The sequence below is a fragment of the Natronoarchaeum sp. GCM10025703 genome (assembly GCF_042661985.1).
Classification (GTDB): domain Archaea; phylum Halobacteriota; class Halobacteria; order Halobacteriales; family Natronoarchaeaceae; genus Natranaeroarchaeum.
Genome location: NZ_JBHSZF010000003.1, coordinates 115,343 through 173,013, shown reverse-complemented (window position 1 = coordinate 173,013; position 57,671 = coordinate 115,343). Strand labels below are relative to the sequence as shown.

50 protein-coding genes and 2 pseudogenes (1 of these 52 cut by a window edge) are annotated in these 57,671 nt (G+C 55.6%); 15 read left to right on the top strand and 37 right to left on the bottom strand.

Annotated features, from left to right (window positions below):
• The 6 genes and pseudogenes from ACFQH2_RS19830 to ACFQH2_RS19805 form a co-directional block, all read right to left on the bottom strand.
• Positions 1 to 2,294, bottom strand: a pseudogene (locus ACFQH2_RS19830) (ATP-dependent helicase) (it extends 1,163 nt beyond the left edge of the window).
• On the bottom strand, positions 2,291 to 3,193 hold the full coding sequence (locus ACFQH2_RS19825) for a RecB family exonuclease (RefSeq protein WP_377050991.1): 903 nt from the start codon (positions 3,191 to 3,193) through the stop codon (positions 2,291 to 2,293). Before ACFQH2_RS19825 ends, ACFQH2_RS19830 begins: the two are co-directional and overlap by 4 nt.
• Complete coding sequence (locus ACFQH2_RS19820; protein WP_377050993.1) at positions 3,190 to 5,247, bottom strand: DNA helicase UvrD; 2,058 nt, start codon at positions 5,245 to 5,247, stop codon at positions 3,190 to 3,192. The genes ACFQH2_RS19825 and ACFQH2_RS19820 overlap by 4 nt, the downstream gene beginning before the upstream one ends.
• Positions 5,248 to 5,252: 5 nt before the next feature.
• Positions 5,253 to 7,373, bottom strand: a complete 2,121-nt coding sequence (locus tag ACFQH2_RS19815) for a phospholipase D-like domain-containing protein (protein WP_377050995.1) — start codon at positions 7,371 to 7,373, stop codon at positions 5,253 to 5,255.
• 63 nt (positions 7,374 to 7,436) lie between these two features.
• A complete protein-coding gene (locus ACFQH2_RS19810; protein ID WP_338739057.1) occupies positions 7,437 to 7,631 on the bottom strand; it encodes a hypothetical protein in 195 nt (64 codons plus the stop codon).
• 53 nt (positions 7,632 to 7,684) lie between these two features.
• On the bottom strand, positions 7,685 to 10,090 hold the full coding sequence (locus tag ACFQH2_RS19805) for a Piwi domain-containing protein (protein ID WP_377077265.1): 2,406 nt from the start codon (positions 10,088 to 10,090) through the stop codon (positions 7,685 to 7,687).
• Between the two features lie 257 nt (positions 10,091 to 10,347).
• Between ACFQH2_RS19805 and ACFQH2_RS19800 the strand changes: the two genes are divergently transcribed.
• From ACFQH2_RS19800 to ACFQH2_RS19785, 4 genes are all read left to right on the top strand, one after another.
• A complete protein-coding gene (locus tag ACFQH2_RS19800; RefSeq protein WP_377077155.1) occupies positions 10,348 to 10,854 on the top strand; it encodes a hypothetical protein in 507 nt (168 codons plus the stop codon).
• A 320-nt stretch (positions 10,855 to 11,174) separates the two neighbouring features.
• Positions 11,175 to 12,026 (top strand): DUF4143 domain-containing protein, encoded by an 852-nt coding sequence (locus ACFQH2_RS19795; RefSeq protein WP_377077270.1) that lies wholly within the window; start codon positions 11,175 to 11,177, stop codon positions 12,024 to 12,026.
• Between the two features lie 144 nt (positions 12,027 to 12,170).
• Positions 12,171 to 13,139: a PD-(D/E)XK nuclease family protein gene (locus ACFQH2_RS19790; protein ID WP_377077153.1), complete on the top strand. Its 969-nt coding sequence runs from the start codon at positions 12,171 to 12,173 to the stop codon at positions 13,137 to 13,139.
• Positions 13,102 to 13,581, top strand: coding sequence for a hypothetical protein (locus ACFQH2_RS19785; RefSeq protein ID WP_377077151.1), 480 nt, complete (start codon positions 13,102 to 13,104; stop codon positions 13,579 to 13,581). The genes ACFQH2_RS19790 and ACFQH2_RS19785 overlap by 38 nt, the downstream gene beginning before the upstream one ends.
• A gap of 25 nt (positions 13,582 to 13,606) precedes the next feature.
• Here ACFQH2_RS19785 and ACFQH2_RS19780 read toward each other — a convergent pair whose 3' ends face one another.
• The 6 genes from ACFQH2_RS19780 to ACFQH2_RS19755 form a co-directional block, all read right to left on the bottom strand.
• Entirely contained in the window at positions 13,607 to 14,005 is a 399-nt protein-coding gene (locus ACFQH2_RS19780; protein WP_377077263.1) for a hypothetical protein, read from the bottom strand.
• A 181-nt stretch (positions 14,006 to 14,186) separates the two neighbouring features.
• A complete protein-coding gene (locus ACFQH2_RS19775; protein WP_377077261.1) occupies positions 14,187 to 14,453 on the bottom strand; it encodes a hypothetical protein in 267 nt (88 codons plus the stop codon).
• Between the two features lie 59 nt (positions 14,454 to 14,512).
• Positions 14,513 to 15,001, bottom strand: a complete 489-nt coding sequence (locus tag ACFQH2_RS19770; RefSeq protein ID WP_377077259.1) for a hypothetical protein — start codon at positions 14,999 to 15,001, stop codon at positions 14,513 to 14,515.
• Between the two features lie 6 nt (positions 15,002 to 15,007).
• On the bottom strand, positions 15,008 to 16,567 hold the full coding sequence (locus ACFQH2_RS19765; RefSeq protein WP_377077144.1) for an AAA family ATPase: 1,560 nt from the start codon (positions 16,565 to 16,567) through the stop codon (positions 15,008 to 15,010).
• A 14-nt stretch (positions 16,568 to 16,581) separates the two neighbouring features.
• Entirely contained in the window at positions 16,582 to 17,640 is a 1,059-nt protein-coding gene (locus ACFQH2_RS19760; RefSeq protein ID WP_377077257.1) for a hypothetical protein, read from the bottom strand.
• Positions 17,641 to 17,771: 131 nt separating this feature from the next.
• Positions 17,772 to 18,758, bottom strand: a complete 987-nt coding sequence (locus ACFQH2_RS19755; RefSeq protein ID WP_377077140.1) for a restriction endonuclease — start codon at positions 18,756 to 18,758, stop codon at positions 17,772 to 17,774.
• A 554-nt stretch (positions 18,759 to 19,312) separates the two neighbouring features.
• On the opposite strand from ACFQH2_RS19755, the gene ACFQH2_RS19750 reads away from it, so the two are divergent.
• A complete protein-coding gene (locus tag ACFQH2_RS19750) occupies positions 19,313 to 20,050 on the top strand; it encodes a hypothetical protein (protein ID WP_377077255.1) in 738 nt (245 codons plus the stop codon).
• Between the two features lie 7 nt (positions 20,051 to 20,057).
• Here ACFQH2_RS19750 and ACFQH2_RS19745 read toward each other — a convergent pair whose 3' ends face one another.
• The 4 genes from ACFQH2_RS19745 to ACFQH2_RS19730 all read right to left on the bottom strand — a co-directional run bounded on the left by ACFQH2_RS19745 (position 20,058) and on the right by ACFQH2_RS19730 (position 26,068).
• Positions 20,058 to 22,367, bottom strand: coding sequence for a hypothetical protein (locus ACFQH2_RS19745; RefSeq protein WP_377077136.1), 2,310 nt, complete (start codon positions 22,365 to 22,367; stop codon positions 20,058 to 20,060).
• Positions 22,368 to 22,533: 166 nt separating this feature from the next.
• Positions 22,534 to 24,951, bottom strand: a complete 2,418-nt coding sequence (locus tag ACFQH2_RS19740; protein ID WP_377077253.1) for a metallophosphoesterase — start codon at positions 24,949 to 24,951, stop codon at positions 22,534 to 22,536.
• A 134-nt stretch (positions 24,952 to 25,085) separates the two neighbouring features.
• Positions 25,086 to 25,295: a hypothetical protein gene (locus ACFQH2_RS19735; protein ID WP_377077252.1), complete on the bottom strand. Its 210-nt coding sequence runs from the start codon at positions 25,293 to 25,295 to the stop codon at positions 25,086 to 25,088.
• Complete coding sequence (locus tag ACFQH2_RS19730; protein ID WP_377077250.1) at positions 25,292 to 26,068, bottom strand: HNH endonuclease; 777 nt, start codon at positions 26,066 to 26,068, stop codon at positions 25,292 to 25,294. Before ACFQH2_RS19730 ends, ACFQH2_RS19735 begins: the two co-directional genes overlap by 4 nt.
• 462 nt (positions 26,069 to 26,530) lie before the next feature.
• Between ACFQH2_RS19730 and ACFQH2_RS19725 the strand changes: the two genes are divergently transcribed.
• Both ACFQH2_RS19725 and ACFQH2_RS19720 read left to right on the top strand, forming a co-directional pair.
• Positions 26,531 to 27,064: a hypothetical protein gene (locus ACFQH2_RS19725; protein WP_377077248.1), complete on the top strand. Its 534-nt coding sequence runs from the start codon at positions 26,531 to 26,533 to the stop codon at positions 27,062 to 27,064.
• Positions 27,065 to 27,144: 80 nt separating this feature from the next.
• Complete coding sequence (locus ACFQH2_RS19720) at positions 27,145 to 27,465, top strand: hypothetical protein (protein ID WP_377077247.1); 321 nt, start codon at positions 27,145 to 27,147, stop codon at positions 27,463 to 27,465.
• A gap of 372 nt (positions 27,466 to 27,837) precedes the next feature.
• Here the strand turns inward: ACFQH2_RS19720 and ACFQH2_RS19715 are convergent, their stop codons facing one another.
• The 12 genes and pseudogenes from ACFQH2_RS19715 to ACFQH2_RS19660 form a co-directional block, all read right to left on the bottom strand.
• Positions 27,838 to 28,356 carry a hypothetical protein gene (locus tag ACFQH2_RS19715; protein ID WP_377051019.1) on the bottom strand — a complete coding sequence of 173 codons (519 nt, stop codon included), beginning with the start codon at positions 28,354 to 28,356 and terminating at the stop codon, positions 27,838 to 27,840.
• 682 nt (positions 28,357 to 29,038) lie between these two features.
• Positions 29,039 to 29,246, bottom strand: a pseudogene (locus tag ACFQH2_RS19710) (hypothetical protein).
• A 140-nt stretch (positions 29,247 to 29,386) separates the two neighbouring features.
• Positions 29,387 to 29,761, bottom strand: coding sequence for a hypothetical protein (locus ACFQH2_RS19705; RefSeq protein WP_377077245.1), 375 nt, complete (start codon positions 29,759 to 29,761; stop codon positions 29,387 to 29,389).
• Positions 29,743 to 31,908, bottom strand: coding sequence for a DUF1998 domain-containing protein (locus ACFQH2_RS19700; protein WP_377077243.1), 2,166 nt, complete (start codon positions 31,906 to 31,908; stop codon positions 29,743 to 29,745). The genes ACFQH2_RS19705 and ACFQH2_RS19700 overlap by 19 nt, the downstream gene beginning before the upstream one ends.
• 77 nt (positions 31,909 to 31,985) lie before the next feature.
• On the bottom strand, positions 31,986 to 34,688 hold the full coding sequence (locus ACFQH2_RS19695) for a DEAD/DEAH box helicase (protein ID WP_377077241.1): 2,703 nt from the start codon (positions 34,686 to 34,688) through the stop codon (positions 31,986 to 31,988).
• Positions 34,678 to 35,022: a hypothetical protein gene (locus tag ACFQH2_RS19690; protein WP_377051023.1), complete on the bottom strand. Its 345-nt coding sequence runs from the start codon at positions 35,020 to 35,022 to the stop codon at positions 34,678 to 34,680. The genes ACFQH2_RS19695 and ACFQH2_RS19690 overlap by 11 nt, the downstream gene beginning before the upstream one ends.
• Before the next feature lie 42 nt (positions 35,023 to 35,064).
• A complete protein-coding gene (locus tag ACFQH2_RS19685) occupies positions 35,065 to 36,660 on the bottom strand; it encodes a hypothetical protein (RefSeq protein WP_377077239.1) in 1,596 nt (531 codons plus the stop codon).
• Positions 36,647 to 37,042: a hypothetical protein gene (locus ACFQH2_RS19680; protein ID WP_377077237.1), complete on the bottom strand. Its 396-nt coding sequence runs from the start codon at positions 37,040 to 37,042 to the stop codon at positions 36,647 to 36,649. Before ACFQH2_RS19680 ends, ACFQH2_RS19685 begins: the two co-directional genes overlap by 14 nt.
• Positions 37,043 to 37,053: 11 nt before the next feature.
• A complete protein-coding gene (locus tag ACFQH2_RS19675) occupies positions 37,054 to 37,974 on the bottom strand; it encodes a DNA methyltransferase (RefSeq protein ID WP_377077235.1) in 921 nt (306 codons plus the stop codon).
• Entirely contained in the window at positions 37,971 to 38,987 is a 1,017-nt protein-coding gene (locus tag ACFQH2_RS19670) for a hypothetical protein (protein WP_377077233.1), read from the bottom strand. Before ACFQH2_RS19670 ends, ACFQH2_RS19675 begins: the two co-directional genes overlap by 4 nt.
• A gap of 116 nt (positions 38,988 to 39,103) precedes the next feature.
• The gene (locus tag ACFQH2_RS19665) at positions 39,104 to 41,128 is read right to left on the bottom strand and encodes a helicase-related protein (protein ID WP_377077231.1); all 2,025 of its coding nucleotides are present in this window, start codon (positions 41,126 to 41,128) and stop codon (positions 39,104 to 39,106) included.
• A complete protein-coding gene (locus ACFQH2_RS19660) occupies positions 41,010 to 41,624 on the bottom strand; it encodes a DEAD/DEAH box helicase (protein WP_377077229.1) in 615 nt (204 codons plus the stop codon). The genes ACFQH2_RS19665 and ACFQH2_RS19660 overlap by 119 nt, the downstream gene beginning before the upstream one ends.
• Before the next feature lie 739 nt (positions 41,625 to 42,363).
• On the opposite strand from ACFQH2_RS19660, the gene ACFQH2_RS19655 reads away from it, so the two are divergent.
• Positions 42,364 to 42,708: an HNH endonuclease gene (locus ACFQH2_RS19655; RefSeq protein WP_377051029.1), complete on the top strand. Its 345-nt coding sequence runs from the start codon at positions 42,364 to 42,366 to the stop codon at positions 42,706 to 42,708.
• Positions 42,709 to 42,937: 229 nt separating this feature from the next.
• Entirely contained in the window at positions 42,938 to 43,387 is a 450-nt protein-coding gene (locus ACFQH2_RS19650) for a hypothetical protein (RefSeq protein ID WP_377077227.1), read from the top strand.
• A gap of 107 nt (positions 43,388 to 43,494) precedes the next feature.
• Here ACFQH2_RS19650 and ACFQH2_RS19645 read toward each other — a convergent pair whose 3' ends face one another.
• The 4 genes from ACFQH2_RS19645 to ACFQH2_RS19630 all read right to left on the bottom strand — a co-directional run bounded on the left by ACFQH2_RS19645 (position 43,495) and on the right by ACFQH2_RS19630 (position 47,338).
• A complete protein-coding gene (locus ACFQH2_RS19645) occupies positions 43,495 to 44,334 on the bottom strand; it encodes a DUF5797 family protein (RefSeq protein ID WP_377077225.1) in 840 nt (279 codons plus the stop codon).
• Positions 44,335 to 44,353: 19 nt separating this feature from the next.
• Complete coding sequence (locus ACFQH2_RS19640; protein WP_377077224.1) at positions 44,354 to 45,337, bottom strand: AAA domain-containing protein; 984 nt, start codon at positions 45,335 to 45,337, stop codon at positions 44,354 to 44,356.
• Between the two features lie 18 nt (positions 45,338 to 45,355).
• Positions 45,356 to 46,345 carry a hypothetical protein gene (locus tag ACFQH2_RS19635; protein WP_377077222.1) on the bottom strand — a complete coding sequence of 330 codons (990 nt, stop codon included), beginning with the start codon at positions 46,343 to 46,345 and terminating at the stop codon, positions 45,356 to 45,358.
• Between the two features lie 159 nt (positions 46,346 to 46,504).
• Positions 46,505 to 47,338, bottom strand: coding sequence for a CBS domain-containing protein (locus ACFQH2_RS19630; protein WP_377051035.1), 834 nt, complete (start codon positions 47,336 to 47,338; stop codon positions 46,505 to 46,507).
• A gap of 117 nt (positions 47,339 to 47,455) precedes the next feature.
• Here ACFQH2_RS19630 and ACFQH2_RS19625 point away from each other — a divergent pair, with 117 nt between their 5' ends.
• The gene (locus tag ACFQH2_RS19625) at positions 47,456 to 47,812 is read left to right on the top strand and encodes a hypothetical protein (RefSeq protein ID WP_377077220.1); all 357 of its coding nucleotides are present in this window, start codon (positions 47,456 to 47,458) and stop codon (positions 47,810 to 47,812) included.
• A 54-nt stretch (positions 47,813 to 47,866) separates the two neighbouring features.
• A complete protein-coding gene (locus ACFQH2_RS19620; protein ID WP_377077218.1) occupies positions 47,867 to 48,136 on the top strand; it encodes a hypothetical protein in 270 nt (89 codons plus the stop codon).
• 106 nt (positions 48,137 to 48,242) lie between these two features.
• On the opposite strand, the gene ACFQH2_RS19615 is transcribed toward ACFQH2_RS19620, so the two are convergent.
• The 3 genes from ACFQH2_RS19615 to ACFQH2_RS19605 form a co-directional block, all read right to left on the bottom strand.
• Positions 48,243 to 49,160, bottom strand: coding sequence for a DNA-processing protein DprA (locus ACFQH2_RS19615; protein WP_377077216.1), 918 nt, complete (start codon positions 49,158 to 49,160; stop codon positions 48,243 to 48,245).
• Positions 49,160 to 51,247 (bottom strand): ComF family protein, encoded by a 2,088-nt coding sequence (locus ACFQH2_RS19610; RefSeq protein WP_377077215.1) that lies wholly within the window; start codon positions 51,245 to 51,247, stop codon positions 49,160 to 49,162. The genes ACFQH2_RS19615 and ACFQH2_RS19610 overlap by 1 nt, the downstream gene beginning before the upstream one ends.
• A 295-nt stretch (positions 51,248 to 51,542) precedes the next feature.
• Positions 51,543 to 52,892 (bottom strand): pentapeptide repeat-containing protein, encoded by a 1,350-nt coding sequence (locus tag ACFQH2_RS19605; RefSeq protein WP_377077213.1) that lies wholly within the window; start codon positions 52,890 to 52,892, stop codon positions 51,543 to 51,545.
• Between the two features lie 279 nt (positions 52,893 to 53,171).
• On the opposite strand from ACFQH2_RS19605, the gene ACFQH2_RS19600 reads away from it, so the two are divergent.
• Genes ACFQH2_RS19600 through ACFQH2_RS19590 form a run of 3 tightly spaced genes read left to right on the top strand, consistent with a single transcriptional unit; the run spans position 53,172 to position 55,802 of the window.
• Positions 53,172 to 54,080 (top strand): ADP-ribosylglycohydrolase family protein, encoded by a 909-nt coding sequence (locus tag ACFQH2_RS19600; RefSeq protein WP_377077211.1) that lies wholly within the window; start codon positions 53,172 to 53,174, stop codon positions 54,078 to 54,080.
• 32 nt (positions 54,081 to 54,112) lie between these two features.
• Entirely contained in the window at positions 54,113 to 54,700 is a 588-nt protein-coding gene (locus tag ACFQH2_RS19595) for a hypothetical protein (RefSeq protein WP_377077209.1), read from the top strand.
• Entirely contained in the window at positions 54,690 to 55,802 is a 1,113-nt protein-coding gene (locus ACFQH2_RS19590; RefSeq protein WP_377077207.1) for a hypothetical protein, read from the top strand. The genes ACFQH2_RS19595 and ACFQH2_RS19590 overlap by 11 nt, the downstream gene beginning before the upstream one ends.
• 149 nt (positions 55,803 to 55,951) lie before the next feature.
• Here ACFQH2_RS19590 and ACFQH2_RS19585 read toward each other — a convergent pair whose 3' ends face one another.
• Both ACFQH2_RS19585 and ACFQH2_RS19580 read right to left on the bottom strand, forming a co-directional pair.
• Entirely contained in the window at positions 55,952 to 56,206 is a 255-nt protein-coding gene (locus tag ACFQH2_RS19585; protein WP_377077206.1) for a hypothetical protein, read from the bottom strand.
• 311 nt (positions 56,207 to 56,517) lie between these two features.
• Positions 56,518 to 56,661, bottom strand: coding sequence for a hypothetical protein (locus ACFQH2_RS19580; protein WP_377077204.1), 144 nt, complete (start codon positions 56,659 to 56,661; stop codon positions 56,518 to 56,520).
• Between the two features lie 440 nt (positions 56,662 to 57,101).
• On the opposite strand from ACFQH2_RS19580, the gene ACFQH2_RS19575 reads away from it, so the two are divergent.
• On the top strand, positions 57,102 to 57,590 hold the full coding sequence (locus ACFQH2_RS19575) for a hypothetical protein (RefSeq protein ID WP_377077202.1): 489 nt from the start codon (positions 57,102 to 57,104) through the stop codon (positions 57,588 to 57,590).
• Positions 57,591 to 57,671: the final 81 nt, after the last annotated feature.

Here is a 57,671-nt window from a genome sequence, read left to right as displayed (position 1 = left end):
GTCTCACAGGCATCACGCTCGACGAAGTCCTGCGCGAACGCTGCTTCCGCGCCATCCGAGAGGCTGGTTTCGAGCGCGTCGTACGTACGTGAGCTCGGGGCCCATTCATCAGCCGTGACTTGTGGGATGAGGACGACCGGGAAGTCCAGGCCCTTGCTTTTGTGGATGGTCATCACGTTGACCGCGTCGTCGGCGACATCCGGCTGACTCGTGGGTGTGGTGCCACTCTCGTCGAACAGAGAGTCGTAGTGTTCGAGCGAGTCGATGAACTCCGGGGTAAGCGGCGGTTGGACGGCACTATCCCCATACTGTTCGATGACGTCCTCCAGTTGGGCGAGATCCCGGCGCTCTTGCTCGCTAAGATACCACTCGATGTTCGTGCGGTCCGTGAGTTCGCGGTACAGGTGACTGAGTGACGCTGAGTCGCGGAGTTCGAGTAGTTCCGTGGCGTGCTTGCGGACTTCTGCGACGCGGTCGGGCTCCTCGAACTCGTCGAGTGGCGTCTCCCGGAGTGTGTCCACGAGAGGCTCGTCGCCCGCGTTGAGCGTACGGAAGTCTGCGTCGCACAGACGGTACCGCATCAGGAGGACGCGGTTCCAGCTCACCTCGTCTTCCGGCCGTGCGAGCGCCTTCAGGTAGGCAGTGACGGTTCCGACGCCGACTGATTCCGTGGCCAAATCCCCAGCAACCTGATATGGGATGCCAGCGTCCTCGAATTCGTCGATGACAGGAGTCGCGTGGGCATGCTTCCGAACGAGTAACGCTATGTCGCCTGGATCGTACGTCTCATCGAGATTTTCTGCTGCACCGCTCAGTAAATTCTGTACGACGGTACGAAGTTGGGCTGCACCGTCCGAGTGGTCGTCTTCGTCCGGTAGTTCGACGGTAGCGACAGTGTCTCCGTCGTATGCGGGTTCGTCGACACGAGTGAGCGTCTTGTGCCGTTCACGGCGATCGAGTTTCTGAATCGCCTCGTTCGCAGATCGAGGATCGGCTGTCGGGAGCGGAAGTTCTCCTCCAGCGGTTCGTCCGTGAGCGCTGCGAACGCGCGGTCGAGTTCGTCGGTAATGTTGGCGACGTTCGCTCCGCGCCATTCGTAGATTGCCTGATCGTCGTCCCCGACGACGAACAGATTATCGTCGGTAACGAGTGACGTTACGAGGTCGAATTGGAGGCGATCGGTGTCCTGGAACTCGTCACAGAACACGTAGTCCCACCGGTCAGTGATTTCCTCGCCAATCGGAGAGTTCATCAGCGCAGCTGTCTCGACTACCAGGCCGTCGAAGTCAAGGAGATTGCGCTCGTCCAGCTCTCGCTCGTACGCCGCATACCCAGCCGTCAGGTCACGGGCAGTGAGACAGTCGGAAACGAACGAGTCGAGGTGGTCCGTGAGTTCAAGATCCAGATCGTCCGGGATCCCTTTCGGAGCACCGCTTGCGTACCCTCCGAACAGGTACTTCGGGAGTTTGTACGCGTTGTCTGGCAGGTCACGCTCGCCATCCTCGTGGGCCTCGAACACGGTTTCAAGCGCATCACACAGATCGACGAGCCGGTCGAGGAAATCCCGAGCACTGGCTTCGATCCCGTCCGTTCCCAATGCGTCGCGTTCCGCGGCGAGCTCATCGCGCACATCGGGAAGTGAGTCCAGCACGCTCGACACGGACCGGCCGCCGAGATGATCGCTGGCAATCGTTTCGATGCGCTCCGGGAGATCGGCGAGATCGTAGACGCGGTCGGTGGGCCCGAGGAACGCGTCGATGTCGTCTGGAGAGATGCCGCTGCGCTTCATCGACCCGATAAAGCTGAGCAGCTTCGACGCGGCTCCGGACGCGTACCCGTCGCTGCCGTACACGTTGGGTTTGACCGACCGGTACTCGATGTCGTCCAGAACATCCAGCACAATAGCGTACTTCTCGGCGTCGGTGACGACCTCGAAATCCGGGTCGATCCCGGCTTCGTAGGCGTAGTCAGTGAGGATCTCGTTACAGATCGAGTGGTACGTGTACGCGTCGATGTCGTACCCTGCTGTCCCGAGTTTCGCGTTGCTTCTCCCGCATCGAGTCCGCCGCGTTGTTCGTGAACGTCAACGCGAGAATCCGGTCCGGCGAGACGTCTTCCTCGTCGATGAGGTGCTCGATCTTTCGCACCATCGTGAACGTCTTCCCCGTCCCTGCACCGGCGAGGACACGCATCGGGTACGCGTCGGAGTTGATAATCGACTTCTGTTGGGGCTCCGGTGAGATGTCTGCTTCCGGCACCGGGAACCAGGACGGGTACTCGGACTCGTCGCTCATCGTTGCACCTCCGTGGACAGTCGGTCAGCACACATTTCTCGATAGTCGCAGTCCGGGCACGCCTCCTCAGTAATAAGGTCGAGCGGTTCCGGCTCGTACGTCTCGCCCGTGATGCCGTCGTGGGCGGCACGGATGAGCGCCCAGATCGTATCATAGTGCTCCTCGTAGATTTCCGTGGTTTCCCGAGGCCAGCCACGCGCGGACACGTCGTATCCGCTCGGGGTGCTCTCGAACGACGTGCTGTTGAGGATCCCGTAAAAACTGAACCGAACCGCCATCCCGTCCTCGTAGAACGGTTCGTTCTTCACGCCTTCGACGTATGTCGCCGTCTGGAACGCGTTCCGGACCCGCTTCGGTTCGTGGGCCTCTCCGTCGAGATGGTCGCTAATGTACTCGGCCGTTCCCGACGAAAGAACTCCGTCCGTGTTTCGCTTGTAGTCGAAGATGTGCAGCCCGTCGTCAGTCCGGATGACGTTGTCAGCTTTCCCGTGGAGTTCTCGACCATCCACTTCGCACTCCACCCAACATTCCGTGGCGACCGAGTAGCGAGCGTGCTCGATCCCGTCGCCGCCGTCCGGATCGAAGAATGACGCGATGGCAGCGCGGTTCTCAGCTCGTTGGTACTCCTGATGCGCAGCGGATTCGTAGTCGTCCGGGGTACTGTGTTCGTCCCACTTCGCATCGAAGACCTGCATCGCCCGGTTGTGTATCGTCTCCGGGTCGTCATCGCGGTCAGTCGCATCACACACGTCCTCGATAGTCTCGTGGTAGATCGTTCCTTGGTTGAGATACAGTTCTGTACGGTCCGGCGCGTTCACGTCTTGCGTGTAGCGGTAGTCGTACAGCCGCGGGCACGTCGCGTAGTTCGCTAACCGCGACGGGGAGAGCGACGAACTCATCGCCGAACCTCCCCGTTAGCGAATTCGACACGTGCACGCAACGCTTCTCGGAGCTCGTCTCCTCGGGAGCCGCTCTGGTCGAGCAGGTCCTGAATCTCTCCGAGTTCCGCTTCGACCTCGTCAAGCGATACCGTCACGTCCTGACTGTTCGCGCGGCGCACCTCCGCGAGCGCGTCGTCAACCCGCGACAGCAAGTACTGCTCCGCCGCTTGCTCACTCGTAATGTGTGGCTCAGCGGCCTCGGTCACCCACGGAAGCTCCTCATACGCTGCTGTGAGGAACCGCGATGCCTGCGTACGCTCTTCGAGCGCCGTGTCTTCGTACTCGTAGAGACAACAGTAGAGCCGCTCTGTCGCCGCGCCAGCACCGACAGCCAACCGTCGCCGCGCGTGCTCCGTGTGGTACTGCGCGAACGGTCGGCCTGACGCTGTCGACGTCGTCGGGAACGTCGCATCCACATCCGCTCCATCCAGTTCCGTCACACCCGGATAGTCCGGCATCGACGCGACCCGCTCGCTCGGGAACAACCGTGTCAAGAACGGGTCACCTGGGTACTCACTGTCGACGAGATTTACGAGAAAGACCGCGCGAAAGGCCTCGTTCTTAATCGCTTGCAAGTGATCGACTCGGACGCCGCCGTCAAGGTCCGTCGCGCTAGTCTGATTCTGCTGCGGTGCGTATTCGTGGGCGCGTTCGAGCATCTCCTTGTAGGATTCCCACGTCGCATCTACGAACGCGGTCTCTTCGAGGAACTCGGCCATGCGGAACGCCCGTCGGACGTTCCCGAACTGCGCCCGTGCATCCAACGGGGCCGCCCGCTCTGCGATCCGCTCTTTTAACCCGGAGTCCGTTGCCCACCAGCGAATCGCGTCTTCGAGGCTCTCTGCCTCGCTGACACGGTCTAAGCGGTCCGTATCGAGCTCCGGGCTGTGGTTGGGTACATCACCTTCATCGTCAGCGAGATGCCGAACGGCCGCGAGGAGTTCCCGAATCGCGGGGTCGTCACCGAACCCGGTGACGGTTGTCGATTCCGTTGGAATCCCGGTGCCTTCGAGCGCTTCGATAATGTCTGTAACAGCGCTCCCGCTTTGCTTCGTGGCGACAGCGATGTCGTCGTACCCCCAGTCCGGCTGCGCGACGAGTGCTTCAATCTCGTTCGCAATCTCAGCGAGTTGTTCGTCACTGGAGTCTGTAGCGAGGACGGACACCGACCCGGATTCTGGATCTTCCGGGACCGTTTCGTCGGCGAAATAGGCTGCCGTCGCGGCTGGTCGCGTCGACGGCGTCCCCGATGCCCCACGTCGGGATTCACTGAACGAGACGTAGTCCGTGACTGGCCCGGTCTCGACCCAGGTGCGGCGCACACTCGCGTGCTCTTCAGCGACACAGACGAGCTCGCAGTCTCCCGCAAGCGCGTCGAGGTACGCGCGATCAAGCGGGAAGAACTCCTCAAACTCGACTGCGAGCACCGCGTCGAAATCAACGACCTCGTCGCGGGCATCCCCGGTGAGGACATCGAGCGCTTCCGAGATGAGTTGCCCGCGCTCCATGTGCCCGTGCTCGGCGAGCCACTCGTGGAACGCGTCAAGCGCAGTCGTGATGTCTCGGAGTTCCGGAGTATCGTCGGGCCTGACTGTCTGCCAGGAGATCGTGCCCATCACGGCATCCACGTCCTCGATGAACGACGGCTGTGCAGACGCCCGTTGGAGGTACTCCGTGTCCCACTCGTAGTCTTCGAGGAACCGGTACAGGAGTTCCCGTCGTAGGGCGTCGGAGAGAATGACGCGGTCATCGGTCTGGTTGAGGACATCGGTCGCGTGCACCACTGACGACGTCACGTACGGCGTCGCCGCGCCCGGCAGTTCCTCACCTAACGCTTCACGGAACGTGTCTGCGCTCGTCGGCGCACCGGTGATGACGAGCACATCCTCAGAATCGTGCTCGTCGAGAAGCATTCGGTATTCGTTTCGCGCTGTCCGTTCGACGTTTTCGCCCCCGAACGGTACCGTGACTAACGTCTCGTCGAACTGCCGGTGAGATGAGTGATCAGACATGTCTATTACCCTCGGACGAGCCGCGTGACCCGAGACAGCACACCGGTGTCGTCAGCGGCTGTCTCGGTATCGCGTCGTGCATCTTCAATCACACTGGGCTCATCAATCCAATTCTGGAACCTGGTTGCGCTTTCAAACTGGACCGCCGGCCCGTAAATACCCGCCCGGATATGGGCTGGCGTTGCCTTCTGGAACTCCCAGCATTGCTGCTGGTCCAGATGTGCCGAGAAATCAGCGACGATCCGTCCATCGTCCTTGAAATCCAGTTCACATAGCCCGTCGGACAGCGCACTGATCCACTTCCGACGTCCCGGATCGTGCTCCTGCTCGGCGGGTGTCTCCAGCGGCACGTACTCTGGCGGTTCCTTCTCGGCATACGCGTACAGCTCCGCGAATACGTCCCGAGCATCCGCGAGCCGATCCGACTGGTCTGGAAGCGAGATATCCCGCTGCAAGAACAGGTGGGCGAACCACGGGAACAGGTTACAACTGTCTGCCTGCCCCGCGATCTGCGCGGCGGCTTCGCGTTCGTCCTTCTTCAGTTCGGAGAAGTTGACGTTGAAATCCAGCGTCTTCATGCGAGTACGCAATTCGGACTTGGGTTTCGTCGAATCGTTCGAGGAGAAGATGAATGTCGGCATCTGGATGGTGCCGTCCCACTTACCTTCCCAGTATGACTTAATGATGTCCCGGTCTATCTTCGACTTCGCTACGTCGTCTACAATATACGGGAAAACGGTGTCTGACGCCCGAGCACGCTCGATATTGTTCTTAACGAAGTCACCACCGGTTGTGACTTCCTGTACGTATCCATTCGAGATGAGTCGCGCCCCGAACCGCAGGAACATACCTTTCCCGCTGTCGTTGTCACCGTGGAGGAATAGGAACGGCAGGTCCTTGTCCAGCTCTGCGGACTCGTATTCGGCGTAGTGATGGGCGCAGTAGTTAGCGAACGGAGCCCAGCAGAAGTAGATAATTCCCTCGTAGAAATGTGCCCGCGTCTCCTTCGTCGTTCGCGTGTCCCCGAACTCGCCGACAGTTTCAACGTAGTCTTGAATCAGGTCGAGTGCGTCAGCGACTTCCTGCGGATCGTCCGGCAGTGGTGCTGTTAGTTCAAGGATGGAGTCGTCAATCCGCAATCCGACATTTTTCTCGTCTCTATCGACGTTGAGGTCAGGATACCCTGTGAAGGTCTCTTTGTACCGCGCGATACCGGCTGGCGTCGCCACGATTTCACCGTCGTTGATCCGGATGTTATTGGCAGATAGCGTGTCGTCCAGATTCGAGATAGCGTCTTCGAGGCCCTGCGGGGAGAGACGGACACGCTTGTCCGGGCTAATCTCGGTCGGATCGGTGTCCGTATCTTCAGCGGCGAACACCGCTTTCTCTGCTTCTTCGGCGTCGGTGACGACGTTGTACGTGTTGACTTGGTCGTCGTCAACTGCTTCGTCGAGCCGTGCGTTCAGCTCGGCGACCGGGTCATCACTGAACTCGTCGCCGCCCAGCCAGATATCGTAGATTTTTGCCTCTTCCTCTGCCGTTTCAGCGTCCTCGATCTCTTCAGTGAGGTCCTCCATGAACGGCGTCGCGTAGTCCTTGTGGAACGCATAGAGCCGTTCGAACCACTCGTCGACGGGCGTGTCTCCATCGGTACGCCACGCGATGTTGACGTTGGTTTGTTTGCTCCCCTGCCAGGCCTGCTTGGAGAGATTCGCAGACCCACAGATGAGTGTACGTGACCCGTCCTGGTTCTCGACGATGTAGAGTTTCGTGTGAAGCAGAACGCGTGCGGAATCGACGGTGTGGATGAGCAGATCACCGTCTTGGCGCAGCGATTCCAGTTGCGCGGCGATTTTCTTCGCGTTGTTCGTGTTTTTCAGCGACCGCCGGTAATCGTCGTGCTGGTTGTCCCCGACGATGACCTCCAGCGAGTCCACTGCGAGATCCTGGTTCTGAAACATCTTGTAGATGAACGCGGGGGACTGACTGTACGTGACGCAGTAAACGTGCTGGGCATCACCGAAGTAGTTCAGGAAGCTATCCCATGATTTGTCGGCAGCCATCTCTAAGTCGGCGGTGCTACCGTCATCGAACTCGACTGTTGCTTCGAATTCTGTCTTGGTCATGCGAGGATCACCGGTGTGTTGACGGGTGCGTGAGTGGTTGCGCGGGGCTGTGCTGGTGCATGGTCAGATATACGGGACACCGCGGATGACGCTCCCCTTGGTGAGGTAGCCCTTCATGGCGAAGTCGGCGCACTTGTCGGCGTAGTACGTGGTGATGGGGAGCCGGGTGGACCGGCTCAGCGAACCGACGTGTGCTTCCGACAGCCAGTAGGTTTGCTCCGCGAGCGTGTCGAGATCTGTCGACCCGTGGCGTTTCACGATCTGCAACGGCCGCGGCGTGCCGGGGCTGCCCTCCTTCCCGCCGGTTGTGGTCAGGTAGGAGTGCTCGCCGTTGTGGACGTGGAAGGCGATGCCTTTGTCTGCGATATCGAACCGTGAATTCGATTCATCGTACGCTGCGATTCGGGGTTCCCGGATTTCCGGACCTCGACGAGGGCGAACCGTTTGATGAGATCGCGGGCTTTGTCGAGACGGTTGATGAGGTTCTCGACGTCCAGGTAGAACTTCCCGTCACGATGAATCACGACGTGCCGCGGAGGCCGGCCTTCCTCTTCGGCGAAGATTTCGAGGACGTGTTTGATGACGTTCGCCACGTCGTCCTCACCGAACGTCTCACCAGCCTGCTTCGTGACCGCCTCTGACGCGAGGATCGTTCCGTCAGCCATGATGACGTTCGCGGCCGCACCGAGGTGTTGCTTGGTCGCGTGGTCGTACGTCACGTCAAGCCCGACGAACGCGTCAACGTCCCCAGGGACGTCGTCGATACGCCACGGCACACCGCCCGCTTTCCCGATAAGCGACGAGCAGATGTTCCCACGGTAGTTGTCGTTACCGAGATTGTCGACGGAGATCATCTGACTCGGCACCCCGAGTTGTCCGAGCCGCCGCTTGAACTCGGGATACGGGTCGTCGTAGTCCGCCGCTGCGGCCTCGTCTGCATCCGGGACGACGATCAGCGCCGCATCGTAGTCACTCGCTTTCTGCGCGTGTTGGGAGTAGTGGAATTCCGAGCCGAGTTCGTAGGTCTCCTGATCGAACGCCGTTGGACCCGCATCGTAGTCTGCGAGCTTGTTGAGCAGCGTGAGCACGTACGGCCGTGCGTCGCTCTCCTCATCTTCTGGGTACAGCGCGATGATGTCGAACGACTCAGGAGCCTTGTACACGCCGTACTCCTTCCGCTCCAGCCCGCCAGCCCCGTAGTACCCCGTATTTCCACCTCCGAACCGCAGGTTCGGGGTGTTCGGTGTCTTGTGCTCCCGGTACCCGGCGTTCGTGGGCTGTGGGACGGGGTCAAAGCTGAAGTACGGCGTCGGACCGAGCAAATCCACGAACGACGTGACGACGTTGAACCGTTCTTCGGGCTTCATCCGGCTCTCGTTGTGAATGACATCCAAGAACGTGTCATCGACACGGCCCAACTGCTCGAACGTCGGGATGACCTTACAGTACTCCAAGAGCTGCGGGAAGATCGAATCATCACCGCTCCCGTACTGCAGATCAGCGATGATCGGGTCACCAGCCCGCATCGAGTCGATGACGTCCTGCTCGACGTGCTTCTCGTGGTACTCCGACATCGGGACGCCCGGCCCATCCAGCACATCATCGTAGTCCATATCGATGACCTCCTTGACCGTTGCCGTGCGAGCACTGTCGTACAGGTCAGTGTCGTGCTCGACGGTCACCTCGGCGATGTCGTGTCCACGCTCAACCCACTCGGCAGCGGAGAACGTCGATTCCAAGTGGTACGCGACGTTCACGCCACAAATCACGGTCCCGTCAGCATCAACACGAATCCGGCACTTATACTTCCGATATGCTCTGAACAACCCGCTGTTCGCGGTTCGCTGCGGGGTGGGCTCGATGATCGAATCGATTCCCGACACCTCGAAGCGACCAGCAACAGCACGCTTCACGTCCTGCTTGACGAACTCTTGGAGCGGTCCGTCGTCTGTGTACGAGCGCGCCTCCAGGGTCGTCTCACCTTGGTGGATGGGTTCGATGGTGTACCCGTGGATCGAGATCGTGCTGTGGATCTTTTCGGTCGCGTAGATACGCCGCCGGGACGCATCAGCTGTCGTGACTGGACTGTTACTCCGGGACTGGTAGTAGTTCGCTGCTTTCGCCGTGAACCCCTCGATCCCGTTCGTGAAGTCATCCGGGTTGAGCCCGCCGCTTCCGGTTGCGCGGAGTTCATATTCGTGGACGGTGAGTTCCGGCAGGTCCCCGAGGTCGAACTGCAGCAGGTAGTTCCCCTCCGACAACGGCTGTTGGTGTAACAGTTCACCGCCACCATCTGCCGTCGGCCGTGGCTCGTTCGTCACTTCACTCCCCCGCACGAACTCCGACTCATCGCTTGAATCTGCCTCCGATGAAGATTCGCCAGCGTCCGCAGCCGATGTATTCTCCGCCCCGCCGCTCTCGGCTTCGGCAGGTGGCTCGTCGAGCGGCGTGACGATCAGGTCATACCCCGGGTTGAGTTGCATCTCGCCGCGGTATTCGTTCCCGACCACGTTCTCCAGCACGTACCAGCGTCCGACCTCCCACTCGAAATCCGCGATCTCGTTATTGTGGAACACGGTCAGTTCCACTGGCGTTCCTTCGACGTCCACCAACTGAATTTTCCGAGCGATGGCGTCGTGGTCCCACTCGTCAGTCCCTGTGACGCGCAGTGAGATATCGATCTGTTCCCCATCCTCGATGTCGTCCTTCACTGCCATCTGTACCGACCAACGGACTCCCAGAATAAATAGATTTCCACTAGACGAATCTGAAACACGAAAACTGAGTTTTAGGCGAAACACAACAACACAACTGCCCTACAAACGATTTGGAGGACGCTGCGGGGATAGCACCGGACAACGACGAGGTCGAGAATCTGCCTCACAAACTCAGCGAACAGAGGTTTTATGATAGAATTGAAAATAGGTACATCAGGATGCGTGAATATTTGTACTAGCGCAGAATAATCTGCCCTATGCTCGGGACAGGGACCGCAGAAGAATTCATCGACGACGCCGAACATCATAACCAGTGGTGGAGTAACGGCACTTCCCCGGAACTATCGCAGGCCGCAGACCTCACCCCACGCTCTGATTTCCACCGCGTCCTCAAGGGAACAAACACCCACTACACTGACGGTGTCGAGAGTCTCGTCTACGCAATTCACGGCCAAACCGGCATCGGGAAAACCACGCTTCTCCACCAACTCATCGCAGCTCTCCTCGACACAACAGACTTCCCACACCAAAACCAAGACCTCGAACTCACCTCCGCACTCTCCCCCAGACAAATCCTCTATCTCCCCTTAGAAGACTCTCTGTATCAGCTGGAACGCCCAGGCGACGACATCAAACGCCTCAACCAGGTCATCGACTACTTCCAGACCCACGTCGCACCCCGTCAAGGACAAAATTCATTCTCCTCGACGACGTCCAAGCCCTTGACCTCGACGAGAACCGCAAAGCAGAGCTACTCGACCTGATCGACGACAATACGTACGTATTCCTAACCGGCAACGTCCGCGCGCAGGTCAACCTCTCTACCGTCGAAACCGCCGACACCATCGATGAATTCGAAGGCCCATGGCCCATCCTCCCGATGAAATTCATCGACACCGTCCAAACCGGCGAAGGCCCAGGCGTCACATTCACTGAAGAATTCCGAACCCAACTCGAACAATACCAATCACCCGACTTAGACGGCCCATCACCGATCAAAACAATCTGAACCGGACTTTCCGGAACTAATTCGGAAACCAGTCTCGACACAGCTGTTGAGACACTCTCAGAACTCTGCTTCGACATCTTCGACGCGGACGACCGAAACAACCTCCACGACGCCGCGCGCACATACCTCCGAACAGGCGGCACCCTCCACCAAACAGACGACCCGTCAATCCGGAACGACCTCTCAAAATCCCACTTCCTCCTCTTCCTCTACAAAGAACTCGCCAAGCACCGATCCATCCAACAACCCGGAAACCTCCACCGACTCAGTTCCATCGCCGCCACCAACGCCGGTGAAGAACTCCAGTACACCGATCTCAGCGACCAAATCGGCGTCGACAGGCGAACCGTCGACAACTACCTCGACGTACTCGACGAAGGCATCGCCGTCACCGAATCCCACGACTACACCCTGCGACGCTACCGCCGCACCCGCTTGTACCTCCGCAACCCACGCCACCTCGTCCTCCTCTCCCAACGCCAGGAACACCACGGCTCTGAAGCGTACGAACAACAAGACACACTCAACCACGAATTCGAATACAAACTCGCCCGCACCGTCGCCTTCGACCACGCCAAACGCCTCGCCTTCAACGTCGGAGCATACGACGTCGAATACACCGAAACCGAATCCGGCCTCGTTGACTACATCCTCCACCGCAACGGACACGTCCTCCCCTTCATCCTCTCCTACCACCCACACACTGGCAACGCCGAAACAATCGCCGAAGAATTCACCCCCGAATCAGGCCAGCACACCGAATCCGACAGTGAAGAACTCCAAGAGTTCGACTACCAAGCACCGTACCGGTTCGTCATCACCGACAGCTTGCCAAAGGAAGCCAAAGAAGACGAATCCCTGATCATCGAGAAAGACGAGACCAGTATCTGCTATCTCCCGTTCTGGTTGTTCTTACTGATCTGCTGAGAAAGCCTCTGCCGTCTATGTCGACGGCCTATTCCGTATGCGAGTCGTGCTCCAAAGCCCTCTTAGAGGGTGTATTCGTTCCAGCATCGCAGTTTGTCGGCAAAGCGCCTATACCTCCACGTTGAGTTGTCCGGGGATGATGGAATGACTGAGACAGATGACTTGCGGCGGGAGTTGAAGACGTTCACACGCCGATGGGAGCAACTCACTGCGGTTCCCGAGACACCTCGGTCACTGATGGATGTGATCGAGTACTCGTTAGGAACACAACGGAAGGCCGAGGTGTACATCAACCGGCTCTTCGCATATTTCCTCAACCCAGAGCAGCCACACCGGATGAACTCGGAATTTCTCCGCGTATTTCTCAATGGCCTACCCGACACGTGTGGGTTCGAGGAGGATATCCACGATCTCTCAGACGTCGTTGTCGACGATCAAGTACGGCTCACTGAGCAGGCCGACGGAGAAACAGTATCGTCAGGATTCGTCGACCTGGCAATTCAAGTACCGAACGAATGGTTCCTTCTGGTTGAACTCAAATTCTCTGCTGAGGACACGCAAACGGAGTTCTATCGACAGGACGTCACGCACATCGACGGTGTTCCGAAGGACGACTACGAGTCTGGCGCGTACTATCTCTATCTACATCAAGGGGACCGACCAGACGCGAACGATCCAGAATTCAGTAACTGGACGTGGACAGCCTTCGTCGAAACCGTCCTGACCGACTTTATTGTCGATAACGCACCCCGGTACCCACAACGAACAGTCGTACAGCTTCACGAATTCGCTGACGATATTCGATCCATCACAGGTATGTCAGACCCCACCGACAACGTTGACGAGAAGATCGAACTGTATCTCGACCACTACGAGGCCATCGCTGACGTAACGGCCACATTCGAGAACCAGTGGGAGACGTTCTCTCATAACTGGCCCTCTCGCCTTTCTGACCGCCTCGTAACCGCCGATCAAGGATCGATCCGCTCGGAGAGCGACTACCACGTATTATTCGAGTGTTCTGAACGACGCTGTCGGGGACTGGTGGTTCCGCTCAACGAGTTCCGATTGGGGGATGATCTTCAAACACGGCTGGTGGCGACACACCGATGACCTCTCAGACGTGCTCCACGAGCGACCCGACAATCGGAACGATGCCAGAATCGGATTCCACCACCGCCTCGAAAACGACCGTGAGCAAGCCCTCCGAGACAACACGCTCACACTGTATTTCCGAAACATGGGGGCTAATGATCAACCGTTCATCGATGCTGTTTCTGACCACTTCGATGCGCAAGCCGATGCTATCGAGGCCACGCTGCCGGATACTGCCAGTCTCACCGGAAACAAACGCAATATGATCTCAGCAGAGTACGATATCACCCCCGACAAGTATGATGACTTTTTCGCGGCCTATATCGCGGCCCTCGAAGAAGGATTCACTGACCTCGTCGTTAACAACCCCAAACTAATCGCTATCCTCGACGACATCTACACTGACGCCGTCGCGGAGGTCTACGACACCCAGATCACAATGAACCCCCAACAAAACTGAGTTCCGAAGCTCGTGTCATGCAGGCTTACAACACCGCTCCTGGTGATTCCGGATACTGAATGATTTTCACGTCTTCGTCGCGGTTAGCGGGTGTTTCGCGCGCTAACTCGTCGACGAACAGCAGCCCCTTGACATCGACTGACTCCAGTAGATCTTCTGCGGACTCAACGTACTCGTCAGTCCCCGACTGTTTGACAAACGCCATGTACTCCAGTAGTTCCCGGAGCCCAGTTGCGACATAGTCGGTATTCTGCGTGTACTTCACTTCACCAAGGAACACTTGTTCAAGTTCCGTCCCACCAGCCTCTGTCTCTCGGTATCTCTCTAAAACGATATCAGGACGGCCGCCCCACAGTGAATCACTGCCGCCACGCCCAAGCAGATCCTCAGAGATCGTTTGCCACCGGGAGAGCACCTCGTTCATACGGTACAAGTACCCGTCAGGCTCGATATCTTCAGAGCCAATTGATTCACTGAAGGACAGCCTTTCACCGGTCGCATCGTGAGACAAGACGAATCGTGACCCGTCCTGTTCCCACGTAGCGATCGTCGACGGACTATCTCGACTGTCAGTCAACACCCGATACTCCACGCCCTCGTACGAATCAAGTACGCGGAACACCCAGTACAGTTCCGAACAGCGTGTCCGTGTTCGCTGGCGCAATGAGTGTGTGATTCAAGATATCGCGCGCTTCGGTACTGTCCAACTCGTGGTTCATCAACTGCCGATACCGATCCAGCAAGACCGCTGCATCCTGATAGAACTGCGAACGCGAGCGCTTGACTGACTCGATGGTCCTGTCTGTGATATCAGTATCAGCGACGTTGATCCGCTGCAGGTAGATGTTCTGCTCGTAAATCCGGTCAAGCATCTCCGCTGCTGACTCTACACCCCGACCACTTCCACCTGTGTGCGGCATCACCCATTCGTTCAGCCAGTCATACCCTCCGGGTTGTCCAGCGCGTACGCAAGGTCATCCGTAACGATCTCGTGAATAATCGTCAGTAACCGTTTCAGCACGAGATTCTCGTCGATGTTATAGTGCTCTTCAGGCTGCATACACACAAACAGCGGCTCATCCAGCCGACCAGCGCGCGCCCGTGTCTTCACCGTTCCCTGCCAGTCGATCTGTCCGCGGATCTCACCACGGTACTGGAACGACTCCGGAGCGGTTGTCGTCTTCATCTGCCGAATCCGATCCTCCAATTGCCGCATAAAATCCAGGACACCGACTTCCGAGCTGTCGTCTTCAGCATCGGTCAAGACGAAGTGAATCCGAAGCAGCGTTTCGATGTCGTCAATATCCAGATCCGCGTGCGCCGACCCGATGACTCGATCGAATCGAACGCCTTTCCGGAGATACGTCTGAAAATCGTCGGCAATCTCTCCCAACAACGCCTCTTCAGTCGTCTTCGCCATCTTCAGTTACTCTCCCCCACCCGGCTGCAGGTCAATCTGGAAGAAATCACGCGCGACTGTCCACAACTCACCAGTCTCGTCGTCAACAATCTCGTCAAGCGCCCCGATCAGCTGCTCTAACTCGTTTCGCCGCAGCCCCTCCAACTGCGGAAACACGTACATAATGATCGGCGAAACATAATCCGCGGTATCCGTTGAGGAAGCAGCTGCAACGTGTTCATAAATGTCTTCAACGATAGCTGGCCCGATGGCTCGCTGTTCATTAACCGCTCGCCAAATACGCCCGACCGTCTCGTAGTGCTGGTCTGCTTCCGGCACGCCACCGTTTGCCGCCCAGACTGCGACATAGTCCGCGACAAGTGATTCGAGTGCAGAATCATCACCATCCTCACGGGCAGGCAAATCAGGAATCCCGACCGGGACGAACGCCCAGCGCCGCATAAACGCGTAACTCATCTCGTACAGCGACGTCTTATCGAGCGTGTTCATCGTCGCCAGCATCCGCCAGTCCTCAGGGATGAAAAACCGGTTCTGCCCAATCTCCTCGTGGCTGCGGGACGCGTCGAGGATCTCAATCGGATCCCCGTCAGCGTCATCGAACGGTAACGTGACGCTCTCTCCCGTCAACGCCGAGAACAACGACCCGAACGCCTTATCGATATCTGCCCGGTTGAGTTCGTCGATGACCAACCACTCATTCGCTGGTGTCCCGTCGCCATCTGCCTGGAACCGGTCCAACACAACACCCGGCTCGAATTCCAGCGTATTCTGCGTGGTCGTTTGATACCCGCCGACCGTGTCGAACGTCGACCAATCAGCCGACGCTGTCACGAGCTCGTATGTATCTTCCCCGACTGTCGCCTCACACACCTGACGTGCCAGCTTTGTCTTCCCCGTTCCCGGCGGGCCAAACAACAAAACGTGATTCCCGTTTGCCAACGCTTGCTCCACCCGTGACTGAATTCGATCCCATTCCTCCTCCGGGAAATGCAAGTGCTCCTGCTCAACCGCAATCTCCGAATCCGGGACCGAAAGCTCCGAAGCGAAGTCATCAAACCGCGTCATCTCGCATAACTCCAGAATCCGCTCGTACTCACCCTCTGTGAGTTGCGTGATGACGAAGCTGTTGTCAGATTCAACGAGTCGGCTGCCATCTAACTCCGCGTCTGACTTCACATCCCGCCAACTTGCTCCATCTAATGACTCCTCCCATTGGAGCGTGATGCCTTCCACGGGTTCCGAATAACCTGACGTGGAAGCCTCCTCGTGTAATCCACGCACAACATGCGCTCGCCCGACAACCTCCTTCACCGGCGCAATCTGATATATTAATACCTGATCCCCTGGCATCGCCTCCTGATACGCCTCCAGATTCCGTCGCGTTTCACCGGCTGAATTTGTCACCTGGTAAAACGACTCACCGCCCTCTTGATGCCAGTCAGTGGCCTCAGCATTCACCCAGAAGTACTGCGTTTCCCCTTCCGGCTCCGGTGGTTCTATTGCTGCTGCGTCCAAAAGATATGCACCAGCTTCCGGTGTGAGGTGGCAAAGATACGCCTGCAGCACCTTCCCAGCGTCGTTCAATGGGTACCCAGCTTTCTCCTGCCGGACCTCCGGATCAAGCAGCCCGTCCCGAATTTCGTCTGCGGCACTGGATCACTTAACCGCTCTGTCGACAGATCGACGAAGAAGTGCTGTTCACCGTCGAATTCATCCTGATACGCTTCCGCCTCAACGACTGAACACGCACGGATCTCCTGATTCGCGTAATGGAAAACGACATCCCCCGGATCCAAAACTGTAAGATCGCGTTGCCACTTCGTATCCGTTGACCGAAGATACTCCCCGTCTAATTCTTCATCGTGCGTTTGATTTACCCAATAAAAATCGATGTCGTCCTCAACGTCAGGTAATGCATCGGGTTCGACTGCGTCAGGAGCGAGAAGATCGCTCCAACTCCAAATCATCGTTTGGACGTGTAGCATCGACGGGTCCTCCACCCGCCCTTCAAGCCGCGTTAACAGTTGCGCACACGCCTCGTTTAATTCCTGATACTGACGCGCATCGAACCCTTGATTCACCTTGTAGTCCGCGAACTCACCGAAGAAATCCCGCATCTGCGTCCACTTGTAGTGAACATACTGATCCGGATGGACAAACATCAGAAGACACCCACCGAGTCCAAGCAGCGAACCAGGCGCACTCCCAGCTTCCACATCCGCGTAAAACTCCCGAAACCGGTCTAATCGCTCTACGAGATCTTCAGTCGGATCAAAGAAAAACGAAAGCGTATCTGCAGTTGCTTCGGCGTCCGTTTCAGAAACCTCTTTGAACTCATGCCACGCTACACCGCCATTCTGCCCACCACCTAACATATACGCCGGAATTTTCGTGTCGATACTCACCTGCTCATCAAGCACTTCAAGCAGCACCGGAACATCACTCGGCGATAACTCCGTCACCTCCGTGTCCGCTAAGAATTCTGCTTCCAAATGCCGCTGATAATCCCATTTCCACGTTTCCCACCCAACAGGCGACGCCGCACCTTCCTCATACCCACCAGCATCCCACACCTCAACAAACCGATCAACAATATCATCGATTCCGTTAAACACAATCTCAGAAGACGATTCACTCATTCACCAATACTGTCTCATCTACTCGCTTAAACGTACTCCAACGAATATGCCACATACACCGAAACAGTAGTTTCCCGACTTTGACCCAGCTCCCTGTGAGTGAAAACAGACCGTTCCACAGTATCCGTGTCTCACTCTTCACTGAACTCGCTCACTTCAGTGACGAGATTCCCGAAGCGTCGAAGCAACACTTCGGCGTTTTCCTTCGTTGTTGTCGGCTGATACTGTCCGTCATCATACTCTGCCAGTTGGATACCTGGATGAGCTAACAGATTGAGTGACTGCTCAATGACGTGCTTATCTGGAACACGCTCCTCCGCGTACATTCCTTTCAGAATCAGGCGGAGTCGAGCAGCGGTCCCTTCCTCTGGATCTGCTCGTTGAAGCGCTTCCATCACCGCTAACAAGTCCTCAGTACCATCAAGACGAGTCCGTAGTTCATCATCGATCTGATCAAGCCGGTCATCTTGGAATGCACCCGGCTCAGTGAGATACATCGACAGTTCTTCCGGCGGGATTCCATAGGCATCACGCCGATCTAAGAGCGCTTGGAGGTGATCGGTTGCAAGGAGGACAATCCCCTGTCGGTCCGCATCTTCAATTGCTGCCGGGGTAAAGCCAGGCGCAACAACAATCGCTTGGTCGGCTGAGTGCCGCTCTTTATGCCCCTGAATTCGTGTTGCATCCGGCGAGGCCAGCGTCCCACTGCTTCGCGCCTTCACTTCGATGACTGCGTGAATTGGAGCCGTAATTTCAACATCCGTATCATCTCCGCCTTCAATCCATCGTGCTTCAAACCCCAGCCGAGAGAACCCCTTGGCGACCAGTTCTTCCAACTCCTCATATTGGTCACCATCCCGACTCGCCGCAACGATACGCTCTCCCAGATCGATTTCCTGTTCCTCTTCAGACTCCTCCTGCGACGGCTCCTCATCGAACTCATGAACCCGGACACCGCTCCCCGTTAACTCATTAACCGCGGTTTCAACGGACTCATACGCATCCTCTACATCGCGGATACGCGAATCCGACACCCGACTGAATCCCTGCGGGATATAATTATCTTGGTACCCAACCAACTCGTTGAACGACTCGATATCCACATCAATCTCCGCCACACCAGTCAAGAACACCAAATACCGCCACGGACTTTCAGGATCCCACGGATTCCCCTCAGTACGCCAGAGATGCTCTGCCAGGTCCAGATCATCACGTGTCCGAACAACCGTGGCCTGCGCAATGTACCTCCCATCCCGATAGATTAACGCGATGTCCCCACCCTCCACGAACTGCCACTTCTGAATCAACTGACGTCCCCCAAAGATGCACTTTCTCCGACTCTGAATCAGTAACGGCCTCAACTTCGGCGTCAGAAAGATGCTCCTCAAACTCCGCTGGGTCATGGCCCCCCTTCACAGACTGCAGATAATCCTGATAGGCATCCTCACGTCCAGCTGTAATAATGGCAATCCCCGTCATTCGTAAGTAAGTGAACAACTACTCGGTCAGGAGAAAAATCATCGGGGTAGACAGGGCATCTATCGGTTACTCTGCGGTCTGAATTCCGGTATGAATGTCAGAATGGCCTATCAATGTGGTCTCAGATTTCGGATCGGCGTCCACAACAAACATACCATTGTCCGACGCGCATTATTTCTGGAGGTCTGTTTAGATGGGCACACTTGACATCGACATTGAAACCGCGAGCCCGTCTGAAGAGCCGCCCGACAACTCGAACGACACCCGGTACTCTGAATTCTTCTCTGTCAGCCTCGCGTACGCTAGCGACCTGGACGACACACCAGAAACCGAGGTGTTGTTTCGGAGCGGCGACTGGGACGATCAGTATACGATTGACCTCTACGAGCGCCTCTTCGAGTGGTGTGATGACCGCAGCGTAGATCGTCTCTTGACGTACAATGGTGCCTGGTTCGACGGCACGCACTTGCTGAACTGGGCCCGCGACATCGACGATAGTGCTGACCGAGACTTCTTACCACGCACAGAGGATTTGTTCGAGAACCACGTTGATGTCGCACTCGCAGCTGCCGACGAGTATGAAGCCGAGCTCTGGGACGACCAGCACATCCTCCCTGACTGGAAAGTCTACGACCTCGCTGGCATCGACAACGACAGCGTCTGGTACGACGACTACGACTTCCCAGACAACTACCTCTCTGGAATAGACGGCAAAGCTGTCCAAGGCAAGCACATCGGGCAAGTCCTCGGCGATAAATACGTGCAAAACGTCGAAGCCGGCATCGAACATACCAGCGTCCACCGCGAACTCACACAACTCCTCAAAGACTACTGCATCAGCGACGTCGCGGACCTCATCAACCTCTACACCGCCCTCGGTGGTCCCAGCCTCGACGATACCTACCGCCGGCCCGCCACCAACATCGTCTGAATTCGATTTACCTCGCTATCTTGGTGCGCAAAATCCCTGAGAAGATTTTGATCGAGGAGCTCTCAGTCCGTTTTCTCACTCGGCTCCGAATCCGCCGAAATCCGATTAAGGAGTCTGTCTGCGGCTGTTGCTGCGGTGGTTGGTTCCAGTCCGTGCTGACAGTAGGCATCAACCACGGCTGACCGGATTTGTTCGTCAGGCCACTTCGGGCGCGGGTCAAGATAGCCCTCATCGCGGAGACATTCCCGGAGTTTTTCGGTTTTGCGCGAGCCGAATCGGTGGATGTCTGGGACCCTCTGAAGAAGCGCGTCTGGATCGCCATCAACCTGATCGGCCAACGCACTAACTTCATCAATAAAATTGTCGCTAACAGCGTCGACCGCTTCAGTACGTCACGGCCAACTGCCTTTCCGCGTCCGACCGTATATCCATCAACGAACGCTTCCAGTGCCGCACCGTGCCGACGAACCTGCTCGCGGGCTGACTCCGACATGAGACCATCAATGGCACCGATCTCCAGTAGCGACCGGAGATGCCCCCAGCGCTCAATACCTGCTGCACGGAGTCGATGCAATACTTCGGGGTCCTCAGTCACGTACCAGAGCGGAGCTGAGGCCGCTCCCTGTCGTGGGTCGAACGTCGGGACATCCAGCCGTTCACGGTACGTCCGGTGATCGTCGCCGTCCGGGACTGGCACGTCGATTGCACTGGATGTTTCGAGTGTCGGTGGTTCAGCGATAGGGTCGTGCCCGTCGCTCGCCGTCAACTGCTGGAGACTGTACTCAACGTCCGACTCTTCAAGCCGCGTCTCCCACCGTGCGCGTTCGTCGTGCCGGGCCGTGAAGTAGAATACCTGCCTCCCTGCCCGGGCCAGGTCAATCACGGTGTCAAGGACCGTTTCGGCTCGTTGGTCATCGAACGGTGCCAGCGTCTCGTCAAGCAACAACGGGGGCGCAGTCTCCTGCTCTCTGTGTTCGACGAAAGCGACCCGAACCGCGAGCAGGACCTGCACGCGCGTCCCACTCGACAAATCGTTTAGATCAACGCGTCGCTGTTCTCCCGTATCATATGCCCTGAACGTACCATCATCGAGTCTGAGCTCGAACTGCCCGTCAGTAATCCGCCGCAAGAGATCATCCGCCCGCTGAAACACCGGCTCCTGGTTGCTGGTAACTGTCTCCGCTTCGACGGACTCAAGAAGTGTATCCGTGACCGCATCGGCCACGTCCGCTTCGAGCGCTTCCTCAAGACCGCGCAAGGCTTCACCTCGCTCTTGAACGGCGTCAGCAATCTCCGTCGACGCCTTCGCGTCCTCGATTTCCTTCTCCAACGTCGTTTTTTCCTGTAACAGCTCGTCGTACTGGTTCGCAAGCTCCTGTTTTTCGTCTAACTCTTGTTCCAAGTCGTCCCTGTCTCGCTCTTCGATCTCTTCCTCGTAAGCATCGTGGTCACGAAGGTCTGAACGGCGATTCTCAAGTGTGGTCTCCGCAGTACCTTTCGCCTCAACGGCTGCTTCGTACTCCGAGTACTGCTCACACAGCGCTGCAAGCCGCTCCCGGTCACCAGACTCCAAGCCACGCTCAGTGAATAATACCTCTCGGTCGGCCCTGTACCGGTCGAGTTCCTCGTGGGCCGCAGCAACGTTCCCGTCTACCTCTGTGAGTTGCTGAGTTGCATTCTCGTAGTCGCGCTGTCGCTGGTCGAGACTCTCAACAGCAGCTGTCGCATCGGCACTCGTTCTGAACGCATAGGAGTACGCGTCAGTAGCGTAGGGCTTGATCGTCGCGCAGAACTGCTCCCGATACGTCTCGACCTGATCGCTGGCTTCCTGTAGCGCCGCCTGTTTCCCAACGACGGTTTCATCAGCAGCCTGCCAGCGCTCAACACGCTCGACTGTCACCGCCAGTTCAATGTCGTCGTCAATCTCGGTGTCGAACCGGTCCCGAAGGCGCTCACGCGCCGTCTCCAGTTCATCCCTGACGTCGTCGATATCGAACTGCGCACGGAGCTCATCCTGCTTCTGAGCCTCCTGCTCGTCCACTTCGATGACACGCAGTCGCTCACGAAGGTCAGCTACCCGGTCCCTGACAACATCAGGTTCCCACGAATCTGGCTCTGGAAGTCCAGTCTGCCGGAACGTCTCCGCATGGGTAGCTCTAGCAGTATTGTCAGATCCAGTATCGTCACTCCTCGCGGAGAGAGCCGCGTAGCCAGCGAGAGCGAGCCCGAGGACAGTCAGCAGGCCCCCAGCAGGATTGACGGTAAGCGCGATTACGACGCCTGACAGCGCCGTCAAGAGCCCCGCTGTGATGGCCACTGCAACAGGGCCTCGACTACTCGGCTCGTCAGTCGCTTGTGCTGGCGGGGCTGCGAGCCAGTTCTCAAGCGCATTCCGCCCGCTTTCAGCCGTTTCACGATCTGCGGATTCCCTCGACTCTCCAGCGAGCCACTCATCAATAGCAGCTTCAACCTGTGCTTTCCCATCAACTTCCGACACCTTCTGAAACGAACGACCGAAGCTCGGCAAGGTCGTCCGTATCAATCTCTCGGAGGGTCTCGCCGTCAAGGTCCAGGGGAATCTTTTCCCGTATCTCACTGCGCTTGGCTTCTGCGTCAGCTACTTTACGCTGCAATCGGTCACGATTATCTTCAGCATCATCGAGTTCATCCCGGTACTCTCGAAGCGTCTGCAACACCTCATCGGTAACGCCGTCCTCCGGGAGTTCCGTGCCGGCCAGTTTGTCAGCAGCCTCACGGTATTTTACGGCCGCTTCCTGCTCAACGCGTTTCTGTTGCGCTATCTGCTCATCAAGATCGTTGAGCTGGTCTAGCTCATCCCCATCGAACGAAGCCAACTCATCTGGGAATGACGTGACTTCATCGATCCGCTGGTCGTAGGCGTCCTGCGCCTTCCGATACTCAATCGCCGTCTCAAGCAGATCAACGCGCTCACTCGCATCGGCGGCAGCCGCGAGATCCTCTTCGAGTTGACTGAGACGGGCCCGTTCGGCTTCCAGATCCGGCGCGTCCCTCCGCAGTTCCTCAACTTGGTCGATGGCTGCCGCCGCCTCTTTCGTAGCACTAATTCCTCGTGTGGCGGGGCTGGCCCCGTCAGTCAGGCCGAAATCCCCACGGACTGCGTCGATATTGAACCCACCAGTCGATTCGCGCTGAATGACGCTTGCAAACTCGCCGTCGTCCGTTTCCTCTTGCAGCATGTCGTGCAACGACAATGCGTACCGACGACCGCCATCCAGCGACGGCACCGGGATCGCGTCAGCGGGTTCGCCATCACGAAAGTGCTCGCTGACACCACCGTGCAGTTCGATCCGCCGCGACTCCCCATCGTAGGTCAGTTCACTCCGAACAGTCGCAGAGGAAGGGGCCTCCTCGGGCCACAACGACCAGCGGATCGCTTCCGCCAGCGTCGATTTCCCAGCTGCATTTGCGCCGTACACAACGTTGACTCCTGGCGAAAACCCGTCAAGCGAGAAGCCAGCCGTCTCAAACCCGGGCGCACGGTCGAGGGTAACAGCGTTAATTGCGACCGGGGTCTCTCGGCTTCCTTCTGTGTCACTGTCGGTATCAGGCTGGTCAGCGTCGGTCGGGACGGGCTCACTCATCTGCGGGCACCCCTGCTGCTCGACGAAAGCGTCGACGAGTTGCCGAGCTTGTCGGCGGAGTACTTCCTTCGTTTCAGCTTCCGTCGGGCGGGTGTACGTCTCGTCGTGGCTCTTGAGCTCCCGATACGCGTTCGAGTCGTGGGTCTCGCGGACACTCGTGTGAGCGGCCTCTATGACATCCTGATACGGGTCCAGCGGTTCGTCATCGTCGAGTGCACGCAGCAACCCGGCCAAGTACCCGACTGGATCATCATCGCCAGCGCGATCGGCGAGATTGATCGACGGTTTCGTATCGACAGTCACGTCGAGAACACGTACTGCCGTCCCGCCCTCAGTGAGTTCGATCTGTTCAAGCTCTCCGCGTCGGCTGCGCAGGTCTGTGTGCGCGTCCGTTCGTCCCGAAACGGTCACTGTTACGGCAAGAAGCTCGGTCTGGGGGCCGCACTTCGTTGCTGTCTCACGTAACTGCTCGTGGGTAGCATCGACGATGTCGTGGAACCCTTGGTCAGGGTCCGTTGAGACGACGACCTCCTCGTACTGCAGTGTCGCTGACCTGAGCGGCTCTGTCTCTACTGTTCCGTCATTCTCGACCGAGACGAGCCACGCACCATGACCGTCGGTCTCACTCGGATCCAACGGTTGGAGCGACCCGGGATAGAGGATTGGCGGGTTCCCGTGACGGGGCCCCGGGACGTGGAGATGACCAAGAACCCACGCCGAGTGCCCACTCGTCGCCAAGTCGTCCACGGCGACCGGGGCGTACCGATCCTCCCCACTGACGTCTGCGTGGACGACTCCAAGACGTGGAACGCCCTCATCGACCAAGTCGTACGTAGCCAAAGGACTCTCGTGGTAGTACCGACCGGGGAACGACCACCCGTCCACGTGAAGGTTCGGTTCACCCTCGCCGTCGGTTACGGCTGTTCGCTCCCAGGACCCATCCCGACCAAGCAACCGGAGATTATCGATTGCCTCAGCCAAGTCCGGGAGCACGTCGGCGTCGTGGTTACCAGCGACAGCAACAAGAGGGATACCAGCCTCTGCAAGCGTAGTAGCCACGGACTCAACGGCACCGAACGCCTCCGCATACTTGTTTTCCTGATCAACAAGGTCACCCGCAACGATGACCGCATCCACTCCCCGAGAAACAGCCGACTCCGTGATATTAGCCCAGATCGTCCGGGGAGAAAACTCGGACGGATCGAATCTATCCGGGAGTCGGCTTGGACGACGCCCGATATGACTATCTGCTACACACAGAACCTCTACTGATGCCATCTGATAATCACATCACAAGAGATAAACATAAGCCCGGCGGTCGGATTGTGACCAGCCGAGGAGTTTTGGTGAACCCCATCCTCCTTACAATTACTCACTACGAGCGAACGAAATTCCATTCAGTTGTACCTGACTCACACCCACTCAAGCGCGGCGTTGTGTTGCGCAACATACTGCGTTTTCAAGCTATCATCGGGTATCGAGATCCGTTCTCCTGCATGGTCGATAATCGTCCTTTGGAGCACATCACTCTGGGTCTTGAAGCTCGGATTCACTCGAATCCGATACTCTTGATCGATCGTGAATAGCTCTCGGTCGAACGCCGCGTGATGCGTCTTACTCAACGGCAGTACGTTCGCAGGTCCGCTCGATGCCCAGGGTACTCACTCCAGGAAAGCACGTGCGCCACGTCCAACAACCCCGGGTGATCCACTCCCGAGATTGGGCACGTTCGATCATGCCGCGAAATCACCGTTGCTCGGAACTCCGGATCAACCACCCGCGCATGCACCGTCGTCTCATACGTCCCAGTATTCACACCATCAGCCGAATCCGGCGTCCACTCCGACCCAGCCCACTCCTCGACAGCCGCCTCAACGAACTCCCTACCCGCATCCGTCAACCCAAACTCCCCGTTCTGCTTCTCAACAACTCCCATACTCCGCAACCAATTCACTCGCTGCTTCGCCATATCCGTCTCCTCACGACTCCACCCCAACTCCGGATGCGTATCCAACTGCTGCTCACTCACCTCCGCGAGCGTCATCGACCCAGCAGCAAGCGCATACAACAAACTCCGAAGCCCAACGTTCCGACCACACATAATCCGAATCAACGTCCCCACATCACCTTCCTCAACGTACTCCCGACCAACATCACCAAGCATCCAATGCTCGTTTGTCTGCCGGAGGAACCCGACGTGCTGCAGATACCTGACTCGACGCATAATCGAATCTCGACTCGACACGGTTGCAAACGCCCCGCGGTGCCATCCGATCAAATCATCCGTCGACGGCCGGTGCGCATCAACGTACTCCAGTATGCGATCTAATGTATCGACGTAGCGTGCCCCACCACCGAACATCGGAACGATACTACGCAGGCGATCAGGAGACATACGTCCACAGTAACAGAGTCCGATCATGATTCTTGCCCTGCACCGGAGGCCACAAACTCCTAACAGACCAGTCTAATCTGGAACTGTGTAAAGAGATTCTCGGTGGCGTTAACTCATCGACTGATAAACGAAAGAGAATTACGCGTCGGTTGACTGGTTTGGCATATCCTGTTAAGAGCAGGAATCGACGTAGTGCTGAGAAAACTCCCTGTATCAGCGTTCTTCGCTGATACTCTCCCGGCTGTCGCCCCCGGAGGAAATTATGCCATTCAAAGCTCTCCAAGACGGTGCCCCCGTTTACCCTGAACAAATTGAAACCGCCGATGCAGAACTGGACTGCTTCGACTGTAATGAACCGGTGGCTATACGCGCCTCACACAAGCGCAACGGTTCATTCGTCGCGCGGCACTTCTGGCATCCCAGCGGAACCCCCGACGACTGTGAGGCAGTAGGCGGAGAGTCATGGAGACACCAGCGGATGAAATCGATTGCCGCCTCAAAAGCCAAAAGAGATGGCCAGACGCCACTGTCCAACTCGAACAACGGGTAGCCGACCGTCGAGCAGACGTACTCGTCGTTTTTGCCAAATCCCATCACCGATACGGCAACGGGATTGCGATCGAAGCCCAGTACAAACACGAAGACAAGGACTCTGAAGCCGTTGAGGCTGACTTCCAGTCAAACAGGTACTCGGTGCTTTGGCTACACGAGGAACAGTACCACGGCAAAGACGTCGATTTAGACGCCGGCGATTGGGCTATCTGGTGGGCGAATGCTGTTCCAGACAGAGCCCAATGGAACGGATACCACGGCATCATCCATTGGTTGTGGCAAGAGCAGCGACCCAGTGTTGAACTGGATATCCCGTTCCCCTCAGAGTGCTATGAGACGAAACTACGCCAGGCCTGGAAAAAAGGAAAGGATGTCAGAAATAGCTGGGAAGAGGTCTACGAAAAGAAGCAGGCGGCGCATTCTCGACGGCGTTCTTGTCGCTAACCCGAGCCCCGAAAACTAATCATCCATTCGTGGTTCTATCAAAGGGCAGAGGTTCCGACAACGAGATTGTGCATGTCCCGGTGAAACTGAGCGACGAGAACGCTGCTAAATTCCGCACGTTCGCGGATTCAGTTGAGAAACTGGCAGACGAACATGGTGACTTCGTTGACGAGGGCGCAGACGACTGGCAAACCGAGGTTGATGTTTGGTTAGACTCCTATGTCGAAGAGAAGAACGGGCTCCTCAAAATCAAACGCCCACCAGACGGGACGATTGCCTTCGTGCTGAAAGATATCGAACCAGGAAATGCTAGTGGTGTCACCGTGGCCAGTACAAACCTGCAGCCAGAGAAGCTTATCAAAGCCGCACGGAAGACTGCGTCCGTGATTGAGGACTTATAGTTAGCTCGTAGCCGTCTCGTTATCTTGGGGTTCTAGAAGGGCATCGGGTCGACGAGACCGCAGTTCTGAACATTGATAGTCGCTCCCTCGCTGTCGCCAATCATGATCGCAGGCACGAGGATCGCCACCAGCCCGAAAAGTCCGATCGCATGTACTCCATTGGAAGTGTGAGTTCTTCACCAGAGAAACCAACATCCTCTACTTGCCTGGCACCACAGCGGGCGCACCGTGAAACCCCCTCGCCATACGGCTCCCAGATATGCTCCCCATCTGGACCACAACCCGAGCCAGACGACTGCGACTCAGTAACTGGGCCAAGTAACTCTCGCTCATCGTAGAGAAACCGAGTGTGTTTGGTGCTGTACATCCGGTTTAGCCCACAACTCGAACAGGACTCGTACGCCTGACCGTGCTCTGCCATATCCTCCCATGAGTGGGAACAATCAGGGTTCGGTTCTTCCCACTGGAGGCTCGCGCTAATCTCCGTCGAGAACTCTTCTGCGTCGTTGTTGTAGACTGCAATCCCTTTCTGATCGCTTTTATTATCGAACGCCTGTCAACCACGCTGAATCGGAATCGATCCTCCTCGAAATCAGACGGGTCTGCCCAGATCACGCTGAACTCTGACGCGAGGTAGTCGTGAGTGGTGGCGAACTTGTCCTTGGCATGGTTCTTATACTGTACTTCGACGATGATACCCTTCCCGTAGTAGCGGTTCTCTGAATCAAATTCGACCAGGGCATCAGCGTAACGAGTATCTGGTCGCGTTGCGGTGTTCGGCACCTTCAAGACGGTTTCGGGGTCACACCGAGAATACTCACCCTCGAACCTCTGCCGCAAGGCCGATACGGCGAGCGATTTCAACTTCTGATGCATCTCGGACTCGGACACCCGCCCTGAGCAGTCTACGTCTTGATTTTGATGCGCAAAGTGCCGAGCTCGCCCGTCAGAAAATGGCCCTCGTGGGAACAACTCACCGTCGCACTCCGGACACTCCACAGTCACCCCATTAGCTACTTCCTCTGGAATAACCAGGTCATCATCAAGACGCCCAACAAACGACATTTCCTGATAGTTCCCCACCTACCCAATTAAGCATTATACACGAATTGGCTCTTCGCCCATCTCATACGAGGGCAGACACTTCGAGCATGGATAGCACCTACTCTAATCGTACCTCTCCGAACGTATCACACCAACTTTACAAGTCCTCGCTCTAATCCATTTCTTCGCAATCATTGACCGAATCGGCTTCCATACACCGCACGTCGAATCACCCTACTTGGCTACCTATAACTAAACGGTGAGTCGCTCGTCACGCTCGTCCATAGTCCCACCGCAACAATACCAAGCGCCCCACTTCGAGCGGCAGCTATCCTCGAAGGATTTCTCGGAGCCTTCGCAATCGCACTCTTCCTATTCACACTCACGCGAGTAGTCCACCGGTGAAGCACCCCAAACAGAGGCACTACACAGCGAATTCAATACCGGGCCATACAGGTACTGTATCGGGGGAGATGATGGTCTCTTCTCTGGACGGCCAGCTCTGAAGAGTACGGAGAGTTGGAGGTGACTATGTCTGTGTTGTGTCGTCGATTGGTGGCCGCGAGTCACGCCACCGGAAATCGGCCGTCCCACCCGAATCAAACGCAATCCGATCGATCTGAGAATCTCGCTCCTCAGCGGTAAGCGAATCTACATCATCACTCAGCACCGCAACGACACGCCCATGCTCACCGTGGTACTCCCGATGACCAGTCTGTCTCATCCTGAATATCGATCCGGACGCGGTCTCCCTCGGAGAAGCGCTACCTCATCAGATGGGATAGCAGGGATGGATATCAGCACCTGAGGGATCAACGAACGCCCACAGTCATATCCGGTGTCGCATTGAGGAACGCGACCGCTAAGTCTTAGATGATTAAACTGTTCTCAGTACATTCGGCACTTGTTCTATATCAGTAATAGGAACTACTCGATACCCCAGCTGTTTGAGTCTGGTCCGCTTTTGCTCGTCGTCTTCTTTGACGTAATCCTTCTCGTGAGCAGGTCCATCCACAAATAATGCAATTGACCTGCCAGGCCGCTCATAGAAGAAATCCGGCTTTGCAACCGGTTCGTCTCCGTCATAAATCACTTTCTGGGCATCGTCGGGAAGCTCGAATCCTTGATCTCGGATGGTGTGAAGCACTTCACGCTCGAAACTGGATTCACAGGCCTCCAGTAGCTTATCGAAGTTCCCTTTGTCCTCATCATCACTTTCTCCAGCCTGTTCCGTTAGCGGCGCAGTCTCCATATTCCTAGCCACGACTCCACGAGTGTTCTATCGAGGAACTCGTGTTCCGGCTGGTTGTAGAAGGACAAGAGACATTCATAACACGCTCGCTCACAACCGTCGTCATCGGGATCTCCGTGAAGAACGGTCTTTGCCTCTCGAACTGCCTTTCTGAAGCGTGCCTCGTCCATCAGCGAGTGGAGTACACCTGCGCCACCCTCACTAGTTTCGTAGATTACGATGGTAACCTGTCCGTGTTCCCCTGTCGCTGGTTTCACGAACGTGTCGATCTCTTCTTCGTCCAGATCGAACGCAACCAGAATGCCTTGGTAGACGGTTTCCTTGAGAGTCCGATAGAATTCCTCAGTTTGCTCCGGCTCAAGATCGCCGGGTAGCGGCGTAGTCAGCGTCACCGTATCGTGTTGCCCCTCAGAGAACAACTCGATCTCACGCTTGATCGCCTCCTCTGACGCATTAGCGTAGCAGTCCGGATCCTCTTCGTCAACGTGGCTCTCGATTTGGTCCTCGCTGGTTAGCCAGCGGTTACACTCCATACAGAGTGCGAATCCGCTGAGATCGTCTTCGTCAGCATCTCGAAGTCCGCTATTGACTAATACAATATTCGCACTTCCTTCGTATGTCACTCGGGCCTCGATCTCGTCTCCTTCTAAATCGTATACTTGAGGATCGGATCGCTCGTAGTAGCTGTTGATGTCATAGCCCTGTCGACGGCGTTCCTCCTCGTCGCTGGTGATGTTCTCTTCCGGTTGAGCGTGTTGGTTCGGGAGTTCCATCGCATTCGGATTCGGATGGGTTCCATCGAAGGGCGTCTCACAGGAGGGACACGCTGCAGCCTCCTGGGCATCCTCTCCCATCAGGATTGTCTCGCATTCTGGGCAGACACGAAGATGGCGGGTAACTGGCTCCGAATCCTTTGTCCGAGGCCGTGCATACCGAACAGCAAACCGCTCTCCCGCGTAGTAAACGTGGTTTCCGGGGGCAAATTCATTGATAGCCCGTGTCTGGTCCCGTTGAATGTCGTCCTCTCGGGAAGTGAACGTTAGTGTCGTACTCTGTCTGGGGAATCCGTAGTTTGGCAGGAATCCCTGTGAGCGGAGATACTGGTAGGTGTAGAAGCGTTTCTTCCCCGAACGCATGTCGTCAAGGCGGTCTTCGATGGCGTTGCGCTCGATCCGATCCTGATACGAACCGCCTTCCGTGGCGAGGAGACTATTCAACCGTCTCAGTTCACGGCTTAGACGAGTGTACTCACGCCGCCACGGATCGAACGCCTCATCCAGATTCTTGACGAAGTTGTCCACTTGGCGTTCGATGAAGGCATCGGTGAACCACTCCCCGACAGTATCCTGTTCCCGCTCACGGGCAAACGCCTGCTTCACCGCCTGGATAATCTTCTGTCGGTTGTTCTTGACGGCATTCTCCAGATCTGCCCGGTAGTCGGGCATAATCTCGTAATCGCTTCCCTCCTCGATGACTAGCATCTGGCGAGGTTTGCTCTGGAATTTCAGTTCGATCTGTTCGAGAACGAGGGCGTTGATGTGCGCCTCGACCAGATCCTGATTGTTGAGCAGGAACGTTGGCGGGCTTATTTCTCCGGCGATGATTCGTTCCGGATGTCGGTAGAAGTACTGGTCGTGGGAGCCCCGTCCGAACCCACGCCCACAGAACGTCGTGACGAGTGACGGCTGGTTTTGTCGCCCGGCCCGCCCGGAACGCTGAGCGTAGTTACTTGGGTTTGGTGGGACGTTTCGCATATAGACGTTCGAGAGGTCGCCGATGTCGATCCCGAGTTCCATTGTCGGCGTCGATACGATTGTGTTCACTTTCTCGCCTTCTCGGAAATCTGCTTCCAGTTGCTTCCGCTTCTCGTTTTCAACCTGTCCGCTGTGTTCGCCGGCGATGATGTCAACGGCGTTGTCGAACGATTCGGTATAGAGGTCGTAGAAGTACGACGATTCGAGATCCGTCTTCTCGGGCGTGATAGAGTCGCAGCTGTAGTTCAGACAGACGTCGAGTTCGTCCCGAGTTGTCGGTGTTCCACACTTCGGACAGACTCGGACGTCCTCGGGATCGGCGTGCGTGACCCGAAGCGCACTGTGGTTCAGCATATACACCTTCCCGGTGTACTTCAACGACTCCTGTGTCAACAACTTGAGTACCTCGTCGTCGCTGATGAGGTCAATGACGCTGTTGATGATCGCCTTCGCAGTGTCGGTGTCGACGTCTAACGCACGGGATGTCCAGCGGACGTGTCGAGAGCGGGATGTGTAAGCCGGCGGACACGGTGTCTCCCACTAGTACTTGCCGTATCGCTATATCCGACTGGGAAGTTGAAGAACTCCTGCCCGTGGAAATGGACCTCCTCATCGAGTTGGTTGATGACGTTGCGCTTGAAGTCGGCAAAGTTCGTGGTACTCTCGTGGTCTATCGCAACGCTTCGGCGGAAAATATCCAAGAAACCGGCGACATACTCTTCTCGCACCTGTGGATCGGCGTTCGACAGTTCAGGAATCGACTCCCAGACCTCCTCGACATCCGCCAGCTTATCGAGGTTCTCGTATTCGACGTCGATTAGCCCAACGTCTTCGAGGCTCTGCTGAGTGCGTTGCTGTTCACGACCGAGTTCGAGAATAGCGTTGAACAAGAGGTAATCGCTGTAATTCTGGCGATCCTCTGCCGACGGCCCGAACATCCCCGTGTCTATGGCTGGCGGAAGGGCTTCCTCGTCATCGACGAGGTCGAAGACGTCGTTCCCGAGCGTGGTGAGGCTAACGTCGTCGCCCTCTGCGAGGGTGTGGTACAGCGAGCGTCGGAATCGAACCCGCTGGTAGAGGTTATTGAGGTGAGCCGCCTGTAACGCAGTGTCCTGTCGATTGTCGGAGAAGGCGATAGTCTTCTGCTGATCGTCGGGGAGATTCCGCATCGTGTTCCCGATGAGAACGTCTGTCGCCGTTGAGCGACCGACGGTACCGAACGTGAACAGCTTGTTGAACTCGTTCTTGACCCGGCGAGTGTAGTGGACACCGCAGTTCGGACAGAACAAGAACGGCTGGTTGACTCGCAGCACTTCGACGCCCTGCGCAGCGAAGCATCCACATTCGAGCTGCCCCTGTTCTACTCTCCCGGGGGTAAGCTGATTGCATTCCGGGCAGTAGGTAGCTGGTTGGGGTTCAGCCTCGACGTAGGTGTCTCGAAGCTGTCCGTTATCGTTCAGCCACTCATCTGGGAGTGGGGCGGTTTCTCGATCCCAATCGCCCCGCATCAGGTACGCCTCCTCTTCGTCCTCCTCGGTGTCTACGAAGGTACTCAGCGCACCCTGTGTGACGGTGTTCTCTTGATCGACGACCGTGGTGTAGTACTCCTGACCGCATCCCCGACAGAACGAGAGCGGGTAGGCAGTCCGGGTACGGTCGTGTTCTTGGGCGCACGTACGACACTCGATGTCGCCGGCGTCACTCAGATGAGGATCGTCGTCCTCGAAGGACTCCTCGGTGAGGCAGGAGACAAGACCACTCCCCTGACTGAAGAAGGTGTGGAGCTTTGGGATGAATATCGGCTGTTCTTCGCCCTGTATCTCGGTCGTTCCAACCGTTCCGACGAGCAGAGCGGCTTGGAGTTCTTGCTCGATGTCGTACCGAGATGCATCGGGTCGGTACTGTTCCTGATAGCTACTGACGAGATCCTTTTCGTCTTCGCTTTCGTCGTCTTCACCGGCGAAGATCTGCTGGCTCTGGGAGCTAAGCTCTTCGTCGAGGAACTTGATCGTGGGGTGGTCCTCCAGCGCATTTCCGAGTGCCGACGCATCGGTCGTCTCGGCTGGCATCAGATCCCGGTCGAGGAGTTTCTCGGTGAGGTCCTGTGCGGCTTCGAGACTCCCATCGAAGGTTGCGATGTCACCCTCGGCGACTTCGATGTCGTCAGGGAGCGGTTCGTCGTCGGAGAGGGGTAGCGGATAGTGAGATTCTCGAACGACGTTGTCGGCGTCGACCTCCTCGCCGAAGATCTTCCCGGTGAACTCGGCAATCTCGTCGTTGGCGTTGATTCCTTCGTCGCTCTGGACCGTCGCAGAGGTGCCGACACAGACGAGTTCCTCTCCGGCGTCGGTATTCTGCTTCAGCCGGCGGACGAGTGCGGCGACGTCGGCCCCCTGATGGCCGGTGTAGGTATGAATCTCGTCAAGTACCAGATACTGCAAGGCTCCTTCGTGCATCTCTGGGAAGAGCTTCTTGTCGTCATGCCTGGTAAGGATGAGGTCGAGCATGACGTAGTTCGTCATCAAGATGTCTGGCGGGTCGTTCTGCATCTCCTCCCGAGAGACGACTTCGGAGTCGAACGCTTCCTCACGACCGAACTGCCGGAGGAACTCTGGTGCTTCGTCAGGGTTGTGTGGCGTGTCACCCGTGTAGAGGCCCAGCCGGAGACCCGTCCCGTCGAGTCGCTCTGCGAAGTCCTCGTACTGGGAGTTCGCCAGAGCGTTCATCGGATAGATAATGACCGCCTTGATCCCGTCCTCTCCCCGCTCTTTGGCTTCGAGACAATGGCTAACGATGGGAATCCCGAAGGCGAAACTCTTCCCTGACCCCGTGCCCGTGGAGACAATGGTATTGTTCCCGGACTGGATAGACTGGATCGCCTCAGTCTGATGTTTGTACGGCTCAATAGGATCGCCGCCAGCGCCGGTAAAGACGTCCAGAATACCCTCGTGGAGCTTATCGTCCGCAACAAACTCTTCGAGGGTATCGCCGTACTGGAAACGTTGGTTCAGTTGGACGAACGGCTCCTTCCACAGCACCTTCCCTGTCTCGATTCGGTTCTCGATCCAAGCGTTGATCGTCTCGTCGTCGACGTTTTGGAAAGTTTCGACGTAGGAACGGTAGGAGGATTGAACACTATCGAGGGCGTCGAAGGGATTTAGTCTAGTTGCCATTGTCAGTTGATGTCTGGAAATTTGTCATCTGGAGAAGATCCATCATTTTATTTTTAATTGAGTGTATACTATAATTACATTCTAAGTGGTACCCTTCAATATTCTTTGGACGAACCATCTCCCTCCCATTCCGATGAACAGGTTCAGAATTTATGAGGTACCTTTCAGGTCCACTTTGAATTGGGAAATCAGATTCGCTGAGATACCCATTCTTAATTAAGAATTTTGTCAAACCAGCTAAACACTCCGTTGCGGCTTTGTCTTCAGGTAGTATCACTTCATTTCCTTCAATGACAATTCCTGTTTCCTCAGTCAATTGTGCTCTTACACTCATATCTTGCTGTCCTTTGCGCAGTGCCTTAATTTTGGTTCGTAATCAACGGGTGACCTCATCTGACCCGGAAGATATTGCTTCGAATGCCGTCAACACCTCCTTGCGTGTTTTAAATTCATCATATTTTCCAATCTCGTTTGACTTGATCTGCTCAAATGATTCAAATATTTCCTTAACATCCGATTTATTCAAGTTATATATCTCACAAATGATTGCCTCTATCTCCGCCCGAACTTTTCGACGATCTTCACATGATTGTTGCAGTTCCTCAACATATTTCTCATCCACTTTCCGAACGAACGGTTCTAATTCTCGGGAGGGGTACATGTACTTGAATACTAATTCTTTCAGTCGTTTTGAAGCGGAGATGCCATTTATCTGTACCTCCTCGAATCGGCTTGGTTCTGGGATTGGCAGTTGTTTTAGTAGATATTGGCTGATCGCAGCTCCTCCATGTTTTTGCCTCATTACATAGTCCAAGGTGAAAGAATTCAGTATGGCTAATAGCTTTACACCACTCTCCTCATTTATTCCCCGGATGAGATTTACTGAATCACCGGCAGCTACTTTAGGAAGTATAGTTGCAATTGTCGTACGACGATCGTCAGAACGTGCATATCTTCTCAAGGCGAGGTGCCATTCATCGCCGTTCACATCTTGGTAGGATTCTTCATTAACCCAATACCGGGGTAGAATATTTTTCCCACTTTGATGCTTTTCCTCTTCATTCAACCGACGAGGATTCCCATTTTGAATATCTTCTTTAGATAAACCCTCAAATGATGCAAATCGGTGGTCATATTGGTGAAATAGTTTAGCTTCATAGAGTGGCAACATATATTCATCATTTTTCTCGAAGAGATTTTCTTGAAGATCCCAACCTTCATTCTCTAAATCTTCTTTTGAGTTGAACAGTCCCGAGTCCGATGACATATGATACATATAGGATATATCTACATCCCATGGACTATGAATTTCCTCAGACTCATTGATCAAAATATCTGAATTATTGTGTATTTTGAGGGTGAGTTCTGCGTCTTTTCGGTTTGTGAATATAGGACAAGTTTTCGTGTTAGGGTTGATAGTTTCAATCTCTCTGGGAGTTAGTTCAAATATCCGGGATTTATTTTGCAGTTGTTCCAACTCAGTCAGATAGAAAGCAAATTCTGCGGATCTGCTTTCTCTCACTTCCTCCTCAGAAAGAGAAAGTAGGCAGAAACGCTGACGGCTGTCTACACCCTCAAAAATGCTATTTGAATTTACAAATCCATATAGGCTAACTAGGTTATTCTCTTCGACGATCTCTCTGAAAAATTCTTGAGTCTTAGATTCAGTTGCAATCCCCGTCGGTACAATCACTCCACTGCGACCTGAGTCATTAATTGAGTTGAGAAAGTGTTCTGCAAATGGAGCATATATATTTATCTCTCCACTTCCAGTGAGTGGGTACCGACCACTATGTCTGACAAACTCTGCAGTTTGGTTAGTCCTTTTAACATTCCTGTTATATTCTTCGTAGAGTTCTGGCTGTTCTGATTCTAAGTTTTCAATCAGTTCTTCCCGCTCTGCTTGGTTTTTAGCATTAACAATATCTGGAGCTCTTACAGCGAAGAACTCCTTTGTTTTAACTTGAAGCACATCCCAGGGGGTTCCCGATTAGACAATCAAACCCACCGTCGGAGAAAACTTGAGGGAATTCAAGTGGCCAGTGGAAGAAGGATTGTTCATCCGCAATTCTGGACGCTCGCTCCCGGAGGTCCTGAATACCGGATAGCTTCTTCAATGGCGCATCAGAAGATTCTGGAGGATCTCGGCGGATTCTCTCTATTGTATTTGGCGTAGGGTATTCATCTGCTGACCCATCAAGAGGCCAATAAAATGCAGCGGTCCATAAATCACAAGCGAGCTTCTCGTGTTTGAATCCCTCACTATCTCGTAATTTTTGGTAGATTTCTTCCTTCTCATTAACATCCTCAATATTGGTTTCTTCCAGATGATCCAACTGTTCTGCGAGGCTCACGTAATCGTCTTCTACTCCTCCCCAACGTCGATCAAGACGAACCTGCTGTTGTTGTTCACTAAGTTCATCATTCTCCTGTCGAACTCGCTTCCGGATCTCGTTGCCTTTGTGCCAATCACGGCCTTTTGAAGTTTCATAAGCATCAACCGGAACACCTTGGCTGAGCAATTCTGGCGATGTCCCGATGAGCGAATTCCCTGCTTAATTCGGTGATCAAGAAAACTCAAGGGCTTATCTGCAACCGCTGAATTAATCCACAGACTGACTTTTGCCAACTCAACAGCCATCGGATTCAGGTCAACTCCATAAAGGCAGTGTTGTACTACTGACCGGCGAGCTTGACGAACCGTTTGTTCATCAGGGTATAGGGATTCGGACCGGATCTCAGCAAGTTTTTGGCCGAGGAAATTGTTAGCAGCAATGAGGAACGCTCCGCTTCCAGATGCGGGATCACACACCGAAATATCCAGCAACTGTCTTTCCTGTACCTCGGTAGAAGCGTCGTCATCAACTCGATCTTCTACTATCGGTTTGAGCGAACTCTGGATAAGCTCGTCAATAAGACCGGGGTCAGTATAGTAGCTCCCTGTCTCTTTTCGCTCCATCCCACGATCATCAAGATAGAACGAATCTGGAGAGATTGTCCTGTCTTCCAGTTCAATAGCTGTTTCAGCTATCTGTGGTGTGAACTCAAGAAGACTCTCGTACACAGCACCGATCTCTTCAACACCTAAGTCAGCGTATGAAATCCGCTGACGGTAGCCATCCTGTTCAATGTGGGTTAAGTCATCTACAGCACTCAGAAGTTTCTCATTTGGACACTCGGCATCCAAGATATATTCTAAATTATCGTTGTCGAATAGATCCCCATTATAACCGGGAACACCAAGCCGCTTATCTCCCTCACCAACCAGTTGGAAAGTCGCCTTCAACCCCTCCCAGAGATCGGTATTTCGGTCTCCTTCTCACGCTGCTCGGCCCGTTCACGGAGCTTTGTGATGCTGTATTCCTCCGTAAAGAGGCTATCACGTTGGGACATCATACCACGTTGCTCAGCAAACATCAGGAATAGCAGTCGGTAGACTACGTAGAGCAGATCCTGATAATAGACCTCGGCTGCGTCTTGTCCACCGTCCTCCAAAGCGGCTTCAATCTCAGGGTTGAGGAATCCGTTCCCGAGAGTTTCAAGCGCATTGACGACATTCTCCTGGAGATCTTGACCCACCTTCACACCGGTAGCGAGAGCCACCTGGTACAGCTGCTCCAGCGGAGTTTCGACGTCATCATCCTCGTCGGCAATAACGGGGTTGATGAACCGTGTGGCGTGACATAGGCGATATAGTGCCCGGAAATCCCCGTAATTGCGATTTGTAAATAGATTCTCCAGATCGAACTCTACGTACCCACGGGTGTACGTGTGGTAGAAATCTCGAAGAACCCGGAGCGTCAGCCCGTTGGTTACGACGGCCCAGTCGTGTTCGTCGCTGGCGTTCAGGAACTCCTGGAGCGTGTCGTGTGGACTCTTGGCTCCACGGGGAGCGTCCTCCGGTTTCTCGTCCAGCTTCTGTTCTGGTTCGACGGTATGAATAATCGGAGCCGTCCGCCCCTCCATCTCACCGTAGCTTTCGATCTCGCCATCGGGCCACCCCTTGTGTGAGAGGTTTGCCTCGATGCCGCCTGCTTCGAGATTCTCACGCTGGAAGACCGGCTCGAACCCGAGATTCTGGAACAACTTGAGGATCCACTTCGTACGAGCGTCCGAGACGTCCATATGGAACAGCGTCTCGTCCATCGTGAGCTCGTCCCATCGCTCTCGAAGCGTGTCCCACGTATCCCCGATCTCCGCTTCGATGTCGGCCTCTTCGGGCGGCTCTGTGTTCGGTAACGCAAAGGTCTCCGGTCGGACGGCAGACTCCCCGCAATGACGCTGTCGGAGCTTGCTCACCAGTTCGTCCGTAAGGAGACCGCCGCTGGTATTGATGAACGTCGTTGACCCGGTTCGTGGAGTACTGGAACTCGATTCGGCTTCGGCGTCGGTAGATGGTGTATCGATACTCATTGTTAGTTGCTCCCGTAGTAGACGGTGACAGTCAGCAGATCTTTGCTCGCAATCTCGACGTCGTCAATTCCGGATAGCCAGCTTCCGCTTCCGGATTTCTCAAGCTCCGCTCGCATCTCCGTTCGCTGTTCGACGATTTTGTCCCGGCGCTGTTCTGCTCGCCGTTGTAGCGTCTGTTCGAACGCCCCGTGTCCGAGAGCGTCTTTGAGATCGTCCTCCTTCTCCATCGAGGTACGCTGAACTGGTTTGGCTTCGCTTTCCTCCAGTGCCTCGACGTGGTTCTGATCGAGCGGTTCGTCCCCGTAGATCGGCAACCCGACCTGCACCAACTCCTCCATAATCGTTGGGTCGGGCTTTGTGTCCGCCACGTACCGAACCAGTGCTGTATACACTGCTGTCGGCTCACTCACTTCGTTGGTTCCCCGTATGGCTGTCCGCCCATAGCGATCCTCATCGGTCAACGCAGTTTCCTTGACGGCTTCAATGAGCCGCTGTACGAGCGGGTGGGCGATGTCGAGCATCTCCGTATCCGAGGATTGGGATGCCTCGTTCGGATCGAACGTCACGTCCTCGTACTCACGCTTGATGTCTGGCCCTTGAAGCCGATCAGCGGTGATCTTGATGTCGAGATGGCCCTGGACGTTCATATCGTACGAGCAACTGAACAGATCCAGAGCGCTCTTCACGAACTGTTCCAAGGTCCCCTGACCGCCGATCCGCTGGTGCGTCTCCTCTTGGCGCTTCTGAACCTCTTGCAGTCCGACTTCGGTGTGTCCGTAGAAGGACTCGGACTTGATCCGGTCGAGCGTCTGGTCGTCGAAGACGCTCGCACTCTCACGCTCTGCTGGTGCGGAACCGCCTCCGAACTCTTCGAGTGTCGCCTGTGGAACGCCGGCGTCGATTCCCTCGTCTTTGAGGAGTTCGAGGATTCCCTCGTCGTCACCGAAGTAGGGCGGTGAAAACCCGTACTCCTGCCTGATGTTGTTCGCTTTCTGAACCAGCTTTTCGAGGATGGCGACGTCCATCTGGTCCTCGACGACCATCGTCCGGATGACGACTTCGTCGTTCTTCTGCCCGTACCGGTCGATTCGACCGTTCCGTTGCTCCAGCCGGTTCGGGTTCCACGGCAGCTCGTAGTGGATGATCTGGTTTGCGGCGTGCTGGAGGTTCATCCCCTCGCTGATGACGTCAGTAGCGATGAGAACGCCCCGTGTAGAGTCCTCAAACTCCTTGAACCGCTCTTTCCGCTGGGCTTCGTTCAGAGACCCGTGAAGCGTGAAGACCTCGGTCTCGTCGCTCTGAGAGTCTTTGATCTGCTCTTCGAGATACTCCAGGGTGTCCACGTACTTCGTGAAGATGATGACACGGGGATAGTGGAACCGATTGGGGAGTGTTTCGTCGAGGAGCCGCTGTAGCTTTGCGTCACGGGTTTTGGTGACCCGCTTCGCCTTCTCTGCGACGTCTTCGAGAACGTCCAGTTCCTGTTCGATAGCGGCCATGTCACCCGTGACGACCCGCTCGACTCGTTCTCCGACTTCCTCCTCACTGTACTCTTCTCCGGGGTCGTCGTCGAGTGCATTCGCCTGTGCCATCGATTTGGAGACCCCGGCTGTCTCCTCGATTACAGTCTGTGTATCTTCCTCGTCAATATCCTCCAACCGACCTTCGAGCTTGTCTTGACGATTTTTCAGGGATTGTCGGAGTGCTTCGGGACTGCTCAGCGCTCGCTTGAGGAAATGAATGACAGACCAGCGCGCCAGCGTCTGGCTCTTGGAGCTAGAGCGCTGGGCAGAGGACATCAACAGTTCGCCGTACTCCCGGACGGCGTCGTACGTCTCTTCTTCGTATTTCGTTGGCGTGACCCGTACCTCGTCCTGATTACGTTCCGGGAAGGGGTTCTTTCCGTCGCTATCGGAGAACCATTTTTTGACGTCGTCTCGCCGCCGCTGGACGACGTGCTTTCGAGCGCCACCTCGATGAATAGTGGGATCGTGTCGAGGGCCGGAGACGGCGTCGACGTCGAGCATTCAGAATCAGACTGGCGAACGAATCCGTGTACCCGTTGTGAGGCGTAGCCGTCAGGAGGAGACAGTGTTCGGCGTGGTCGGTGACCTCAGTCGCAAAGTCCCAGCGCTGCATATCGACCGTTTCGTTCGCCCCAGATTCGTGCGGTTTCGCAGCTTGGTGTGCCTCGTCAATGATAACGAGATCCCAGTCTTGATCCAGAATCTCGTGCCGAACGCTGTTCTGCTTGGCATAGTCGATGCTGACGATCAGCTTCGAGAAGTGCTCCCACGGACTGGTTCCCGGCGGAATTTGCTTTTCCATTGCCTTCCGGTGGCGTCGGCTGATGATGTCCGCATCGATGTGGAAGAAGTAGTTGAACGCTTCACGCCATTGTTCTCGGAGATTCGCAGGCGTGATGATGAGGATTCGATCAGCCTTGTTACGAGCGATAAGCTCGCTCGTGATGAGCCCTGCCTCGATGGTTTTCCCGAGACCGACGTCGTCCGCTAGTAGCATCCGGACACGAGGCATATCGAGGGCCATCACAACTGGAGTCAGCTGGTACTCGGTGGGGATTACCCGTGATCGCTGCAAGCTCACAAGCGGAGCTGTCCCGTGGAGCATCGAAAGGCGATATGCACGATTCAGTAATCGCTGAAACTCAGGATTACCGAGCTTCTCAGGGTCTGGTGGTTCCAGACTACCCTGCCTGATGTCTTCAACCGGCGTATAGAACCGGTGTCGGTCAGCAGCATTCCCATCTAAGGGGGTCGCCGTTACGACGTTCCCATCTACAGCGTCAACGCGCCAAAGTCGGTTCCGATTTTCTACCACAGAGCCGGGTTGGATATTGGGGGAAGTTGTGAGCTCATTTGTTGGAACTTAAGACAGTGCTTTGTGGCTACTGAAGATGTTTACAACCTGCAAGGAGAACATACTTATCTCTACCGGGAATGGAATTAGTGCGAAATAACGCGCCGGGCAGATGACTATTCAAGTAGCTCCTAAAGGAGAGAATTTCCAATTTTTTGCTTCTAACTTCCCCTACCTCTTCGAGTGATTTCAACTTGCTGTCCCCAGGTGATGGTAGCATCACGGATCACCACCACGCGGAGGCGACCCGGGTACGACAGGCTACGGATTTAAGCGATACTCCAAGACTCCCCGTTAGCGCAGTGTGAACAGTTGTAGAACCGACCACTCGAAATCAACGAATACAGAGACAGAGTCACACGATCACGATGACGCGACGAGTATGAGCGAATCGAGCAACAATCGGCCGGATTGGTTGAGTCCACAGGAATGCCACGAGACGGTTGATCCGGCCACACGGGAAGCGGTGTTTGACGAGTATTCCCGTCGCTGCCGGGTGTGCGGACGACGCGATCAGGAGAAAGGCGGGTTAGCGAAGCTGCAGGTCCACCACATCGAGCGGAATCTGGACGGAATGGATGAGCACGATATAGACAACCTGACGTTACTGTGTCGGTCGTGCCACAGCTACTTTCACCAGCAAACCACGTCTGCGGTTGCTCCGGTTGAGATCACTGCGGAGGAACAGACGATGCTGCTCCCGCAGGACATCGAGATCCTCCAGTAGTTAACAAACGCGGGTCCAGCGCGAACGGGTGACACCGCTTCCGGAGTGCCGACCGACCTGTCGGTATCCGCAGTTCGTGAGCGGTTGTGGGTGCTGATGGGGACTCGACATCCCCGTCGAAACCCGCGACCGGCAGATCGTCGATAAAGACGTTGAAACCCGGGAATAGGAGCTCACCGAACAGATAGAGAACTCCGCTCGCGGGCACATCGCGGATGACCCGCAACTGTTGCTCCAGCGCATGGAGGACGAGCAAGTGAGGCAGGCACTCGAACGCGGGTGTGATCGGAGCGATATCATTGACGTGTTCGATGTCTCACGGCGCCCGACGTTCAACAAGCAGAAGCCCGCCTGTGTGTACGACTTCCCCTTGTCCGCGTCCAATCGCGGGGAGCGGCCGACCGACAGCGACCGGTCGGACCGCAGTCCCGACAGGACTGACACACCAGCCAAAGAGGGCCATGAACAGCAGCGGCTTGGCGCAGTACCTGAACAGGATCCGGACTCGCTGGGCCGGAAAGAAACGTGGGGACTCGAGACTAACTCAGAAACACGGCCCTCGAATGAGAGTGTGGAAGATACTGATCAAGCAGTGATCGAGAACGGTGCCGACGAGGAACTGCGCGTACATTTGCAGTACGCAATTGATGCGCTGCAAGAGGTAGAACAAGCACTGTAGCAATCGTCCGTGGAGCGCAGGGTTTGAGTCCTGAATTCCGCGTAGTTGGCGATCCCGTCTGGAAACAGGCCGAGCAATCAGGACTGGGTGTGACGCGGTCCGACGAGTTATGATTTGTTCAGCTCAGAGACGAGTTTGTGGGCTTTTGCGGTTGGCTGGACCTTACTGTTGGTGTCGCGTTCGTAATACTCATCGAGTTCTGAGTTGAGGTATTGCCAAGCCTCTTTTCCGGTCTGGAGTCCCCACGCGTCGGCTAATTCACCGTTTGATGTTGGGGCTAACTGTACGATATCTTTGACTCGGGAGCGGAATTGCGGGTCACCGGGTGTGGTGCGAGTTGGGTCGTCGCCAGAACCGTTCCCAGTACCGTTAGTAGTAGTAGTCGTGCTACCTGAGTCGGGAGACTTTCCAGTCGGAGGTTCGATGATGTCGGGTTGGTCACGCGACTCAGGTGCGGGTACGTCGGATGGATCGATCCCGTCAGTCCAGAGCCCGCCGCCCCAGTTGAAGACGCCGCCGCGCTCGCTCGCGTATCGGATGAATGCACGGAGGGTGTTTTGCCACGGCGCTTCGTCTTCGATGGCAGTCTGGTTTCCGACCATGATGAACTGGTCTTTTGGCCGGGTACAGGCGACGTTGAAACGGTTCTGATTCCCGGAAAATTGCAGTCCGTATTTTTCGGTGTTGACCGCGCTAAAGAGGATTGTTTCTCGCTCACGGCCTTGGAAGCCGTCAACGGTTGAGACTTCGACATTGCCGTAGTCGGAGAGTTCGTCGCTGATCAGAGTGCGTTGGCCGCGGTAGGGTGTGATGACGCCGAGTTCGGACTCGTTAACGCCCTGCTCATCTACGAGATGGGCGACGAGGTCTGCAACGACATCAACTTCTGCGGTGTTGACGGAGCCACTGAAGCGCTTGCGCCAGGCTTGCTCGCCGGCGACGTCCACGAACGTTACCGGTGGGCCGTCACAAATGGCTTTGACCTTCGAATCGGGGTCGTCTCCGGGAGTCCATTCTGAACCCGTTGGGGCAGGAATCGTCAATGGTGATGTTTCCGTCGTAGATGTGTTCCTGGGAGAAGCCGATGATGTCGGCGTGGCTTCGGTAGTGGTATTCGAGCCACTGATCGATGTCGTACCGGTTGCGGAGGAACGAAAAGATCGAGGCGTCGTCGGGTGGGCTGCCGTCGCTTGTTGAGAGTGTTTTGAGGACAGGTTGGAGTTGGTGGTGGTCGCCGACGACAACCCATTTGTTCGCGTTGATCATACCGAGAAGGCCGAGTGGGACTGAGATTTGGCTCGCTTCGTCGATGATGACTGTGTCGAATTGGACCTGGGCGAGGCCGCCGAGTTGGGATCGGATGATCGTCGCACCGGTAATGTCCGCGTTCTCGATAGAGGTTTTCTCCGCTTCTGATTGGAGTTCCTGAATTTTCCGACGGGTTTCGGAGAGTTTGGCTTGCTTCGCATCGATCTCTTCCTCGGCATCGCTCATCTCCGTGCCGCTCACAGGACCGGTTTCGGCCGCTCGTTGCAACACCTCATATTGCTCTTGATCGTGCTCCAGCTGATCACCCATGTTACTGATCTCTGATTTGAGATCCTCGACTTCGGCCAGCAACTCTGACACGGAGTTATCGTCACTCTCGTCAATGACTTTCGAGAGCATCACTTCGGACGTGCCCTTCGACATTTTCTCTGGCCGACCAGCCCGAACAAGTTGATGCGTGTCTCGATGGCTGAGTTTCTCAATGACGTTGTCAACCGCGATGTTAGTGTGCGAGGTGACGAGCACGGATTCGCCTCGGTTAGCAAGTTCGTGAGCGGCTTTGGCGATAACCTCGGTTTTTCCGGACCCAGGCGGACCAACGACGAGTGAGAGGTCACCGGGTTCGAGACCGAGGATGTCGGCCAGAACGGATTGCTGTGAGTCATCGAGTTCAGAATCCACTGAGACTTCGCGTATCATCTAGCTCGACAGGTGTCGCCTGGGTGATTGTGGATTGATCAGTGTGTCACACAGGCTCGGGCCATTAATAGCGAGTTTTGCCACCGTTGGATCCGGATTCTGCTCGTTATGCCAGCCTGCGAAGTCACGGCGCAGTTCTCGTAACAACCCGAGCTGCTGGGTTGTAGCGATCATCGTTTCGGAGCTGCAGACCGTGATATCCTGTCCTGCTTCGAGGCCAGTTGCGACGCCGCCCCAGTAATCAACCTGAATGTCACGGTTATTGATATTCACGACACGCCCCATGTCGTGGAGACTACCGTCTATAATCTTGCCGATCTGTCCGCCTTCTTCGATCCATCCGGGAAGCGAGGTCTTCGAGCGAAGGACAAGAAATTGTTTCTCGATATTTTGACTCAGAACGGTAACGTCAAGCTGTTCGCGCCATTTCGAGTTGCTCTGCTCTTCGCCTTCTGCGAAGACAAGTGCTGACCAGCCGGGGAATCGCGTGCCACACGTTGTGCAGCGATAACTGAACGCAGCGTCGAGTTCTTCGCCGCAGTAATCACAGTACTCGTATGGGTTCTCGTCGTCGGTATGTGCGTCTTCGATATCTTTGAGTTCCAGTGTGTTCGCATCGAAATACGTCCGGACCTTCTTAACTTCAGTAGCGATATCCCGTCGGGAGGTATCCTGAAGGAAGTCGTCGATGTAGTCTCCGAGGATTGCGAAACCCATTGTCAAATCGCCCTCTGTACGGGAGGCAACCTCTGATCCGACAGCATAGATCGTCGCGGCGACCGCGGCTTCCTTCCCGTAGCGTTCTTTACAGAATGCGATTCCTTGCGTTGGGTGTTCGTCGAGCCAGGAGACCTGTGTACCGAAGTCAGGTAAGTCGTAGTTCAGATACGGCGGCTGGTTTTCAGTAAGGTAGCCAGCATCAGAGAGCACGTTGACGAGGTGCATCGTCTCGGGAGGGATATCGAGGTCAACGGCGATTTGTTGGTACATCTGCCAAGGAATCATGCTAATCTGAACTCAATTCACACATTTATAGATTTGCCAAAGGGGTGATGAGTGGGGTTCCCATCGTAGAATTGTCTGTGTGTCTTTTTATAATGCCTAAGTGAACCGTACTGAACAGGGTGACGAGCGAGGTTCGTATCGGCGTTACGCGGTGTTTCGTGCTTCAGGTGTATCTGGGGCATACCCGGCCTTCTGCAAGTTGGTGAGGACTTGATTGATAGTTTCGAGAGTATTATGCAGGTTTTCTGTGGTACGGCCGCTGCTGAGGAATTCGTTGCTGTCGGTGTTTTCGATCAGGAGGTTGGCGTGGGCGACGTCGTTGCGGAGTTCGGTGATTTCGTGGAGACGAGAGTCTGCGCCGCCTTTTGTGGAGAAGCCACAGGTTTTCCAGCAACCTTCGACGCTGGTCACGATGGTTTCGAGGGCTGAAAACGAGGCGTAATGGATCTCTTCTAATGCGACGTTTGCTGCTTGCGCGTCTTCATACCGGTCTTCGATGTTGTCGAGTTCATTTGCGGTGACTGGCGTGGTTTTCCAGTCTGGTTTCTTGTCGAGGATGAGTTCGCGGAGATGTTCTTCGAGGTACGTGATACGGTCGAAGAGGTAGATGCGTACGGGGGCGGTGTTAAGATCGGCTCGGGTGAGGATGCCGGTGACGTGGTTGGGGCCGCCGAGGAAGTACACGGGATTCCCGATGAGTGCAGACAGGACGGCTGTAAAGGAAGTGTCCCCGCTGATTATGTAGTCGATGGTTAGCGGGGTCAGATGGTCGTCGAGGGTGTTACCGTCGTCGTCGGTTGTGACGTCGTCGGTGTGGATGAATCCGATTGGGTCGTTGTCAGCGTAGACGGGGGCGGCGTCGTAGCCGTTCTCATTTAACCATGCAGCAGCGTCACTCGGAGGCGTGTCGTGTTCAAGATATTCGACAGAGTGCGTGGCGAGTTCGGCCGCGGTGCAGTCGTAGAGGTCGCGGGGCATGTCGGTAACTGTGGAGGCGAGGGTAGTCAATCTGGGGAACATGCCTTGCAGAGTAGCGAATCGAACCCTCATCCACCACAAGTTTAATGCTCATAGGACATATATTTGTATTTGATTATGCTTAATGGGCATTTTGAGTCGGCGGGGGCGAGTATCGAATACGGGGATGCTGGTTTCCTCTTTCCCGTCGATGAACTGGATGCGACTGTCCTCCAGTACCGAGATGCCCAACTCGCGGTCGACGACGTCGATGGATCAGACGTCATCGTCGTCGCACCGACGAGCCTCGCAACCAGTTATTTCCTCACCCAGCACGCACTCACCGCGATTCCCGTCGACAATCTCCCCGCTGCGGTTCTGACCCAACTCGCCGACGAGCTTGACCGTTCCCTGGATACGTTCGAACTCATTCAGATCGGGAAGTGGAATAGTGACAGTACGAACCGTTCACTCGCCGAATTCGCGGACGCCTGACCCCCGACTCTTGGACGTACAGACCCGGACAAACCCAACAGTACACGACTATCGATGACTGAGACACTCGCTGACGAGTACCCGGAGGCCGCCCCGTACATCCAGCAAGCCGTCGACGAACACGGCGAAGACTGGGTGTTGGAGAATTACTACCAGCAACTCTACCCGCTCGGGCAGCTGATGGAGATGCCCGAAAAGGACGAACTCCCGTTCTACGACGATGACGAGAACGACACGATGACCGAAGAGGAACGAGTGGAGATGTACCAGGCGTGGGCTGAGTACCGGGAAAACCTACGAACAGGGACGCAAGATGCCGAATAAACAGCTCTCAGCCAGACTTCGTCACAGTTTGACGCCCGACTTGTGAGATGAGTACCTCCAAACGAGATGCTGATGCGACACACCTCGTTCTGATTTTAACGGAGTCTCACGTCCACTCGTCGAGATTCTTTTGTTCAGAGTGATCCGTTGGAAGTGTAGCCAAGAGGTCGGAAGCGGTATCTATGCTCTTCGTGGCGTCTGCTTCTCGGATAGTGGCTAATCCATCGTTCGGGGCGATATCGAGATTTGATGCGGGGACAAATATGGGTCGGTCTTGATCGAGTGCTATTTCGTATTGTGCCATAGTTCCTCCATTTCCGTCGGTGGCGACGAAGATCATCCCGTCACTCAGCGCGGCAGTGAGCTCGTTCCGGTCAAGGAATGCATGACGAGCCGGCTCGGCGTCGGGTTGGCGCATTGAGATGAGGAGCCCGCCTGTATCGATGATTTGATCGAATAACGTTTGATTCTCTGGTGGGTATGCGACGTTGACGCCGGTTCCGAGGACAGCGATGGTTGAATCGTCCGTATCTAACGCGCCGCGGTGAGCAGCAGTATCCGCTCCGCGGGCCCCACCACTAACGAGTGTGTAACCATTCTCTGCGAGTTCCGCTGAGAGCGATTCGATCCATTGTTGCCCTGCTTCGTTCGTTTCACGCGATCCTGAGACGCCGATTGCGTCTCCAGTCAGGAGCCCGACGTTTCCTTTCGCGTACAAGAGAACCGGGGCTTGGCCGGCTCGGACTGCTTCCGGATATCGGTCTTCCTTGATGCCAATAATTCTGATTCCATTCGATTCGTAGGTATCGAAGCGGTTGAGATAGCCTTCGACCTCGTCGTCAAGCGACTGGATTTCTGTAAGTGTGGTCTCGTCTACGTAGTGGTATTTGCCGGTCAGAGAGGCTGGAGCGCTGAGTAGATCTCTCGGGTCGTTGAAGTGGTTGTATAGTTCGTACGCACGTGCATCCCCAATTCCGGAGATGTCGGTGAGGGCAGCCAGTAGCGCTTTGTGTGTGAGTTCCATTAGTCTACCCCGGCGATGATTTCTGATGCTGGAGTTTCTGGCTCAGTGATCTCTTTCACGTCGGTCCGCGGGCCACCAGGGGTAAGGCCGAGAGTGATACAGACGACGCGGTCTGCGCCGGCCTGGCGGAGAAGATGAGCTCCCGCAAGGAGTGAGCTACCAGTCGTGCAGATGTCGTCAAACAGAATGACGGTATCGTTGTGGAGTTTTGCCCGTGTTCGGAGCGATTCAGAGGGGTGGAAAGCGACTTGTCGGCGTTCTTCTTCCGATTTTTCGCGTTGACGTTCGACGGTTTCTGTTCGTTCAAGAAGCGGTGTGTAGATGATATCTGTTTCAAGAACAGCGTCCTGTGCCAGCTCTACTAATTGTGAGCTGCGTGACCCAGCCTCGTGTCCCGGGTAGACCGTGATGTAGTCGTACTCCCAGGTATCAAGGAGGAATCGTCGGTGGATGAGGTCCTGTAGTCGTGGGCGGAAAGTATCAATCGGGTCGTCTTCTCCGTGTTTTGCGAGTGCTTGAAGCGCGTTGAAGCTCCGAGAATCCGGACGATACCAGTCCAACGCGAAAACATTCAATGCTCGGTTTACCGGAGAGCCTGCTGGGGGAGTAGCTCGTTTAAATAGATGAGACAGTCGTCCGTAGTCTATGAGTTTTGATTCGGCTTCCGTTGATGATGTTGGTGTCGAAGCCGGAACAGGCCCGGTCGGTTGCGACTTGTTTCCTTCAAGTGGGGTTACATCAACCTGATATTCTTGGTCTAAATCCTCGAAACACGTCCGATACATATCTGTGATAGGAATCGTTCTATTATTAGTCCCATTCTCCGATGGAAGTGGTGGGTACGCCGGGAACATAGCAAGCTGTAGCAATGCGTCCTGGAGTTCCTCAAACGAGCCGGGGAGTTCTGGTATCGGGTGATCTGTTCCAGGTACACAAGGCCGAACGAACTCTCTCGTCGTCTTCACATTCGCCATCTCCCGGAGGAGTTCATGCGTATCATCTCTAAAGGGCTTAACGTCGATAACTTGGTAATCCGTTACTGTCTCGGCGTCTCCGAACACCTTACGATAGTCTCTAATACTGAATGAAAGTCTATCTTGATGCTGTGGTCCATAGCCGGTAAATGGAGTAGATACGTCACCGAATCCGATGCAGGCATCAAGTAGAACGAAATACTGAATACGTGGATCTCGGCGGTCTTCAGGATCGATATCGGTTCCAGAGATTTGGAAAACAAGCTCTAAAACTTTTCTCGCATTGCGGAACGACTCATAGTATTCCGAGAGGTAGTTTGGATAGACAGTGCCACCACCAGGCACCGTATATTCCTCTGGGGCTGGTACAGGAAGTTCACCTGGGGTGAGAACTTCCTGTTGGCTATTCCCACCCGGAGACGTTGCTTCCTTTGAGTTGTCCTGGAACTCAGGAGTGGAGCCAACCTTTGAATCCTCAGATTGGTCAGCGTCTCTATCGGTTCGCTTTCTCGCATCTGGGGTCTGCTTGCTTTCGGTGTTCTGTGTGGGGAGGTCTTTCGGGGAGTCGAGAAGTTGCTTTGCTACCTGCTCGTCGTCCGGTTCTAAGGATGAGAAGTTACCTGCTTGCGCGGCTTCTTGGAAGCGCTGTACCTGTTCTGTAGACAGGTCAGCTCTGTTGGACAGGTCTTGCGGTGTAACGGTACGTAATTCTTCGATTGATGTTATGCCCGCATCCACAAGAGACGATCCGTTACTTGGTCCAACTCCGCAAACTGCGAAAAGCCCGTCTCCTTGTAGCATCTCCTTAAGATACCGTTGTACGTACCCGATTGCCTTGTCGTGAGAGCGCCCTTCGTCAACTAGGCGGTTTACTGCGTCTTCAACGTCCTTGGGATCAAGTGTTGTCGCTGCTGCGAGTGAGTTAATATCCCACTCTGGTGATGTAGAAGCTGAATCTGAAGACGACATCTCTTGATTTTCCACTGTCGACCGTTCATCGTAGACTCTGACGATAGCTGACTGATCTGAGATCAGTTGCTGGACTTCGTTCTTTGAGATGCTATCTTCCGTCTTTGCTCCAACAAGTTCTACAATAACAGCGGTATTGTGCAAGCCTTTTTTGCAAGTGCCGATTCCACCTCTCTGGCTGTGGCATCAGGGCGTAAGTTAATTTGAAAACCTGATACGGGTCGGGCATCAACTTCATGCGTTGTAACATCAACTGCGTCGCCGGTGACTTGATACTCAAAGAAAATCGGCGAACGTGGCTTGGTTTCGATGTGTTTCTTACCAACAATTTGCTCTGGCATTCCTGGAGAGAGGACTTGTATGCCTGACTCAGACCTGTGGATTGGTTCACTACGATTTCCGATTAGAACAGCATCAAGGGAGGTCCCAAGCGTTTTCTCTAAAGTGTAGGGAGTGATCCGTTAGTAGCTGTGGAGACATCGTCAAAAAGCACAGCGAGGTAGCTTGTCGCGTCTGTAGGTGGAGTGTGTTCATCCTCAAAACGTGGGGGTGAACCTGTACTATACAGAAAAATACCGATATCCGACACCTGATACCATCCTGTCTGTGGTCCGGAGAGTAGCCCTTTGTTTTCAAGTTCTTGAATTATGTCTGGAGTCCGGGTAACATCACGCTCCCCTCGAACGAGAATGAATTCAACTTGGTTATTTTTCAGTTTTTTCAGCAATCGCCTGCACTCTTTGACGACCCACGCGTCTGGATCTTTGCTCCAGAATAGATTTCCACTATGAATGAGGGCTTCTGCTTCGATCGCACATGCATAATCGACCACTTGTTTAAATGCGGAGACAAAATCATTCTGTCGTTCCTTTCGACCCATGTTCTTTCGGTCAAGATACGTATTCGTCGTGTGTACGAGTGAAACACCCTTACCAGAGTGGGTCTCTCCAGAAAGGTCGTTCTGGTTCTGCCGAGATACTTCGCCCGTGGTTTCATCACCGCCTGGGTTCTCAGTGTCAACTAGACCTTTCGCTGCCTCGGGATTAGCGCCCGTTAGATCGGTGTTTTTTATGTTTGCTTCGCGGAAATCGGCCTCAGACAATTCTGCGTCGGTAAAATCGATCCCAAATATCGATAACCCTCTTAGATCAGCCTTCCTTAAGTTCGCATTTCTGAACGAGACCTTCGAAACCGTACAGTCCGTTAGATCTGCCCCCCGAAAATCAGCCTCTGAAAGGTTCGAATATCTTAGATAAACATCGTTCAGATTTGTATTCCGAAAGTCAGAGCCACTGAAATCAACCCCTGTTAATACACTATCAGTTAGTTCAGCATCCCGAAGCACAGCACCGGATAGCAGCTCCCGCGGGGAGCCGTTTAGCTTCCGATTCTCTGGTTGTTCTCGGGTTTCGGCGAGAGTGTCAGAGGGCTTTCTTAGATCGGTCTTAGCATGCCAGACACACCGATCAAATTCTTTCCAAGTACTTCGATAGCAACAGTATGCACAACTATCTGTATTATTCTGCTCCTCTGGGATCCAAGTGAATCCACATCGTCCAGCCATTGGACTTTGGTTTACTGCTTCCGAATCAACAATACTGGCCTCAACAGTTTCGCTGGGGATTCTTTCTGCAGTGGTCCGATTAGTTGCGTTCAACTCAGTAGTCTCTGACCACTGCTTAAGCGCCTCATCAATACGATACCATTCTCCGACTGTCCAATCTAAACCTGCAGCAGGGCTTTGCTTCCAAATGATAAATGGGACTTGCTCTGCGTAGTTAGTTGTCACGGTAAGTTCGTATGCCCGGGTTTGTGAACTCCGCTTCGAGAGATCACATACTTTCACAGAAAGAGAAATCATATCGTTATGATCGTGGTCAGCTACACTAGACATTCCTGATAGTATCCAATATGGTTGCTCACATAAACCTAATCCGAACCATCGACCGGAGTGGGATTCTAACCACTCTCGACTGATGAGGTTACAGATCTTAACAATGGGGAAGGGTATTTTAGCATAAATTATGATAGGAATACGTTTTTCAGAATCGTTCTGGATGGTATGAGTATGGATTTGGATCGGGCGCGTGGTGCGTTACTTGGATTAGCGTCTGGGGATGCGCTTGGCCGGCCAGTCGAGTTTACGTCTGCGTCGGAGATTAGTGCTGAGCACGGTCGGCTGGACGAGATGGTCGGGCACGGGACGTGGAACCAGCCTGCTGGGACGATCACGGACGACACCGAGCAGGCGCTGTGCATCGCACGAAGTCTCGCCGAGCAACAAGCGTTCGATCCGGCGGACATTGCCGAGCGGTTCGTTGCGTGGTACGATAGTGGGCCGTTCGACATAGGAGGGATGACGAGGCGGTCGCTCAGCCGCCTCCAACGCGGCGATGCGTGGAACGAGGCAGGCCAGCACGTCTGGGAGCAGAGCCGCGAGGGCCAGAACGCAGGCAACGGAAGCGTGATGCGGTGTCCGCCGCTCGCCATCCCATACGCGAATGATTGGGACCGACTCGCCGAGGTGAGTCGACAGTCCTCGCAGATCACGCACGCCGACCCGCGATGTACCGAGGGCTGTGCGATTCTGAATCTCACAGTGGCTGGCCTCCTTGACGATGCGGACACGCCGTTGCAGGACGCACTTGACTACGTCGGGTCGGACGCACCTGGCGAGCTCGTGACGGCACTCGAACCGCTCGCTCGTGGCGACTCGCCCGACATGCTGGAAACGTCAGGGTACGTTGTACATTCACTGCAGACGGCACTCCACGTTGGCCTCTTCGCGGAGAGTGCCGAGGAAGCGATTGTGACGGCGGTGAATCGTGGCGGTGATACGGATACGATTGGGGCGATTGCTGGCGCGGTCGCTGGCGCGCGGTTCGGATCGTCACAGCTTCCGGATCGGTGGCTGAGTGCTATCGACGAGACCGACGAGCTCGAAACCTTGGCAGCGCAACTCGTGGAGGTGGCGTGATGTACGCGTTGGCATTCGACCGGGATTGGACGGTGGACGTGAATCCCCATCCCCAGCGGGAAGCGGTGCCGCTGGAGTGGGTGCAGTACTGGGCGCACGAGGCTGGCCACGAGGTGTGGGCGATTGGGAATCAGGACCTCGTTGACGAAGCAGACATTCCGGGGACGGTGGAGTCGATTCGGCGCCGTGACGGGCATATTGATGCGCTCGGTGACCAAGACGAGTTCGGGTATTACGAGTGGTGGCCTGAACGTGAAGAACGGCTTCGGATTCTCGCGGAGTTGTTCCCGGGTGCTGAGGGGTATATCGTGGTCGATGATCTCGATTTGGGACACGTTGATGGCTGGGAGCACTACCATGCGTGGGACTTCGTTGAGTATGTTCGGGAAGGGGAACTCGGGCTGTCAACACCGTCCTCGACTGATTTGAGCCCGGATGGCGGATTTGAATCCGGTGACGCAGTTCGAGACGTCCTCGAAGAGAGATACGTGTTCGAGCTCACACACCGAGCGGACGACGAACAGAAGACGCATCTGGTCACGCATTTTGAGTCGGATCGCCCATCGATGACCCCGTTGAAGGGGCCGCCAGCGTTCTGGTTCAGAAACCGTGGGAGGTGACGAGAAGTTCTCCGTTCGGCTCCCCGAGATTGCGGCGTTACATCCTGTCTCGTACGAGCGCCTCGCGGACCCGTTGGCGGAAGCTGCGTTCGCGGCGGTTCGAAAACAGGTCGAAGAGGATCCTGCGTCGGTGGACGAAGATACGCTCCAAACGATGCTGTCTGATGCGGCAGCGGACGCGGCGAATGTGGACCGCCGTGAAGCACTCCGCCTGGTGATGGCCGCAGTGAAACACCGTGAGGACGCCCGCGAGGTCGCTGTCAATGCGACGTTCGCGTTACTGGGCGACGAGCCGTCCGCGCTTGACCGAGCGGCGCTCCAAGCACTACACGAAGCCGCGGTGGACGACCCAGCGGTGCTGAAAGAACACGTTGGTGATCTGGCGGTATACGCGAGTCAGGACTCGATGTACCAGGCAGCTGCGACGCGCTGCTTGATGGAGTTAGCGGAGGCTGACTCGGCGAGCGTTCTCGACGCAGTGCCTGCTTTGGAAGCGGCGGCGACGGCTGAGACGGAGGCAACACAGAGCTACGCGGTGTACGCACTCTCCTGCGTTGCGGAAGCGTATCCTGAAGAAGTGTTCCCCGCGATTGACGCCTTGGTTGAAGCAATGCAGAGTGAGGATGAGACGGTGCAGACGAATGCGTTAGCGGCGCTCGGGAAGATCGCGTCGAACTATCCGGACGCCGCAGAACCCATTACGGACGAGTTAGTGACGGTACTGGACGCTTCTGCGAAACGTGTTCGGAATAATGCGGTGGGTTTGCTTGGCGATCTCGCGCAGGAACATCCCGGAGTCGTGATTGAGTACGCGGACCGGATCGCTGCGCGGCTCGACGATAACAATATTCAGGCGCGTGTGAACGCGTCGATAGCACTCCAGCGAGCAGGTGAAGCGGATCCGGCCGCGATTCGAGCCCAGCAGGACCAGTTAGCGGCTGCGTTACAGGATTCGAGCCCGGAAGTCCGGACAAATGTGTGCACGCTGATCGGGAATGCGAACGTGAGCGTACCTATCGAGGCGCTTGAAGAGGTGAAAGAGAACGATTTGGATGAGACAGTACGCGAACGAGCGGGATGGGCGCTCTCACGGCTGAGCTAAAACAGAGTAGATTGAGTCGAACCTGTATTGGTTATCGAGCTTGAATCCAGCAGTTTTGAACGTAACTGTTGAACACGGACACTCGTCGCCGTGTTTGCGGTATCCGCGTAGCACAGTCTGCTCCACCAATTGCGAGTTGGCGACAGAAGTCAGAGACCGGTCGACGGGGCCATATCCGAGATCAGATCGTCGACGTGGGCGCACAGATCTTCCTCAGGGACACCGCGGAGCGCCGCGTACGGGGCTGCCGGGTAGAGTTCGAATTCCAGCGCGATCAGATCCAAGGCATCGGCGGGCGAATATCCCATTTCCAAGACACGAAACAGAACATGCAACAGAAACGGGCCAGCGTCCCGTGCAATGCCGAGTATGGGGCGACCAAAGATATTGCCGTCTGCGTCCATCACGGGCCGGTCGTCCGGAGCGCTGTCACTGGCGATGGCAAAACACGGAGAGTGCGGCGCTTGGACGATTTGGAACCGCTCCGAGCCGGTCGATACATCGACGAAATAACCGCCTTCGTGGGACTGGTGGGTATACTGTACACGAACTCGCTCAGCTTGACATTCTCCGCTCAAGTCGATCCAGGCGACGAAGACGACGTCGCCGACTTGCAGGTTGGTGATTGTGGGGGCATCGGCGACACGATAATACCATCACGGCCCTTTAAGGGTTTGCCAAGGAACGGACAGTACCACCCGCCGCAGTCCGGCGATTACTCTGTACGCTCTTCGATGTTACGAATGATGTTCACGAGTGCCGATGCCGGCAGCCCCCAGCGGAGAACGCAGGGGTCGCTGTCCCATTCGACGACGTCGTAGTCGTCGAGAACCGGTACATACGAGTGGTAAAGTACCACGGGTCGGGTGACCCGTGGCGTTCGCAGAGGCACGTCACGTCCAGAATCGGACGGTAAAGCGTGTGAATCTTTAATTCCCTTCGCGCTCGCCTTGTGGCTCGCGTGGAACCAATAACACCCGAACATGTCGTTCATGTCCGTGAAGGCCAGCCACTTTACGATGGCTCGACACCACCCGTCGCACCACGCCTTACCATGTTTCAGTGCGTAGATTTTGAGAGGTTGTTAACGGTGTGTTCCTAACTAAACCAATGGAATGATGCATAATAAAACCACGCACCAGCCCAACGTGGATTGCCCATCGAGTCGACGGCATTCACCCACGGGTCAGGTGACCCGTGGTACTCTGCCTGCACTCTATAGAATTACCCGTGGAACTCTCGCTGTCTGCTTTAGAAATTTTGTTAGCGAGGGAGTGATTCAACGTCGAGAGATATCTCGTGCTGTTCGAAGAGGTCGGTACAGACAGCTTCGAGATATGGCCTTGCCGGGCCAGCAGGAGGATGAGATGGTTCGGCGAGGTAGAAGGTCGGTTCGAACTCATCCTCGTGTTGGTGGAGGACAACCATGTGAGATGGAAGCTGTCCCTCGTCCTCATCTTGCATCTTGCTGGCCGCTGCTTCGAGTTCGTCGCGGCGAGTCAACGGCTGCCCCGGACGTGGGACAGATGTCAGTATTCCTTGTCCTCGGAGGCCCCGGACGATATCCGCAATCTGAATGGGATACTCCGGTGGGTAGAGAGCTTCGACGGTGGCGTCATCGCCTTGACACTCCAACAGCGCATGAGCGAACTGGTAACAGTTCCGGAGGTCAAGGACATCTGCTGTAGGGACGATCGCCGTGATGAGAGGGTCAAGCGCCTTGACCGGGACAACGTGCGCGACTCGAGGGTGGATAGCCAATTGTCCGTTGGCTTGCTGTCGAAGTAGGTTTCCAAGGCCCAGAACGGGGTCGCCTGGCTGTTGGGGGCGGGCGGGTCGAGCGATTTCTCGGAAAAGATCGAAGCGTTC

Excerpts from the sequence above, each read along its gene's own strand:
- ACFQH2_RS19805 (WP_377077265.1), bottom strand. The coding sequence starts at position 10,090 with ATGGCAGTGAAGGACGACATCGAGGATGGGGAACAGATCGATATCTCA.
- ACFQH2_RS19600 (WP_377077211.1), top strand. The coding sequence starts at position 53,172 with ATGGATTTGGATCGGGCGCGTGGTGCGTTACTTGGATTAGCGTCTGGG.
- ACFQH2_RS19815 (WP_377050995.1), bottom strand. The coding sequence starts at position 7,373 with ATGACCAAGACAGAATTCGAAGCAACAGTCGAGTTCGATGACGGTAGC.
- ACFQH2_RS19585 (WP_377077206.1), bottom strand. The coding sequence starts at position 56,206 with ATGGACGCAGACGGCAATATCTTTGGTCGCCCCATACTCGGCATTGCA.
- ACFQH2_RS19790 (WP_377077153.1), top strand. The coding sequence starts at position 12,171 with ATGACTGAGACAGATGACTTGCGGCGGGAGTTGAAGACGTTCACACGC.
- ACFQH2_RS19785 (WP_377077151.1), top strand. The coding sequence starts at position 13,102 with ATGATCTTCAAACACGGCTGGTGGCGACACACCGATGACCTCTCAGAC.
- ACFQH2_RS19690 (WP_377051023.1), bottom strand. The coding sequence starts at position 35,022 with ATGAGTGTAAGAGCACAATTGACTGAGGAAACAGGAATTGTCATTGAA.
- ACFQH2_RS19615 (WP_377077216.1), bottom strand. The coding sequence starts at position 49,160 with ATGGAACTCACACACAAAGCGCTACTGGCTGCCCTCACCGACATCTCC.
- ACFQH2_RS19770 (WP_377077259.1), bottom strand. The coding sequence starts at position 15,001 with ATGGCGAAGACGACTGAAGAGGCGTTGTTGGGAGAGATTGCCGACGAT.
- ACFQH2_RS19635 (WP_377077222.1), bottom strand. The coding sequence starts at position 46,345 with ATGTACCAACAAATCGCCGTTGACCTCGATATCCCTCCCGAGACGATG.
- ACFQH2_RS19780 (WP_377077263.1), bottom strand. The coding sequence starts at position 14,005 with ATGAACGAGGTGCTCTCCCGGTGGCAAACGATCTCTGAGGATCTGCTT.
- ACFQH2_RS19660 (WP_377077229.1), bottom strand. The coding sequence starts at position 41,624 with ATGCTACTAGCGGACGACGTCGGTCTCGGGAAAACCATCGAGGCAGGG.
- ACFQH2_RS19725 (WP_377077248.1), top strand. The coding sequence starts at position 26,531 with ATGGAGACACCAGCGGATGAAATCGATTGCCGCCTCAAAAGCCAAAAG.
- ACFQH2_RS19750 (WP_377077255.1), top strand. The coding sequence starts at position 19,313 with ATGGGCACACTTGACATCGACATTGAAACCGCGAGCCCGTCTGAAGAG.
- ACFQH2_RS19775 (WP_377077261.1), bottom strand. The coding sequence starts at position 14,453 with ATGCTTGACCGGATTTACGAGCAGAACATCTACCTGCAGCGGATCAAC.
- ACFQH2_RS19620 (WP_377077218.1), top strand. The coding sequence starts at position 47,867 with ATGACTGAGACACTCGCTGACGAGTACCCGGAGGCCGCCCCGTACATC.
- ACFQH2_RS19630 (WP_377051035.1), bottom strand. The coding sequence starts at position 47,338 with ATGCCCCGCGACCTCTACGACTGCACCGCGGCCGAACTCGCCACGCAC.
- ACFQH2_RS19820 (WP_377050993.1), bottom strand. The coding sequence starts at position 5,247 with ATGTCTGATCACTCATCTCACCGGCAGTTCGACGAGACGTTAGTCACG.
- ACFQH2_RS19705 (WP_377077245.1), bottom strand. The coding sequence starts at position 29,761 with ATGGAGACTGCGCCGCTAACGGAACAGGCTGGAGAAAGTGATGATGAG.
- ACFQH2_RS19730 (WP_377077250.1), bottom strand. The coding sequence starts at position 26,068 with ATGTCTCCTGATCGCCTGCGTAGTATCGTTCCGATGTTCGGTGGTGGG.
- ACFQH2_RS19760 (WP_377077257.1), bottom strand. The coding sequence starts at position 17,640 with ATGAGTGAATCGTCTTCTGAGATTGTGTTTAACGGAATCGATGATATT.
- ACFQH2_RS19800 (WP_377077155.1), top strand. The coding sequence starts at position 10,348 with ATGCTCGGGACAGGGACCGCAGAAGAATTCATCGACGACGCCGAACAT.
- ACFQH2_RS19695 (WP_377077241.1), bottom strand. The coding sequence starts at position 34,688 with ATGGCAACTAGACTAAATCCCTTCGACGCCCTCGATAGTGTTCAATCC.
- ACFQH2_RS19740 (WP_377077253.1), bottom strand. The coding sequence starts at position 24,951 with ATGGCATCAGTAGAGGTTCTGTGTGTAGCAGATAGTCATATCGGGCGT.
- ACFQH2_RS19655 (WP_377051029.1), top strand. The coding sequence starts at position 42,364 with ATGAGCGAATCGAGCAACAATCGGCCGGATTGGTTGAGTCCACAGGAA.
- ACFQH2_RS19825 (WP_377050991.1), bottom strand. The coding sequence starts at position 3,193 with ATGAGTTCGTCGCTCTCCCCGTCGCGGTTAGCGAACTACGCGACGTGC.
- ACFQH2_RS19665 (WP_377077231.1), bottom strand. The coding sequence starts at position 41,128 with ATGCTCGACGTCGACGCCGTCTCCGGCCCTCGACACGATCCCACTATT.
- ACFQH2_RS19625 (WP_377077220.1), top strand. The coding sequence starts at position 47,456 with ATGCTTAATGGGCATTTTGAGTCGGCGGGGGCGAGTATCGAATACGGG.